This window comes from Amycolatopsis pigmentata (genome assembly GCF_042684065.1).
Lineage (GTDB): Bacteria > Actinomycetota > Actinomycetes > Mycobacteriales > Pseudonocardiaceae > Amycolatopsis_E > Amycolatopsis_E pigmentata.
This window is the reverse complement of record NZ_JBHUKR010000011.1, coordinates 56992-113825: the sequence shown is the minus strand read 5'-3', so window position 1 is coordinate 113825 and position 56834 is coordinate 56992. Positions and strand designations below refer to the sequence as shown.

Sequence of the window (56834 nt, the reverse complement as noted above, 5' to 3'; positions counted from 1 at the left end):
GCGTTCGGCGGGCAGGTGGCGGTCGGGTCCTGCTCGGTGCGCGACAGGTCGGGCACCGCGGCGTTGTCGCCGGCCGTCCACACATCGGGATGCCCGACGACCTGGAGCGCGGCCGTCGCTTCCAGCCTGCCCCGCTTGTCCACCGGGAGATCGGAGTTGGCCAGCACGGGGTTGGCCTTCACACCCGCGGTCCAGATGATCGTCTCGCTGTCGAACTCGGTGCCGTCGGAGAGCACGACGTGCCCGTTTTCGAACGACTTCGCCGCGGTCGACAGGTAGACCTCGATGCCGCGCTTCTCGAGCTGCTCCACGGTCCACACACCGAGCGTCTCGCGGACCTCGGGCAGAATCCGGCCCGCCGCCTCGACGAGGACCCAGCGAATGTCGTCCGGGTCGATGTTCTCGTAGTACCGGGTGGCGAACCGGGTCATGTCCTCGAGTTCGGCCAGGGCTTCGATACCGGCGAACCCGCCGCCGACCACGGTGAAGGTGAGCAAACGCTTGCGCAGCTCGGGATCGAGCGTGCTGGACGCCTCATCGAGCTTGGTGAGAACGTGGTTGCGCAGATAGATGGCCTCGCCGATGGTCTTGATCGCGATGCCCTGCTCGGCCAGACCGGGGATCGGCAGCAGCCGAGCGACCGCGCCGAGCGCCACCACGAGCACGTCGTAGTGGAGCTGCTCGATGTGCCCGTCGGCCGCCTCGACCGTGATGGCCTTGCGCTCGTGCTCGATCTTGTTGACGCGCGCCGTCAGCACGTGACACCGCTTGAGTACCCGCCGCAACGGCACCACGACGTGCCGAGGCTCGATCGCACCGGCCGCCGCCTCGGGCAGGAACGGCTGGTAGGTCATGTGAGGCTGCGGATCGACGATGGTGACGGAAGCCTCGTTGGCGCGGAGCATCTTCTGGAGTCCCAGCGCCGTGTAGAGTCCGACGTATCCGCCACCCAAAATCAGGATCCGGGTGGGTTCAGACTTCGCAACGGCCATACAGGTATCTTCCCACCCGTTTGAGCGGCCCGCTCGGACACCCCGACCAGGTGTGACCGGCGTCGCCGCGCAGCCCGAAACGATTCAGACGTCCCAAGATCGACTCCGCGAGCGGAAGCTTCAGGCAGGAGACGACGGCACGGCCGGGACTCAGGTCCGCCGTGAACTCGCCCACGACGACCGGTGGACCGCTCCTGAGAAGTTGGCGATTACGACTGAACGCCACCTGTCGCTTCGGGACGGCCATTTCACGCCGGACGACGCGGTAGCCGCACTCGAAGAACTGACCATCGACATGGTCGACCCCGCTCGCCTGGTGGCTCGGATGTGGGAGTTGCGAAGCGACGTCACAGCCTATGACGCCGCATACGTCGCCGCGGCGGAACTGCTGGAGTGTCCGCTGCTGACAGACGTTGATTTACCGTCATGCCCGGGGACGGTCCGCCAGTGCCAAGGGGGGCTCCGGCCGCCCACTTGGCCAGGAGATCAGGAAACAAGTTCCACCCTGCAATAACTCGTCGCCGCACGCGCGAGCCGTCCGTCCGACGTCACCAGGGGGATAGCACGCGCTTCCGCCAGCGCCACATATGCTGCGTCGTAACCGCTGATAGCAGCGCGAAGCCGCCACATGCGAGGCAACAGTTCGTCGAGCGAGACGTGATCAACACCGAGGAGCGGAAGACGGTCGACGGCCCGCGCGCCTTGTTCTTCCTTGATCTTGCGGCCGAGGGCAAGGCCACGAACAACCGAGAAGACCTGAGCCTTCCAATGCTCGGGTGCGGCCCACTCCGTGTCCCTTCCCAATACGGCCCTGGCCCGGCGCCCTCGTTCATCCCCGTAAAGCAGCATGTTGGCCAACACCGAAGCGTCGACCACGATCACGCCGCGCCACCCGTTCCATGAAGGGGCCAGTTACCTTCCAAGAGATCCGGCCGCGCCTGCTCCAGGAGTTCAGCGGCGTCTGGCGCATCAGCACCGGCCCCACCACCCTCGGCAAGATCGCGTTCGATCTCAGAGAGAAGTTGCCGATTGCGACTGAACGCCGCCTGCCGCTTCAGGACGCCCAAAAGGAAGGACTGCAGGGATTGCCCACGCTCTCGCGCATCCCGCGCCAGAGCCTCTTTGACATCCTCCGGCACATCCCGAATGGTCAAAACCGTCATGACTGCATTGTGCAGTCATTGTGACATCAAAGTCAAGTCAGCAGCCGTTGCTACAAACCTGCGGCGTCCTTCGCCCTGGACAGGACTTCACGCACCATGGCAGGCGTGAGCAGTGAACGAAAGACGTTCTGCTGCGACACGTGGTAGCACCCGAAAAGGTGCAGGCCGCCCAGGATGACCTCCGTGCCGTGCCCGAAGCGGGGCGCCGGCTTCGGGATCGGCCAGATCTCGCCCAGCACGGGCAGCGAAGCCTGCCAGCCGAACGCGCCGAGTACCACGACGGCGCGCAGTGTCGGGCGCAGCAGGTCGAGTTCACGGGCCAGCCAGGGACGGCAGGCATCGCGCTCGGCGGGGGTCGGCTTGTTCGCCGGGGGCGCGCAGTGCACCGGTGCGGTGATCCTCGTCCCGTACAGCGCGAGGCCGTCGCCGATCCGCGTCGACGTGGGTTGCGACGCCAACCCGACGTCGTAGAGCGCCTGGAACAACACGTCGCCGGAACGGTCGCCGGTGAACATGCGGCCGGTGCGGTTCCCGCCATGCGCGGCCGGAGCCAGTCCGATGATCGCGAGTGAAGCGTCGGAGGGACCGAACCCGGGCACGGGGCGTCCCCAGTAGGTCTCGTTCGCGTACGCGGCCCGCTTGGTTCTCGCGACCTCCTCCCGCCAGGCGACCAGGCGCGGGCAGCGGCGGCACCGCGAGAGCGCGACGTCAAGCGTGGCCAGAGGATCGTCCGTCACCCGGCCAGACTAGGTTGGGCCCATGCCCGAAACCACCGAGGAGGAGACTCCGGCGCCTCCCGCGCCCGAGCCGGCGGACGATCTGGTGACCACCGAGCACACCCTGACGGTCAAACGCCGCAAGCTGGCCTACACCGCCCGGACCGGGCGCATGGTGCTGCGCAAGGAAGTTCTCACCGACGGCAAGTTCGACGGGCACCTGGCCAAGGCCGAGGTGTTCCTGACCTCCTACACCCTCGACGACGCCGATCCCGGCTCCCGGCCGGTGACCTTCGCGTTCAACGGCGGACCGGGTGCGGCGAGCATTTGGCTGCACATGGGCCTCCTCGGCCCGCGCCGGGTGGTCTCGGGCGATGTCGACGCCCCCGAGCCACCGCCGTACCGGCTGGCCGACAACCCGGAAACCCTGCTGGTGCACAGCGATCTGGTGTTCATCGACCCGGTGTCCACCGGCTACTCGCGGGCCGCGTCCGGCGAGAAACCGGCCGACTATCACGGGTTCACCCAGGACCTCGAATCGGTCGCGGAGATCATCCGCCTGTGGACGTCGCGCAACGGGCGCTGGCTGTCCCCGAAGTTCCTGGCAGGCGAGTCCTACGGCACGCTTCGCGCCGCCGCGCTCGCGGAGCACTTGCAGGACCGGTTCGGCCTCTATCTCAACGGGTTGATGCTGATCTCCTCGGTACTCGACCTGGGAACCCTCCGGTTCACCGAAGGCAACGAGGTGCCGTACCCGTTGTTCGTGCCGACCTACGCCGCGATCGCGCACTACCACGGCCTGCACGGCGACCGGCCGCTCGACGACGTGCTCGCCGACGCGGAGGAATTCGCGTCACGCGAACTGCCGTACGCGCTGCAGCGCGGTGCCCGGCTTCCCGCGGAAGAGCGCACCGAAGCCGTACGCACGCTGGCCTCGCTCACCGGACTGGATGAGTCCTATGTGGACAAAGTAGACCTGCGCATCGAGCACGTACGGTTCTTCACCGAACTGCTGCGCGACCGCGGGCTGGTCACCGGCCGGATGGACGGGCGCTTCACCACCTGGGAGCCCGATGGCGGACGTGAGCGCATGCGCGAGGACTCGTCGATCTCCCGGATCATCGGCGCCTACTCGGCCGGATTCAACCACTACGTCCGCTCGGAACTGAACTACGAAAACGACCTGCCCTACGAAGTGCTTTCACTCGATGTCAACCAGGCCTGGTCCTACGCGGACTTCGAAGGCCGTTCGGTCTCCGCAGTCGAAGCGCTGAGTTCGGCGATGCGCGCCAACCCGCACCTGAAACTGCATGTCGCGCTCGGCCACTATGACGGCGCCACGCCGTACTTCGCGGCCGAACACGTACTCGCGCACCTGGCGATCCCGGAGGAACTGCGGGAAAACATCGAGTCCGCGTACTACCCCGCCGGCCACATGATGTACGTGCACGAGCCGTCGCGGATCCAGCAGTCGAAGGATCTGGCGAACTTCGTCACCGCCAGCAGCAACAGGTAGCACTACCGGCCTCCCCTTCGGCCACCACCGCGGTTGGAAGCGGTGGTGGCCGCCACGGCAGAAATTTTATCAATGGGGTGAGATCAGCGGACACAATCCCCTATTGGAGAACAATTCTGTGTTTCTCCAGGCATCATGGAGGCGGTGAAGGGAGGTAGGGCCACGGTGGGTGAAGTCGTCACGCTTCTGGAGCGCAAGATTCATACGTACCCGCAGGTGGATCGTGTTCTGGGGTTGACCGACGGGACCGCTCTCCGCTGGCTCAACGGGTACCGCCGCAAACGAACGAGCTACCCTCCCATCCTGCGTTCGACACCGAAGGACACGAAGTGGGTGACTTGGGGGCGAATTCGTGGAGACACGGCTCTTCGCTGGTTACCGCGACATCGACAGAATCCCCGTTTCACGCCTACGTCGCGTTGTCGAGGTACTGCGCGAGAGATTCGATCAGGCTTATCCCCTTGCCCATGCCGCCCCCTGCCTGCAGCCTGACGGAAAGCGGATGTTGTGGCAGGCACAGGAGGACTCCGGGCTGACCGCAAGGTCAGGTTCTTCATGGATGAGGATCTCGCCGGAGTTGGCAGAGGGCTGATGCACCTTCGCAACGACGTGGTGATCGGTTCACTCGATCCTGTGTCGGACCTGGTTCCCCGCAAGGACGAGGAACGGATTCCTGAGGTTGCCAAACGAGGTTGGGTCGCCATCACAGCGGACCGCCACATCCGCACTCGCTTCGACGAAGCCACTCCGGCAATCGAGCATGGTCTACGCTGCGTGTGCCGCAAGCCACCAGGTCGTGACGCCGTGCGGTGGGACTACGTGCGGATGCTGGCCTCGCACGGGGATGCCGTTGAACAGTTATGCACAAGAATCGGCCCAGCCTGGTTGGAACTCAGCAGGCTACGAACCCGCCATCGCGACTATCAGCCCGGGCAACCGTCCAGATTGCCGCATATCTGAGCAGCGGCGAGGACGCCGTTGCGGTGCCCCGAGAGCCTTCTTGGGGCACCGCAACAGGATTCAGCCGAGGTAGGGTCCGCCGCGGGTGACCGCCGCGTAGGCGTCGACCATGCCGTGACCGTAAAAACCGTTGAAGTCCGGCGTTCCTTCGCAGATCGCGGTGTAGGAAGCGTCGTCTCCTTCCTTGAGGTAGTCGACGGTGCGCGGCTCCGGGCACGGGGCCTTCGCGGCCGTCCCCTCCAGGATCCGTCGCACGGCATCCGGATTCAGGCCGAATCCGCCCGGTCCCGGCCGCCCGTAGTGCGAAATGATCAGCGCGGCCACTCCGGTGGCATGCGGCGTGGCCATCGAGGTTCCCTGCAGGTACTGGTAATAGCCGATATGGCCGTCGGCGGTGGTCGCCTTCCGGACCCCGGCCTCGGCACCGTCCGGCGTGACGTTGCCGTCCGCGTCGACGTTGCCGTCTTCGACGGCGACATCGCGCGGATAAGCCGACAAGATCTGGTTTCCGCGGGTGCGGTACCGGTCCGTGCCGTAACCGTCCTCGAGGAACCCGCCGGGCGCGGAGACCGACGTCCGCTCGGTGCCGTAGTCGGAGTAGTCCGCCTTCTTCCCTGACGGTCCGAACGCGGAAACGCCGATGGTGTGCGGCCCTTCGGCCGGCAGGGACAGGCAGGTGGCGTTGTCGATCGTGCGGAGGCGTGCGGCCCCCACCGGATGATCGGGGCTGGAGAAGTCCGGTTGCGGTGCGCCGAGGTCGGTATGGTCGTTCCCCAGCCCGACCACCGATGTCACCCCCTTCCGGTAGGCGTAATTCAGCGCGCGCGTGACGGCCTCGACAATCGTGCGCTGTTCCCTCTGCTCCTGTGGCGTGTCGGCGGGGTTGTGGTCGCAGTTGTAGAGCCACGGATCCACGTAGAACGACATGTTCACCACGCCGATCCCGGAGTCGGCGGCGTAGGTCAGGGCATCGACCATCGGTCCCAGGTAAACGGACCCGGAGTCGTCGGCGGCACGGATGCTGACCAGGGTCACGTTCGGAGCGACTCCGGAGATGCCGAAACCGTCGGCGGCGGCCGCGATCGTGGCGGCGACGTGCGTGCCGTGGCCATTGCCGTCGCGGTCCGCCGGCAGAATGCAGCCGGCGTCGGACGGTTCGACACGGCGTCGGTCCCGTCGTTCAGTTCCTCACGGGCGAAGCTCCGCGAATCGGCCGCGTCGAAGTTGGGCGCGATGTCCGGGTGGGTGGCGTCGATGCCGGTGTCGATCACGCCGACCTTCACCCTCCGGTCACCTGGCTCGACGGGACTCGCGACGTCCGCACGGACGGACTTGAGGCCCCACAATTCGCCGTCAAGCGGGTCGGTGGCCGCGGGAGCCGGTTTACTCACCGAGGGTTCGCTGTCCAGCGCGGCTTGCGCCCCGCTCTCGACGCTGAGCTTCCTGACCGGATTTTTCGGCGCTTTCCCGATGCTGTCGGCCCGTGCCACGCCGAAGACCCCGTGGCCGGCGCTGACCCGGTCGGGAAAGGCGGCGGCCGGCGCGGTCGCCGTGAGCAGACCGACCGCGCCGTTGCTGCGCACCACGGTGCCACCGGAGTCACGCACAGCCTGTTCCACCTCGGCCACACTGTGGCCCGCGGCGGTCAGCACGGTGAACTCGGCGACCCCGCCGGAGGGCGTCGGACCCGCACCGGCCGCGGGGGTGACCGCCGCGAGTAATGGCAACACGAACACGGCGCCGAGAGACCTGATTCTCAATCCGTTTCCCTTCCTCACGAACCGGGTGAGGCAACCTAACCGGGCAACGGGTCGGAGAACAGGAAATTTCTTCCTGAAGCAGAGTCACCGCTCATTCTTGGTCAGCGTAGGTAGGGCGCGCCGCGGGTGACCGCCGCGTAGGCGTCGACCATGCCGTGGCCGTAGAAACCGTTGAAGTCCGGCGTTCCCTCGCAGATCGCGGTGAAGGAAGCGTCGCGTCCTTCCTTGAGGTAGTCGACAGTGCGCGGGACCGGGCAGGAAATCTTCGCCGCGGTGCCTTCCAGGACGCGCTGCACGGCATCGGGGTTCAGACCGAATCCACCCGAGCCGGGCCGCCCGTAGCGGGAAACGATCAGCGCGGCCACTCCGGTCGCGTGCGGCGTGGCCATCGAAGTGCCCTGCAGGAACTGGTAATAGCCGGTCCGGCCGTCCGGCGTGGTCGCCTTCTGGACTCCGGCGGCGACGCCCGCCGGAGTGACGTTGCCGTCCGCGTCGACGTTGCCTTCGGCGACCGCGACGTTGCGCGGATACGCCGACAGGATCTCGTTCTCGTTGGTGCGGAACCAGTCCGTGCCGTAACCGTCGCGGAAGAACCCTCCCGGCGCGGAGACCGAAATCTGCTCGGTGCCGTAGTTGGAGTAGTCCGCCTTCTTGCCCGACGGTCCGAACGCCGAGACACCGATGGTGTGCGGGCCCTCGGTCGGCATGGACAGGCAGGTGGCGTTGTCGATCGTGCGGCTGTGCGCGGCGCCCGCCGGATAGTCGGGACTGGTCGCGTCCGATTGCGGCGCGCCGAGGTCGGTGTGTTCGTTGCCCAGCGCCACCACCGATGTCACGCCCTTACGGTGGGCGTAGTTCAGCGCACGCGTGATCGCTTCGACGATCGTGCGCTGCTCCATCCGCTGTTGCGGCGTGTCAGCCGGGTTGTTCCCGCAGTTGTAGAGCCACGGGTCGGCGTAGAAGGACATGTTCACCACGTCGAGCCCGGCGTCCCCGGCATAGGTCAAGGCGTCGACGACCGGCCCCAGGAAGAAGAACCCGGAGTCCTGCCCGGCGCGGGCATTGACCAGGGTCACGTTCGGCGCGACCCCCGAAATGCCGAAGCCGTTCGCCGCGGCCGCGATCGTGCCGGCGACGTGTGTGCCGTGACCGTTGTCGTCGTGATCCGCCGGGTCGACGCAGCCGCGGTACTCGCATGGCCCGTCCACCACGGCACCGGTCTCGTCGTTGGGGATGTCACGGGTGAAGTTCCGCGAATCGGCGTAGTCGAAGTTGGGCGCGATGTCCGGGTGGCTCGCGTCGATGCCGGTGTCGATCACGCCGACCTTCACCCGGCGGTCCCCTGGCTCGACGGACCGTGCCAGGTCCGAGCGGACGGACTTGAGGCCCCACAGTTGTCCGTCGAGCGGATCCATGCCCGCCGGGGCCGGTTTTGCCGAGGCGCCGCTGGCCGGCGCGGCGTGCGCCTCCTTCTCGACGTCGGGTTTCCGCCCCGTCCGGTCCTGCGGTGCCTTCCCGATGCTGGTGGCCCGTGCCGCGCCGTAGACCGCGTTGCTGGCGCTGACCCGCTCGGGAAAACCTGCCGCCGGTGCGGTCGCGGTGACCAGGCCGACCGCTTCGTTGCTGCGCAGCACGGTGCCACCCGCGTCGCGCACGGCTTGTTCCGCCGCGGCGACGCTGTGGCCCGCCGCGGTCAGCACGGTGAACTCGGCGACCTGACCGGAGGCCGGCTCCGCGCCGGCCACCGGGGCGACCACCGCGAGCAATGGCAGGACGAACGCGGCGGCAAGCGACCTGGTTCTCAAACCGGACCCCTCCTCACAAAACGGATGAGGGGAAACTAACCGCTCGGCCACCGAAACGGCCGGAACTTCCTACTAAAGTCGGGTGCCCCACCCGAACGGTCAGGCGAGGGAGAGCGCGATTCCGTCGAGGATGTCGTGCTCACTGACCAGCAGCCCCGACGGACCGCCACGCTCGGCCAGCTGCTCGGCCAGGACGCGGACGATCAGCGCGCCGCCACCGATCACGTCCACCCGCCCGGGGTGGATCACCGGGTTGGCCGCGCGGGTCTCGTGATCCGCGGCGAGCAGTTCGGCCGCGACCGCGTGAATGTCCTCGGCGGACAGACGAGACAGGTGCGTGCGCTCGGCGTCGTACGCCGGCAATCCTTGCGCCACCGCGGAAAGCGTGGTGACCGTGCCGGCAACCCCGATCCACGTCTTCGCCTTCCGGACGTCGACCGCTTCGAAGGCCTTGGCGAGCACCTCGGTGGCGAACTCGCGCGCGGCCTCGACCTCGTCCGATGTGGGCGGATCCGATCGGAGCGCGCGCTCGGTGATCCGCACACAACCGATGTCGACCGAGCACGCGGAAGTCACCGAAGCCCGCCGCCCGTCCCACTCGCCGAGGACCAGTTCCGTCGATCCGCCGCCGACATCGACCACGAGGAACGGGCCGTCGTCGGGGTCGAGGTCGCCGACCGCGCCGGTGAAGGACAGCCGCGCTTCCTCGTCCCCGCTGATGATCTCGGCCTCGATCCCCAGCAGTTCCCTGGTCATCGCGAAGAAGTCGTCGCGGTTGCTCGCGTCGCGGGTGGCCGAGGTCGCCACCATCCGCACGCGCTCGGCCCCCTTACGCCGGGCCGCGATGGTGTAGTCGGCGAGCGCCGCGCGAGTGCGCTCCAAGGCCTCGGGCGCGAGCCTGCCGGTGGCGTCCACTCCCTGTCCGAGCCGGACGATCCGCATCTCGCGATGCAGGTCGCGCAGGTCGACGGTGCCGTCGTGGCGATGTGTCAGCTCGGCGACGAGCAGGCGGATGGAGTTCGTTCCACAGTCGATCGCGGCAACTCGGGGCATACCCCCACCCTACGAGTTCTTCGGGGGCGTCTGACTCGTGGTGGCCGGAGCACTGCTCGAACCATCCGGTGGCGGTGGCGGCGGCGGTGGCGCACACGGGGGCAGGACCGGGGTGGTCGGCGAAGTCGGCGTGCCCGACGGCGACGGACTCGACGTGCTCGTCGTCGTGCTCGTGCAGGTTGGCGGCGGGGTGGACGATCCCGGTGGAGCGGGCGTCGAGGTGCCCGGCGTGGAGGTACCCGGCGTGGTGGAACCGCTCGTGCTCGACGGTGGGTTCGTCGTCGAGGATGCCGGCGGCGGCGGTGTGACCGTCGGTGGCGGGGGTGGTGGTGTCACCGGCGCGGGCGCGGGAAGGGCCGGCGCGGGCTGCGGGGCACCGATCGGCACCTGGCTGTCCGGCAGCGGCATCACGCCCGCACGGTAGGCCTCGGCCCACAGGATCACGGCGGCGACGTAGGCGTCGGAATTGTTGTAGCGGTAGATCGCCGCGCGCACCTGGTCCGGTTTGGACAGGTCCAGACCTCCCGAACACAGGTAGCGTGCGGTGGCGAGCGTCGCGTCGTAGATGTTGTTCGGGTCGGACACCCCGTCGCCGTTGCCGTCCGAGGCGTAGGCAAGCCAGGTCGACGGGATGAACTGGGTGGGGCCGACCGCGCGGTCCCACACCGCGTCCAGGTCGTAGACCCCGTGATCGGTGTCGGGAACCGCGGCGACCGGGCCGACGCCGTTGAGTTCCGGCCCGAGGATCGGTTCGAGGGTCTTGCCGTTGCGGTCCACGTAGCCGCCGCGGGCGTGATTCGACTCGATCCGGCCGATGCTCGCGATCAGCGCCCAGTCGATGTGGCAGCCCGGTTGTTCGGAGGCCATGATGTCCGCCGCGTTGCGATACGCCTTGAGCGCCGTCCCGGGAATGCCGAGCAGGCCGCCCGGCAGGATGTAGGCCGCCGGCATTTCGTCCGCGGGCAGCGGAAGGTCGACCGGGATGGATGTCAGCGGAAGGGTTCCGTCCACGTTGACGTGCACGAGGGTGGGGTCGAAACCACCGACGAGAGCGGCGTCACGGCTGTGCTGGGTGCTGAACCGGTGGACCCAGTCTCCGGTGCCACCGCCCGCCGCCACGGCCGGGACCACCGCGGCCAGACCGCCCATGAGGGCGACGAATGTCTTGTAGCGCAAGCCGATTCTGCGGATCTTGCGCCGGGCGATCCGTGCCCGGCGCCGGGAATGTCTCAACGGGCGCATGAGGCCCCACCCGGAGAAAGGACGGCGTGAGGGCGACCTTGCCGCTCGTCCGATCGCGCGCGTGGAGAGCACATGCTCACGCGCCGCACCTCCCCTCCGGGCACCCCGCCCGGCCTCGATGACCACGCTGTCCGCGGTGCCGACCCGACCGAAAGCAGGCGGATACGGTCCCCAGCGGTCCCGCCGTGACTGCCGTCGGATTGGTAATGAACGGCCCAGCAAGGCGCTGTTACGGACTGCTTATCCCACATCTTGCCCGGTTCGTTACCCGCGGCAACGCGTTTTGCCTGAAAAGGCGGGAAAATCCCGGTGCATGGAAGGGAAATCGGCGACGCGATCGGTCAAACGGCGTAATCGCCGGCGGGCCGATCAACCCACGCAGTCCCCGGAGGGCCAGTCGGGACGGAGCAGCTCGAGCGTCTCGTCTCCGAACGGATTCACACCGGGTCCACAGGCGAGGGTGTGTGCGAGGTGGACATGCAGGCACTTGACCCGCCCGGGCATCCCGCCCGCGGTGACCTGATGGCCGAGCGGTTCGATGGCATCGCGCTGGGCCAGATAGGACTCGTGCGCGCGGCGATAGGCCTCGGCGAGATCGGGGTCCCCCTCGAGGCGCTCGGTCATCTCCCGCATGATCCCCGACGCTTCGAGCCTGCCCACCAACGAAGCGAGCCGCGGACACGTCAGGTAGTACAGCGTCGGAAACGGCGTTCCGTTCTCCAGCCGAGGATTGGTCTGCACCACATTGGGGTGCCCGCTGGGGCAGCGAGCCGCGACCGCGCGCAGCGCCCGGGGCGGCCTGCCGAGCTGGATCGCGATGATCTCCCGGTCGGCGTCGGTCACGGGCTCGAACACGGGCGTTTCCGTCCTCCACACCTCCCCAGGCTATCCCCGGCCGCGCGGCGCTATCCCCCGAGGCTGCTCCATAGTTGCTGGTACCACGCGCCGTCCCCGGGACCGGGCTGCCGCTGCGCGCCCTGACGCTGTCCTTGTGGCGTGTCTTCGGGAAGCTGGATCAGGTACGGCGTTTCGCCCGGCATCACGTACCGGAGCCGGCGCCGCGCCTCCGCCTCCACCTCGGCCGGGTCGGACAGCGCGGCCTTCCGGTCTTCCAGCTGCGCGACCTCGGCGCGCAACTCCGACTGCCGTTGTTCCTGCACCCTGATCTCGGCGCGCTGACTGAGATAGGTGCGCAGGGGAACGGCGAGGGTGAAGGCGAGCGCGCAGACCACGATCGCCAGCACGGCGGCCCGGCGGGTGGTGGACATCCCGAGGACGCGAGCCGCGCCGGCCGCCTGCTTGGCGCTCAGGCCCCGGCGCAGCCGCGCCCGGATCGTCTCCCGGCGTGAGTCACGCCGCACCCGCTGCGGATGGCGAGCCGGAACGCCCTCCGTACGGCGAACTCGTGGGCTCTCCGTACGACGGCCGCGACTGCCGCGCTCGCGTGCCCGCTGTGTCACGACGGACGTCAGCTCTCCGGGGTGAACCGCGGGAAGGCCAGGTCTCCGGCGTAACGGGCGGCTTCGCCCAGGGTTTCCTCGATACGCAGCAACTGGTTGTACTTCGCGACGCGTTCGCTCCGGGCCGGTGCGCCGGTCTTGATCTGGCCGACGCCGGTGGCCACGGCGAGATCGGCGATCGTGGTGTCCTCGGTCTCACCCGAGCGGTGGCTCATCATGCTCTTGTAGCCGTAGGAGGTGGCCAGCGTGATGGCGTCCAGCGTCTCCGACAGGGTGCCGATCTGGTTGACCTTGACCAGCAACGCGTTCGCCGCGCCTCGCTCGATCCCCTGCTCCAGGCGGTCCGGGTTGGTGACGAACAGGTCGTCACCGACCAGTTGCACCCGCTCGCCGAGCTGCCCGGTCAGGCTCACCCAGCCGTCCCAGTCGTCCTCCGACAGCGGGTCCTCGATCGAGACGAGGGGGTAGGCGTCGAGCAGTTCGGCGTAGTAGGCCGTCATCTGGTCGGCGCTGCGCTTGGCCCCCTCGAACGAGTATTCGCCACCGGTGAAGAACTCGGTCGCGGCCACGTCCAGCGCGAGCGCGACGTCACGGCCGGGCACGTAACCGGCCTTCTCGATGGCCGTGGTGATGAGGTCGAGGGCTTCCCGGTTGCTGGACAGGCTCGGGGCGAACCCGCCTTCGTCGCCGAGACCGGTGGCCAGGCCACGGCCCTTGAGCACGGACTTGAGGGAGTGGTAGACCTCCACGCCCCAGCGCAGCGCCTCCCGGAAGGACTCGGCCCCCAGCGGCGCGATCATGAACTCCTGGATGTCCACGTCGGTGTCGGCGTGCGCGCCGCCGTTGAGGATGTTCAACATCGGCACCGGGAGGACGTGCGCGTTCGGACCGCCGAGGTACCGGAACAGCTCCAGCTCGGCCGACTCCGCCGCGGCCTTGGCCACCGCCAGCGACACACCGAGCAGGGCGTTGGCGCCCAGCCGGGACTTGTCCGGCGTGCCGTCCAGGTCGACCAGCTTCTGGTCGACGATCCGCTGCTCGACCGCCTCGACGCCGATCAGCTCGGGACCGATCTCGTTGAGCACCGCGGCGACCGCCCGCTCGACCCCTTTGCCGCCGTAGCGCGAGGCGTCACCGTCACGCAGTTCCACCGCCTCGTGCTCGCCGGTCGACGCCCCGGAGGGCACCGCGGCCCGCGTCAGCGTGCCGTCGTCCAAGGCGACCTCGACCTCCACGGTCGGGTTCCCGCGCGAGTCCAGAATTTCGCGCGCGCCTACCTGCTCGATGACCGCCACGCTTCGCTCCTCATCGGATAGTCCCAACGACGGCACCAGCGTAACGAAAGACGGCGGTCACCCGTTGGCGACTCGCATCGGAACAGGCTGTGATGTTCACACTTCCGTGTGTCTTATCTCCTGCCAGCCGGGCGGCAACTCGGCCCGGTCGGAGATCCACTGCCAGAACGTCCAGCTGTTCCCGCCGAGGTCGAGGACGGTGAAAACCCTGGCACCGTAGGGCTGATCCTGCGGCGCGGTGGCCTCCCCCGTGTCCATCAGCGCTTCGCACACCCGGGCGTACTGAGCGTCCACATCGTCCACGTAGATTACATTGAGTTGCCCCACCGGGCGGTCCACGCCCTTGGCCGCCCAGTAGTCCGAGCCGACTCCGGCGAGGTGGATCTCGGCGTCACCGGCACACACGACGGCCTGGAAGACCGCGCCCGCCGCGTCGACGTAACGCACCTTCTCGGCGAAACCGAACACCCGGACCAACCACTCGAGTGCCTCCGAGGCGTCGGTGTAGTACAGGTACGGCGAGAGACCGAGATACCGTGGTTCGTCGCTCATGGCTGGACAGTCCACCACGGGGCTTCACGCTCGCCTGATCGCCCCCTGCCGAAACGCGCATCTGGCGGGTAACGTCGATCTGACTATGAATGACGAGGACCAGGCCCGGGACCATACGGGCGAGCACCGGTTCAAGGCATTCCGGCAGGCCGAGGCCTTGATCCGTAACAGACGCCCGCTCGACGCACTGAAGGTCCTCCAGCCCGTGCTCGAGACCGAAGCGGACAAACCGAGCGTGCAACTTCTCGCGGGCCGCGCCTACTTTCACTCCGCTCAGCTCAACCACGCCGAGCAGGCTTTCACCCGGGTCCTGGAGATGGACCCAGCCGATCACTACGCCCGGTTCGTGCTCGGCCGCACGTTGCAGCGGCTCGGGCGTCTGGTGGAAGCCCTCGGACAACTCCGCATGGCCTGGGCGATGAACCCCGTGCCCGAATACCAGGACGCGCTTTCCGAGGTCAGCGCCCGCCTCCGGCTGCAACAGAACTGACGAGAATCCGTTCCAGGCAAGGAAACCTAGGCGGGAGCGACGGTCGCGTAGGTGGTCGCGGCCGCGAGCACGTCGTGGGCGTCGGCGGTGGACTGGGTGTAGCCGAGCACGGCGGTGGACCAGCCTTGTCCGGTGAGGAGATCCTGTCCGCCCGCGCAGAGCGCCCGGGCCGCGGTGAAAGCGGCGTCGTCGAGATCGCGCGGGTCGGGCGGTTTGCCGTCGGACGAGGCACGGCCCGCGAAGCTGTGCCACAGCGGATCGGGGACCGGGAGCGGACCGGAGCCGACCGCCTGTACCTGGCCGATCGCCGCGAGGGTGGACCACGACAGATGACAGCCGGGCCGTTCGGTCCGCATCCACATCTCGGCCCGGCCGTAGGCGGCCAGCAGGGCTCTGGGTACCCCGGTGGGCTTGGCGAGCCGCCTCGCCCACTCGTCCAGTTCGGCGACATCCGAGGAGTCCGGGTGATCCACGGGCGCGGCGACGGCGGGCTTCGGCGCGACCGCGGGCGGCGGTAGCGCCGTCGTGGTCACCGTGGGACCGACAGCCTGGTCGGGCTTGGTGACGCCGACGGTCAGCAGCAGGACGAGACCGGTCGCCACCACCCCCAGGGCGAGCAGCAGGCCTTGCGGAAGCTGCCGCCTGCGCATGCCCCCGCGCGAAGTGGGTTCGGCCACCCGGTCAGATTAGTGCGTGCCTCAAGAAGGAGGAGCGGCGCGAAGCGCTTCCGTTGAGGGCGGTGGTGGGCGACGGTCCCGCCGGACGGTCAGGAGTCAGCGGACCGTGTGCGCGGCCAGTAGGCTCGCCAGCCGTCCGCGCCGAGCGTGACCGGATCTGCACCGTCGGCACGCGCCGCACGTTCCGCGGCCCGCACATCGGCGGCGAAACGCTTGGCCACCGCACGAAGTTCGCCCTCGGGATCCACCCCCGCGCGCCGGGCCTCGGCGGCCAGCCGGAACAGCCGCGCGCCGGGCTCGGAACCCGCCGGGAACAACTCGGCCGGAAGGTCCGCGCGCCCGGTGCGCTGCCCGAGTTTCCCGGCCAGTGCCGCCGCGGGCTGACCGAGCGCAACACCGTCCACAATGGACTCCCGTTGCTTCTCCGCCTGCTTGAGCTCTTCCCATTTCAGCTCCTGATGCGCCGCGGTGGCCACCTTTTCGGTGCCCGCGAACACATGCGGATGCCTGCCGACGAGTTTCGCGACCAGTTCGGCGGCGACGGTGTCGATGTCGAAGGGGTCGCCGGGATGCTCGGCTGCCACCCGCGCGTGGAAGAGAACCTGAAGCAGCACGTCGCCGAGTTCTTCCCGCAGCGCCGCGCGGTCGTCCTCCTCGATGGCCTCCAGCAGTTCGTAGGTCTCCTCGACGAGATACTGGCGCAGGGAATCGTGCGTCTGCTCCGCGTCCCACGGGCATCCGCCGGGCGAACGCAGCCGGTCCATCACCCAGGCCGCGTGCGACAGCCCGGTACCCGGCTGCGGCTCCACGACCCGCGCACCCGCCTCCCGCAGCGCGATCACCCGCGGGTCGTCCGCGCGCGCCGCGAACAGCACGACCGGGTGTTCGGCCGCCTCGGCCAGCAGTTCGGGCACGTCCGGCGCCGGCTTCGCGCCCAGCCGGTCCGCGTCGACTTCGCTGGTGTAGAGCGCGCGTGCGGTCCGGATGAGCGGGATCGCCGCGGGTGGCACGCCCGCGCCTGGGTGAGGCAGCAGGACAACCGTCAAGGCTGTACGTATCCCTTCACCGGCAGAACGAGGCCGGTGGACTCCGCCGCGCTCGGCGCGAGGTCCATCGCGACCGGATCCCACACGCCGTAACGCGGGTTGATCTTCACGCCCGTGTCGCTCAGGTAGGGCTGGAGGAGCCGGATACCCAGCGACGCGAGCTGTCCCGCCGTCGGCGTGGAGGCCTGGTCGACCGAAACCGGGGTGCCGGCATCACGCTGCCGGATGACCGCGACGAGCCAGAGCGCCTGGCCCGGGTCGGCTTCGAAGGTGACGACCGTCCCCGCCGGGACGCCGTAGAGGACCGTCGAGGCCAGATCCGGCGACTGGACCGCGGCGAAGCGCATACCGGTCCGTGCCTCCTGGCCTGCCGCTGTGTCGGCCGCGACCACCTTGGCGGCCGAGTCGGGAGACGCCGCCATCTCCGCGGCCTTGGCGAACGCCTTGTCCCGGCGGGTCGCACCGTCGTCGGAGGACACCGTGGTGTAGTCGAAGGTGATCGCGAGCTTGTCGAAATACTTGGCGCCCAGCGCTCGCTCCAGCAGGTAGTCCGAGGCGTACTCGCCGTGGTCCCGGACACGCGCGACGATGGCGGTCGCCAGCTGCGAGGGGTCGACGTCGTTGATGGACACGGGCCGGTCCAGGCTCGCCGCGAGCTGGGTGGCCAGCGCCGGGTCGGTGGTCAGCCCCTCGCGCGAGGCCGCGCGGGTGATGAGGTCGTGCAGCACGAGTTGCCGCACCGCCTCGCGGCCGACCTGGTCGAGCTTGTGCTGCTGGGCCAGCTGCTGAGCCGCGGGCTGTTCCTGGACCGCCCTGTCGATGAGCTGCTGTACCTGGTCCACCGAAATCTCGTGGCCGGGCAGGAACGCCGCCGCCCGGACCTGGCTCGGCCCGGAACCACACCCGGCGACCAGGAGGCACAGGGCAAGCACGGCGGTAACCCCGCGAAGCGCGCGAGGACGACCCATGATCCGCATCACAAGCCGTACCCTCTCACAACTGCGGGATCAGCGGAAAGCCCACCACCCGGCAAGCAAAGGTGCCGGAAGGCTCCAATGGCCTCAAAACCGGGGTGCGCGCTGAAAATCGCGCAGCGCGTGAACGCACCGCTACCCCTCGTTTCCGGTCCCGCGTTCTCCCTGCCGACGTGGCCTTCCCGGAACGGCTTCTTGGCGCGCTGACCAGCGCTACACTGCCGTCTCGTATTCAATTGACTACAGGGAGTGATGCCATGCCCAACTCCGGCCCCGGCGGCTACGAGTTCGACCCGGCCACGATCGCCCACCGGATCACGGACTGGGAACAGGTCCTTGACGACATCCGGAATGACGAGAATCAGCTGCGCCAAGCCCAGCGGCACGCGAATCCGCCCTCGGCCGACAAGCCGGCCGTGAAGAACGCCCAAGATATGCGGGCCTCGATTCAGGCTGCCATCGATCAGAACACCGCGATGCAGCGATATATCCGGCAATGGATCGATGCGTTGCACAAGGCCGAACGAACCTATGTGGCACACGATCAGGAACTGATCGATGGGGGAAGCGCGGCGGATGGCCAGGGGCTTTGTTCCACCGACGTGGTGGAAACCACCGACAACGGGTGGCGGAAATGACGACGGCACAGGTGGGCGAAGCCGGGTTCGGTGACACGATGACGCCTCAGCAAATCTACGACAACTTCATGAACGCCGAAGGTCCTGGCGATCTCATGCGGTCACAGCACCATTTGGCCACCGTGATGTCGGCCTATCAGGAGCGGGTCGACCGGATCACCACCCTCGTGGCCGCGATGGAGGAAGGCTGGACGGGAAGCGCCTCGCAGGCCGCCCAGCTGAGCGCGGGTCCCCTCGCCCTCGCCCATGACGAAGCCGCGATGTGCATGGTGGAAGCGTCCCAGTTGATCCAGAACCAGATCCAGGCCTTCTACGACACCAAGAACAAGGTCGTGCCGATCCCCGAAGTCCCCCGGGCACCGTCCACTCTGGAAAACCTCATCATCCTGGGCGCCGAAAATTGCGGTTACCAGGACAAGGTCAAGGCTTCGTTCGACGCGGCGCAGCAGAATGTGTCGGCGATGGACTCCTGGTCCGTCAGCAGTTCGGACAACGGCTTCCGGATGCCGTCCGCCTACGGCAACCTCGGCCACGCGGGTCTCCCGGAAGGCCGGTCCGGGATGGCCGGTACCGGCATTCCCGGGCATGGCGGCAACCAACCGCCCGAAACACCGCCGCTCGGCGTGGCCGGCTTCTGACGCCGAGGATGTGGTTCGAAGAAGCCGAGCGCTTTCACGTCGACGAACTCGCCGCCCTGGTGAGCGAGGAAGCGGGAGATGAACTCCATATCGTCCTTGCGCCACAACCGGTATGGCGAAGCGAAGAAGCCGTCCGGGTCCTCGCTCCACCGCGAAGGACAAAACCCGGCGAGCCGAGCCCGGCCGATATCGCCGGTCTGCTCAGCAGGCCGGAGGAAGCGCGTTATGGCTGGTCGAGTGACCTGGTCAACGACATCCACCTCCGGACGCTCGTCGCCGCACGACCGGAATTCGGCCTGATCGCGGTCAGAGAGGACGAGGAGGTCTTCGTTCGCACCTTCCGGTGTGACCATCTCAGTTCGGTGCTGGCCCGGGTGCTTCCGAAAGATTCCTGGAAAAGCCCGGAACCGGCGATCACCGTGCCACGGAGCGAAATCCTGGCCGCCGATCCCGAAACGATCGGCGCGCCCCGCCCGAGCCGTGAGGTCGCGCGGGCGCAGGCTCTCGCCGCGGCGCGCCCCTTCGCGATCGCCGAATTCCACGTCGAAATCCGCCAGTGCCACCGAAGACACGTCTCGGGTCCCGTGCGCGTGTACGACACCGACGAAGGTCGCTGGGCCGTGACGGCGCGTCCGCGCTACGGCGACGAAATTCTCCGGTTCGTCCCTGCCGACACCGGCGTGGTGGCCGATCTCCTCGACGATCTGCGCCGGGACCTCAGCTGACCGCGGCCGGGGTCTTGGTGAGGTTGGTGAGCAGCTTGGTGCACCAGTCGAGGAGCGCCTCGTCGCGCAGCGCGGGCGCCCCCATCCGGCCACCCGCCGGGCCCTCGGTCGGCTTCGGGACCGACACGGTGTTCGTGACCGCCTTGTAGATCGCCTTGGGGTACAAGCGCTTGAGCCGCACCGACTGGGAATCGGCCAGCGAAAGCGGCGCGAAGCGGATGCTGTTGCCCTGCGCGGAAACCTCGGTCACCCCGGCGGCGCGGCAGGCGTGCCGGAACGCCGCCACCGCCAGCAGCCGCCGCACCGGCGCCGGAGGCTGGCCGTAGCGGTCGATCAGTTCCTCTTCGACCGCGTCCAGCGCCTCCGCGTCCGGCGCCGACGCGATCTTGCGGTAGGCCTCGAGCCGCAACCGTTCGCCGGGCACGTAGTCGTGCGGGATGTGCGCGTCCACCGGAAGGTCGACGCGGACCTCGCGCAGTTCTTCCTCTTCGAGAGGTTCGGCACCGGCGTGCCGCCGGAAGACGTCCACGGCCTCGCCGACCAGCCGCACGTACAGATCGAACCCCACGCCGGCGATGTGCCCGGACTGCTCGGCGCCGAGGATGTTCCCCGCGCCACGGATTTCCAGGTCCTTCATCGCGACCGCCATCCCGGCGCCGAGTTCGGTGTTCTGCGCGATGGTCGCGAGGCGATCGTGCGCGGTCTCGGTCAACGGCGACTCGGAGGGATAGAGGAAGTACGCGTACCCCCGCTCGCGGCCACGGCCGACCCGGCCGCGCAACTGGTGCAACTGGGCCAGGCCGAGCAGATCGCCGCGCTCGACGATGAGGGTGTTCGCGTTCGAGATGTCCAGTCCGGTCTCCACGATCGTCGTGCAGACCAGCACGTCGTACTCGCGCTCCCAGAAGCCCTGGATGATCTTTTCCAGCTTCTCTTCGTTCATCTGGCCGTGCGCGGTCACGACGCGCGCGTCGGGCACCAGTTCACGAAGCCGTTTGGCGGCCTTTTCGATCGAGGAAACCCGGTTGTGCACGTAGAAGACCTGGCCGTCGCGCAGCAGTTCGCGCCGGATCGCGGCACCGACCTGCTTGTCGTCGTAGGCGCCGACGTAGGTCAGGATCGGATGCCGGTCCTCGGGCGGGGTGAGAATGGTCGACATCTCCCGGATGCCGGCCATCGACATCTCCAGGGTCCGCGGGATCGGCGTGGCCGACATGGTGAGCACGTCGACGTGGGTCCGCAGGGCCTTGATGTGTTCCTTGTGCTCGACCCCGAACCTCTGCTCCTCGTCGACGACGACCAGGCCGAGGTCCTTGTAGCGGACGCCGGTCTGGAGCAGCCGGTGCGTGCCGATCACGATGTCGATCTCGCCGTCGGCCAGCCCGGCCAGCACACTGTCCACTTCGGACTTCGCGGTGAACCGGGACAGGCCCTTGATGGTGACCGGGAACGACTGCATGCGCTCGCTGAAGGTGTTGAGATGCTGCTGGGCGAGCAGCGTCGTCGGCACCAGGACGGCGACCTGTTTCCCGTCCTGCACCGCCTTGAAGGCCGCGCGCACCGCGATCTCGGTCTTGCCGTAGCCGACGTCACCGCAGATGACGCGGTCCATCGGGACACCGCGCTGCATGTCGGTCTTCACCTCGTCGATCGCCGCGAGCTGATCGGCGGTCTCGGTGAACGGGAAGGCGTCCTCCAGTTCGCGCTGCCACGGCGTGTCCGGCGCGAACGGGTGCCCTGGCGAGGCCTGGCGGGCCGCGTAGAGCTGGACGAGTTCGGCCGCGATCTCCTTGACCGCCTTGCGTGCCTTGGCCTTGGTGTTCTTCCAGTCCGAACCACCGAGCTTGTTGAGCGTGGGCAGTTCACCGCCGACGTAACGGGAGATCTCGTCGAGCTGGTCGGTGGGCACGTAGAGCCGGTCACCGGGGTGGCCCCGCTTGGACGACGCGTATTCCAGCAGCAGGTACTCGCGGGTCGCGCCGGCGACGGTGCGCTGCACCATCTCCACGAAACGGCCGATGCCGTGCTGGTCGTGCACCACGTAGTCGCCCGGTTTGAGCGCCAGCGGGTCGACCGCGTTGCGCCGCCGGGACGGCATCTTGGTGTTGAGGTCGCGCGCCGAGGACGCGGCGGCCGGTCCGCGACCGGTCAGGTCCGCCTCGGTGAGCACGACCAGGCGTTGCTCCGGCGCGATGAATCCTTCGGTCAGCCCGCCGCAGGCCACGGTGACGACCCCGTTGACCGGCTTGACCTCGCCGTCGGCCTGAGACGCCGGGATGTCGGCCGCGGTGAGCTGCTCGACGGCCCTGGCCGCGGTCCCGTGGCCGGCCACGACGAGCACCGCGGCGCCCCCGGTCGCCAGGTGCGCGCGCAGATCGGTGCTGACCCGGTCGAAATCGCCGCGATAGGTGGGTGCGGCGTCGATCGTGATCGGATAGACGTCGGTGTTTTCGCTGGTCAGCTGGGAAAGCGTCCACCACGGCCGATTGGTCTCGCCCGCATGCTTGGCGACCTCGGAGAGCGCACGGTAGGCCGAAGCACCGAGGTCGATCGGTGCCTGGCCGCCGGCCGCCGCGGTGAGCCACGACGCCTCGAGGAACTCCTGTCCGGTGCGCACCAGATCGTGCGCGCGGGCGCGGATCTTTTCGGGGTCGGCCAGCACCACATGGGTGCCCACGGGCATCGCGTCGGTGAGCAGTTCCAACTCGCCGTCGCAGAGCACCGGGATGAGCGCCTCCATGCCTTCGCACGGGATGCCATCGGCGAGCTTGGTGAGCATTTCGGCGAGGTGGGCGTCGGACGCGTGCCGCTCGGCCAGTTCCCCGGCGCGAGCCTTCACCGCCGGGGTGAGCAGCAGTTCGCGACAGGGCGGCGCGTGCACGGCCTGGATCTCACCGGGCAGCGACCGCTGGTCGGCCACCGCGAAGGCGCGGATCTCGCTGACCTCGTCACCCCAGAACTCGACGCGGTAAGGATGGCCCGCGGTGGGTGGGAAGAGGTCCAGAATGCCGCCGCGGACGGCGAATTCGCCCCGCTTTTCCACCATGTCGACCCGCGTGTAGGCGAGTTCGACGAGCCGGTCGAGAACGCGTTCGAACTCCTGCTCCTCGCCCACGACGAGATCGACCGGGGACAGCGAACCGAGGCCGGGCGCCATGGGCTGGATCAGGCTGCGCACGGTCGCGACGACCACGCGGGGCGCGTCGTCGCCCCGCAGGCGGCGGAGCACGTCCAGACGGCGGCCCACGGTGTCCGCGCGCGGGGAAAGACGTTCGTGCGGCAGCGTTTCCCAGGACGGGAAATCGGCGACCGCGCCGGGGCCGAGCAGACTGTCGAGCGCGGCCGTGAGGAGGTCGGCCTCCCGTCCGGTCGCGGTGATCGCGAGCACCGGGCGGCCGGCGCCGGCGGCCAGCGCGGAGACCACCAGCTGGCGGGCGGCGGTGGGGCCCTGAAGATCGAGCAGCGGCGCACCGGCGCGCTCGACGACCCCGCGCAACGTGGTCTCGCCGAGTACCGAAGGCAGCAAAGCGGACAACAGGCCGTCAGTCACCGAAAGACACCCCTCGCGCGGACATGCGAACCAGAGCCCCGCCCGGGAACGAGGCGGGCCAGGGCACTCGCTTACAGACTACGTCGAAGGAGCAACGAAAATTCCGCGGCTCCCAGAGGCCGCGGTTTATCACCGTCTCGACCGCGGTGTATCGCGGCTCGTTCCGGCAGGCATCCCGGCACCCGCCGGGCAGCGGGAGTTCTCGCTACGCGAGCGGGCTCGTCCCGCCGACCTGGGCCGGCCGTTCCCCGGCGTCGGCGTACTCCTTGAGCAACTCGCCCAAGGCGATCAGCAGGCCACCGAACTCGCGTTGTTTGCGTGCCGGCAAGGTCCCCGCCAGCAGCGTGTCGATGATGCAAGGGACCTGCAGGTTCACCGCCTTGAGAGCGGTGATCAACGCCGAGGTCATCTCGTTCATCGTCGCGCACCCACCTTCCGTATCAAGCACATCACGGAGAGTATGGTCACAATGGCGTTCGAGGACAGTGCACGATTGGTGCACGTTTGTTGCATTACTGCCGTCGGAGAGTCAGCGCCTCACTCGTCCGAGTGCGAACCGGACTCGTCGGCGGTACCGGCACCACCAGGAACGGTCTCTCAGTTGAGTCGCAACCGGGGCCGGTCTTCCAGGTGGGACAGGCCGTTCCAGGCCAGGTTGACCAGATGGGCCGCGACCTCGTCGCGTTTGGGTTTGCGCGCGTCGAGCCACCACTGCCCGGTCAGTGCCACCATGCCGACCAGCGCCTGTGAGTACAACGCGGCGAGCTTCTCGTCATAGCCCCGTTCCGCGAACTGCTGGCCGAGGATGTGCTCGACCTGACCGGCGATGTCGTTGAGCAGCGTGGAAAACGTGCCGGTCGAACTGGCCACCGGCGAGTCCCGGACGAGAATCCGGAAACCCTCGTGCGATTCTTCGACATAGCCCAGCAAAGCGCTCGCCGCCGACTCGAGCATGGCCCGGGGGTGCCCACCGTGCAAAGTGGACACCATACGGTCCAGCAACACCCGCATTTCCCGGTCGACGACGACCGCGTAGATGCCTTCCTTGCCACCGAAATGCTCGTAAACCACGGGTTTGGAGACGCTCGCGCGGTGGGCGATCTCCTCGACCGAGGTGCCGTCGAATCCCTTTTCCGCGAACAGCGCCCGCGCCACGTTCAGCAACTGCTGACGGCGCTCGGCCCCGGTCATCCGTACGCGGCTCACCGGGGCTGTCGCTCCAGCCCCGGTAACCGCTTCATTTTTCGCACGCCTCCTCGCAGCCACTTATGGAGACTACTGTGACGCGACACGAAGGGTGGAAGTTGTGGTGATTCCTACGCGGCTTCCCCGGCCGAAAGGCGTGCCAGCCTGGTCGGCGTGGGCCAGCGCACGTCGTGCACCCAGCCGAGTTTCTCGAACAGCCAGATGACCCGCGCGGAAATGTCGATCTGACCGCGCTTGACTCCGTGCCGGGCCGAGGTCGGGTCCGCGTGGTGCAGGTTGTGCCACGATTCGCCGAAGGACAGGATCGCCAGCGGCCAGAAATTCGCCGAACGGTCCCGCGCGGCGAATGGGCGCTCGCCGATCATGTGGCAGATCGAGTTGACCGACCAGGTCACGTGGTGGAGTACGCACACCCGGACCAGCCCGGCCCAGAAGAAGGCCGTGACCGCGCCCCACAACGACCAGCTGATCAGGCCGCCCAGCAGCGCGGGCAGCGTCAGGGACAGCAGGGTCCACAGCCAGAACAGTTCGTCGACCTTGGTGATCGCCCGCGATTTGAGGAGATCCGGGGCGAACCGCTCGGCGTTGCTGGTGTCACGCTCGAACAGCCAGCCCATGTGCGCGTGCCAGAAACCCTTGGCGATCGCCATCGGGGAGGTGCCGAACGCCCACGGCGAGTGCGGATCTCCGTCACGGTCGGAGAAGGCGTGGTGCCTGCGGTGGTCGGCGACCCAGGTGATCACCGGGCCCTGCACGGCCAGGCTGCCGGCGATCGCGAGCAGAACCCGCAGCCACGGTTTCGCCTTGAACGACCCGTGTGTGAAGTGCCGGTGGTACGCGACCGTGATGCCGAGTCCACTGACACCGTAGAAGGCCACGAACAGCGCGACATCGGTCCAGGTGAGCCCCCAGCCCCAGGCGAACGGCACGGCGGCGACGAGCGCCACGAGCGGCAGCACCACGCCGAGATAGACCGAGATGTGGACCGACATGGACCGCTGCCCGCCGATGACCGGTTTCGGACCTCGTGTGGCGGGTGGTTCAAGGGTAGCCGTCATGCACAACACTTCTTCCTGTGCTCGGGAACCGTAGGCCGGCAAGGGCCGCCTAACCTACGCTTGCGTAAGTTACGGTACAGCAGGTTTGCCACGGTGGGGAGGGTTGAAACCCCAGCCGGAACCCCCGCTCGCGAGATCGGTATCCTGACCAGGCTCGATCCGCCGTAGTGTAATTGGCAGCACTTCAGATTTTGGTTCTGACAGTTCAGGTTCGAATCCTGGCGGCGGAGCTGTTGGGCCTTTCCGACCAGCGAGGGGGTGCGACTCCGCTGCCAGACGAAAGCGAACAGACCAACCATCCCGCGCTGGCGGACATGTCCGACGCCTGGCTCATCGGGCGCGGACGCGAGCTGATCGCGGCCGTCCATCACACGGATCCCACCGAACAGCACAAGATCGTCCTCATCCTGGACGACATCCTCGAAGAGACACAGCGCCGGGGAGAGCCGGTACTGGTCGCGCACCAGCTGCGCGCCGCGGTGGTGGCCAGGCTTGTCGTGAGCACCCTCATCACCGAAGCCGAATCGCTGCTCGACGAGATGCTCGCGCATTCGCGGCGGCACGGCCTGGCGCTGTATCGCGCCGACGCGCACGCACTGCGCGGCCGGCTGCTCGTGCTCACCGCGCAGGAGGACGCGGCGCTCACCGAGATCGCCAGGGCGCTGGCGATCCTGGACGACACCACGGGCCCGGACGTGCAGATGGGCCGCCGGGAGTGGGCCAGGATGCAGTCCAGCGCGTTCATCGACTGCTGGGTCGGGCTCAACCAGCTCGGCGTGTACGAAGCGGCCGAGGAGGTCATCGCCAGGGCGCACCAGGCGAACCGGGAGACCGCGGGCCCGCACGACATCGCGATGCAGCTGATGAACCGGGTCAAGATGCTGCTCGGCTGGGGCCTGCGGCTGGAGCGGGTCGGGCAGCAGGCCGAGGCGGCCGCCAAGTTCCGGACCGCGGCCTCGATGGCGGTCGCCGTGGAGGCGCCGTTCGCCGAGTCGTTGTTCCCGCGCAAGGCGGGCGTACCCGCCGTCGACCAGGTCGGTGTGCTCGCCGCCGCGCTCGCCCTCGCCGCACCCGACGCCTCGCACGTCGACCGGCTCCAGCGGCTGATCCTGGAACCCCGCTTCCCGCACGAGCAGATCACCCTGGCCATCGCGCTGGCCCGCTGCCTCGACCAGGCCGGGCAACGCGAAGACGCGCTCAAGGCCCTCCACGCCACGCGCCTCGACCTCGGTGAAGAGACAGCGGTGCCGACCATGCGGCTCAACCTCGCTCGCGAACTGGCTCGCCTCGATCACGACGTCACGGACGAATCGGTGCGGTCGCTGGTGGAGTACGCGACCTCGCTGGAGACCGAGCTGTGGTCGATGCGGGAGTCACAACTCGCCACGCTCGACACCCGCCGCGAACACGAGCGCCTGTCGGCCCAGCACGGCGCGATCAGCCAGCAGGCGTTGCAGGACCCGCTGACCGGGTTACCCAACCGGCGCGCGCTGGACGAGCATCTGCGCACACTTTCCGCGACGACCACGGCGCACCCGCTGGCCGTGGCCCTGATCGACCTCGACCGTTTCAAGGGCGTCAACGACGAGCATTCGCACGCCGAAGGTGACGACGTGCTGCGCGTGGTCGCCAGCACCCTGCGGGACGCCTTGCGCGGCGACGACATCGTGGCCCGCTACGGCGGTGACGAGTTCGTGGCCCTCCTGCCGGGCGCGCCGGTTTCCGCGGCCAAACAGGCGCTCGGTCGCGCGGTGTCCGCGGTCGGATCGTTGCCGCTGCACCTCTCGCACGGCGTGACCCTGTCGGTCGGTCTTGTCTCGCTGCGTCCCCAGGAGCGTGCCGATCAGGTGCTCTCGCGCGCGGATGCCGCGATGTACCAGGCGAAACGCCGTGGTGGTAACCAGGTGGCCACCGCCAGTTCCACGCCGCCCGAAAACCTCGTCCCGTATCTCGACGACGACCCGGCGCCGGACGTCGAGGCGCACCCGTAGGATCGGGCGCCGTGACAGCCCTAGTGTCAAACCTGCCGCTGTCCAGGCGACCAGAGAGCGCGCCTTTTTTGTCCGCTATCGGGGCGGCAGGGCACCCGATCGCCTCGCGTTACGTGCGTTGGGAAGCAGTGCCCTGTCGACACGATCGCGGGGGCGCGCAAACTCGCGGAGGAAACTAGTGACCGGCTGTTGGCAGAATGAGGGGCGGCACTCATCGTGACGACCGAGCGCGCCGTCGCCGGCGCGCGGATGGCAGGGAACACCGTGACCGGCCTGCTGAGCACAGTGGTTCTCGCCGCGGGCGAGGGCACCAGAATGCGTTCCGCGACACCGAAAGTCCTGCATCCGATCGCCGGCAGACCGCTGGTCGAACACGCGGTGCGGGCGGCCGCCGGGCTCGATCCCGACCACCTCGTGGTGGTCGTCGGGCACGGCCGCGATGCGGTGACGGGCCACTTGGCCCGCCTCTCCGGGGAAATCGGGCGCCCGATCGGCACCGCGGTGCAGGAAACCCAGCAAGGGACCGGACATGCGATGTCCTGCGCACTGGAATCGTTGCCCGGCAACCTGAACGGCACCGTCGTGGTCAGCTACGGCGACGTCCCACTGCTGGACACCGCGACTCTGTCCGCGCTGCTCGCCGAACACCGGGGCGGTGGTCACGCGGTGACCGTGCTGACCGCGGTGCTCGCCGAACCGTCCGGATACGGCCGCATCCTGCGTGACACGGGCGGGGCGGTGACCGGGATCGTCGAGCAGAAGGACGCGACGCCCGAACAACTGGAGATCGCCGAGATCAACTCCGGGGTGTACGCCTTCGACGCCGCGGTTCTGGCCGAGGGCCTGACGAAACTGTCCACCGACAACGCGCAGGGTGAGCTTTACCTGACCGACGTGCTGACCGGCGCTTGTGCCGCGGGTCTCGCGGTGGGTGCGCTGGTGGTCGACGATCCGTGGCTGACCGAGGGAATCAACGACCGCGTCCAGCTTTCCGTGCTGGGCGCCGAACTGAACCGGCGGATCGTGCGCCGGTGGCAGCTCTCCGGCGTCACCGTGACCGATCCGGCGACGACCTGGATCGACGCCGGTGTGACGCTGGCACGGGACGTGGTGCTGGAGCCGGGCGTCCAGCTCAAGGGAACGACCTCGGTCGACGAAGGCGCGGTGGTCGGTCCCGACTGCACGCTGACCGACGTCCAGGTCGGAGCCGGCGCACAGGTGATCCGCACCCACGCGGTCGAGTCGGTGATCGGCGAGGGCGCCACGGTCGGCCCGTTCGCTTATCTGCGACCGAATTCGCGGCTCGGTGAGCGCGGCAAGATCGGCACCTTCGTGGAGACGAAGAACGCCGACATCGGCGCCGGGACCAAGGTCCCGCACCTGACCTACGTCGGCGATGCGACCATAGGGGAGCACAGCAATATCGGCGCGTCGAGCGTCTTCGTGAACTACGACGGGGTCACGAAGCGCCACACCACGATCGGCTCGCACGTCCGGACAGGCGCCGACAACATGTTCGTGGCGCCGGTCTCGGTCGGGGACGGCGCCTACAGCGGCGCGGGTACGGTGGTCCGGCAGGATGTGCCGCCCGGCGCGCTCGCGGTACAGGAAGGGCGCCAGCGCAACCTCGAAGGATGGGTGGCCCGGAAGCGGCCGGGCACGCCAGCGGCGGAGGCAGCGCGCGCCGCACAGGAGAAGTCGAACACCGAGCGGGAGTCGTCAGATGAGTCCTAAGTCCGGCACGCCGAAGAAGAACCTGATGCTCTTCTCCGGGCGCGCATACCCGGAACTGGCCGATGAGGTCGCGCAGCACCTCAACGTGACGATCACCCCCCAGACCGCGCACACCTTCGCCAACGGCGAGCTGTTCGTGCGTTTCGAAGAGTCGGTCCGGGGCACGGACGCGTTCGTGATCCAGAGCCACACCACGCCCATCAACGAGTGGGTGATGGAGCAGTTGATCATGGTGGACGCGCTCAAGCGGGCGAGCGCCAAGCGGATCACCGTGGTGATGCCCTTCTACCCCTACGCGCGCCAGGACAAGAAGCACAAGGGCCGCGAGCCGATCTCCGCCCGGCTCATCGCCGACCTGTTCAAGACCGCCGGCGCGGACCGGATCATGACGGTCGACCTGCACACCGCCCAGATCCAGGGCTTCTTCGACGGCCCGGTGGACCACCTGTTCGCCCAGAGCCTGCTCGCCGACCACATCAGGAAGACCTACGGCGACGCCGACATCGCGGTGGTCTCCCCCGACTCGGGCCGGGTCCGGCTGGCGGAGAAGTGGGCGCAGCAGCTCGGCGACCGGCCGATCGCGTTCATCCACAAGACCCGTGACCCGGACAAGCCCAACCAGGCGGTCGCGAACCGGGTGGTCGGCAACGTGCAGGGCAAGCTCTGCGTGCTGATCGACGACATGATCGACACCGGTGGCACGATCGTCAAGGCCACCGACGCGCTGCTCGAGGAGGGCGCCGCGGACGTGGTCATCGCCACCACCCACGGCATCCTGTCCGATCCGGCGACCGAGCGGCTTTCCGGCTGCAAGGCCCGCGAGGTGATCGTGACCAACTCCCTGCCCATCCCGGCGGAGAAACGGTTCGCGCGGCTGACCGTGCTGTCGATCGCGCCCCTGCTCGCCGAGGCCATCCAGCAGGTCTTCGAGGACGGCTCCGTCACCAGCCTCTTCGACGGCCACGCCTGATCCCTGCGCCTCTTCAGCGCCGAACCGGCGCTTGCTTCGCCCTTTTTGTGGAGGAAGGTGGCTTTACTACGGATCATCCGTAGTAAAGCCACCTTCCTTCGTTTCAAGCGGGGAGTCGGGGTGGGAGGCGTGGGGGCATGCTCCCACCCCGGCTCTGCGCTATCCGCTGATCACAGCGTGGCGCACTGACCGCTCTTGCCACCGAAGACCGAGTTCAGCATGCCGTCGTTGGTCGGCGGCAGCGGGCCGTTCCCGAGGCAGGAGAGGCTTCCACCGATGTGGTTGGTCTCCAGTTCCGTGGCGGTGGCGTTCTCCGGCGGAACGAGGATCGTCGTGGTGTTGTTGTTCACCGTGGCCGAGCCACCCACGTTGTTGGCGGAGAACTCCAGGAAACCGGTGTTGTTGGAGATGTTCACCGAACCGACCAGGTTGTTGCCGGCACAGGCGGGCAGCCCGTCGTCACCGGCGTCACCGATCACGATCACGCCGTTCATGCCCGAGATGGCGGTGCTACCGCCAATCGCGCTGCCGCACAGCCGCAGTCCGGTGCCACCGGTGGCGGTGAGCTTGCCCGTGATGGCCACACCCTCCGCGACGAGCGAGCCCGATCCGCTGATGAACACATTGCCGAAGACGTGTGTTCCCGGCGCGATCGTGGTCGGCGTCGTGATGACGACATCATGGAACACGTTGCCGCTGATCGTCTGCGAGGTCGACACCGTCACCGGCACCGTGCCCATGGACGCTCCACAGGTCAGGGTGCCGCCGAACGACGCCCGGATGTTGTGCGGTCCCGGCAGCAGACCGTTCGTGGTGATCGCGGCGGTGCCACCACCGTTGACGGTCTGCGACCCCAGCACATTGCCGGTGGAGAGGTCGGTGAAGGTCACCGTTCCCCCGGTCGGGCTGCCCGCGGTGCAGGTCACCGTCGCGGTGAGCGTCACCGGCTGACCGAACAACGGGTTCGCCGGGGTGGCGGTGACCGTCGTGGTCGAGGTGCCGGTGCTGACGGACGGGTTGACCAGCACGGTGGTGGTGCCCGACGACGGCGAGCAGGTCGCCGTGCCGGTGAACACGGCGGTGATGGTGTGCGATCCCGTCGTCGCGAAGCCCGCCGGGATCGGGAGCGTCACCGTCGCCGGCGAGGCCGTGGTGACCGGCACTGTTCCCAGCACCGTCACGCCGTCGAAGAACACCACCGAGCCGCCGACGGGACTGCCTCCGACCGCGGTGCAGGTCACCGTCGCGGTCACACTGGTCGCGACGCCCTGGGTCACCGGACTCGGCGAGGTCACCGTGGTGGTGCTCGTGGTCACGGTCACCGTCGTCTCGCCCGAGGCGTTGGAACAACCCGGGTTCGTGCTGCTGTAGGTCGCCTGGATGACGTGCGGCCCCGCCGGCGGCGCGGTCAGCGTCACCGAAGGCGTGGTGAAGGTGCGGGTGGGAGCGCCGGGAGAGGTTCCGGGCGTGACCGTGGCCAGCACTGTGGAGGTGGTGAGGTCGGTGAAGATGACCGTACCGGTCGGGTCGCCGTCACCGGTGCAGGTCACCACGGCCGTGAAGGTGATCGGCGCGCCCGGCTGCACGGTCGTCGCGGAGGGTGTGACCGCCACCGTGGTGCTGGTGGTGGTGACGGTCGCCGCCCCCTGGGAAGCAAGGCATACCCCGTTGCCGGAGTACACCGCGGTGATCGTGTGCGTGGTCGGCGGCGCGGTGAAGGTCGCCACGACCGGTGTCGCGGTGGTGTCGGCGTTTCCTGGGGTAGTGGGCGTCAGCGTGCCGACTCCGAGGAAGACGGGACTGCCGCTGGTGGTGTCGAAGAAGTTCACGGTCCCCGTCGGCTCGCCGGCCCCGCCGAGAGGGCAGGAAACGGCTGCGGTCAGGGTCGCCGGGTTACCCGACGGCAACGTGTTCGCGGGCGTGACCGTGATGGTCGTCGTCGTGGGAAAAGTCGGCTGCGCGTGAGCGGGGTTCATGGCGGGCGCTACCAGGGCAACCATCCCGGTGAGCGCGACCGCCACGATTCCCACGCGGCGAGCCAACAATTGATAGGACGTTCTCAACTGCCCTCCCTGGGCCAATGACGAATATCGAAGGCCCGTCGATTCGGGGTGACGGGCCGTTCACGTTCTTACGGCGTCCGCGCCCGGGCCGACAACCGTCACCAGCCAAAACGACCCTATGGAGCCACGATTCACCCTCGCGACGCCCGAATGCCGAAATGGCAAGAGCCGTCATTCGGCCAGCTGAGGAAAATACGGCCGTCGAGGTAACCGGGCCGAGCCCAGACATGGCGTCCGCACCCCCGGAAACCCCGCCTTATCCTCGAACGGGTTATTCGGCCCGCTCGATCCGAGCGAGAAGGCAACGGTAAGTAGCCATCACGGTCCCGATACGCGACACCGCACCGTCACCCGATCGCCTCACCAACGATCAGGTTTCCCCAGCCGCCCGGAGAAACCGATCCGGAAACAACTCATGCGCCGAAAACCAGCACCCGGAAAATTCGATTAATCATCGAGGAAAAATAAGCCGTTCGTCAGCCGGGAAATCCGGAAATCAATTGTTTACGCCGACCGGAATGAGTCATGGGAATCACGGCGGCCGCGAGAGGCGGTCCGGCCGGATCACCTGCCACGGCACGACGCCGGGCGGCGCGCCGGGAAGAGCCGCCGCTCCACGCACCCCGTCCGCCCGGCGCCGGCGCGACGGAGGCCAACCCCGGGCCGAAGGGCTGCTCACGGCCGCCTACACTGAACAGGTTGTCTCGGCGAGGCGGGCTCCACGCACCACGGTGCCCGACGTGATCGACGCGGCGGCTCGAGTGGCCTCGCGCTGTGCACGTACGGAACTCGCCGCCGCCGAACACCGCCCGCCTGATTCGCCAGCCGTCAGCTTTGAAGGAGTGCAACACCGTGTCCGAGGTACGTTTGTCCGTCGAGCCGCGCACCGAGTTCGGGAAGGGCGCCGCGCGCCGCACCCGTCGCGCCGGCAAGATCCCCGCGGTGCTCTACGGCCACGGCACCGACCCCCGCCACCTGGCCCTGCCCGCGATCGAGTTCGCCCGCGTCATCCGGGAGAACGGCAGCAACGCCGTCCTCACTCTGGACGTGGAGAGCAGCACCGAGCTCGCCCTGACCAAGACCATCACGGTGCACCCGCTCAAGAACTACATCGAGCACGTGGACCTGCTCGTGGTGAAGCGTGGCGAGAAGATCACCGTGGACGTGCCCGTGGTGATCACCGGTGAGGCGGGCCCCGGCACCCTGGTGCACCAGGACCTGGACACCCTCTCCGTCGAGGTCGAGGCACTGCACATCCCCGAGCAGTTCGAGGTTTCGGTCGAGGGCGTCGAGGCGGGCACCCAGATCCTCGCCTCGCAGGTGACGCTGCCCCGCGGCGCGACCCTGGTGACCGACCCCGAGGCGATGGTCGCCGCCGTGAACGAGGCGCCGAGCGGCGCCGAGGTCGAGGAGGAGACCGCCGAGGCGGCCGCCGAGTCCGAAGAGGCCGAGTAGGCCACCCGGCCGGCGCATGACGGCAGATCTTCCCGGTGAGGCCGGCGAGCTGGTGCTGCTCGTCGGCCTCGGCAATCCCGGGCCACGCTACGCCGGCAACCGGCACAACGTGGGATTCATGGTCGCCGACGAACTGGCCGCCCGGATGGGCGGGAAGTTCAAGGTGCACAAGGGCGGCGCCGAGGTGGTCGAGGGGCGCCTCGCCGGCCGGCGCGTGGTGCTGGCCAAGCCGCGGTCCTTCATGAATCTCTCGGGCGGGCCGGTGGCGGGTACCGCCAAGTTCTTCAAGCTCGACCCCGGTGCCGTCGTGGTCGTGCACGACGAACTGGACCTGCCCTTCGGCACGGTCAAACTGAAGCTCGGCGGTGGCGACAACGGCCACAACGGGCTCCGTTCGATCACGAAATCCTTGGGAACCAAGGATTACTACCGCGTGCGGTTCGGCATCGGCCGCCCGCCGGGACGGGCCGACCCGGCCGATTTCGTGCTCAAGGACTTCTCCACCGTGGAGCGTAAGGAGCTCGCGTTCGAGCTCGACCGGTGCGCCGACGCCGTGGAGGCCCTCATCGGCCAGGGACTCCTCGCGGCCCAGAACGCCTTCCACACTCCGTGACAGCCGCTGTCACTCACAGGTGCAACAACGTTCCCCTGTTCGAGTCGATCGGCTGCGATGAGCTTTTCCCCGCTTTCTGCCCCGGCTAGGACGGGGGCATGTCCTTTACCGCCGAAGAAGTCAACCGCCTCGAGTTCGCCAACGCCCCGATCGGCCGCCGCGGCTATGCCAAGCACGAGGTCGACCAGTTCGTCCAGCGCATCGCCAGGACCCTCGAAGGCAACGACGACCTCACCCCGGCCGAGGTCCACCACGTGATGTTCGGCAAGCCCTTGCTGGGGAGACGCGGCTACGACGAGCGCGAAGTGGACGAGTTCCTGGACGCCGTCGAGGATCACCTCTCCGAGCGGTTCGGCCACGCGCCGCCGCTGCCCGCGGCCAGGGAAGAGTCGCAGGCCATCGAGGCGCGGGACGCCGACCGCGACGCCCTGGACCGGGGCCGAGGGGCCTGAGAGTCTGCCGCTCGAACTGCGCTCATTGGTTCATCAGGGCCTGGGGGTCATTCCTTCGAGGAAGGCGGAATGGAAGCCGGCGTATCGACGCGCTCCAGCACGACGACGGGGATCTGCCTGCCGGCGGCTGCCTCGAAATCGGCGAACCCCGGAACGAGTGCTATCTCTTTCGCCCAGATCCGCTGACGTTCCGCGCCCTGCGCGAGCCGCGCTACGACCTGCACTCGCTCAGCGCCCACCTCGACTGTGGCCTGCGGGTTCGCCATGAGATTGGCGTACCAGACAGGATGACGTGGACTGCCACCGTGGGTTCCGAAGACGGCCCAGCCGTCGCCGACCGGCTGGTAGAACAATGGGCTGACCCGCTCGCGTCCGGTCTTGGCCCCGGTGTGGTGCACCAAGATCAGCGGCATGCCTCGCTCGTCAAACCCGGGGATCCGGGGCGGGACGGGGCGTCCCGCGGCGAAATCCTCTTCGCTGCTCCATGCCGCGTATCCGCCGTTCGCTCGGACCTCAGCGATGATCCGTTCGTTCCAGCGGGTGAGGCCCGGGGCCTTGGCCTCGTTCGTGGTGGTCGTGGGCAGGTCGGACATGATGTTCCCTTCACTATCCGGAGCACTTGCTCCTCAAGGTAGCATGAATCGGAGCAAGTGCTCCGGATAAGGAGGTATGCTCGGACGCATGGCAGTGGTTGAACCGGAACGCACGACCGCGCGCCGCGCGCCGCGCGCGGACTCGATCCGCAACCGGGAAGCGATCATCGAGGCCGCCGCCCAAGTGCTGGCCGAGCAGGGCAGCACAGTGGACGTGCGGGAAATCGCCCGCCGGAGCGGAGTCGGTATGGGGACCCTCTACCGGCACTTCCCGAAAAAGGAAGATCTCGTCCAGACGGTCCTGCGCGATGACTTCACGAAGTGGGCGGCATCCGCGCGTCAGGCGGCGATCGACGCCGAGGACCCCTGGGCCGCGCTGACCGAGTTCTACCAGCAGGCCCTGACCGGCTACGGACGTCACCGCGCGATCATGGAAAACTTCGCGCTGACCTGGGCGGTCCCCGACATCGAGGGCCTCGGTCAGCTCCGCCTCGTCATCGACGAACTGTGCGCCCGCGCCGGTGCCGCGGGCCTGCTGCGCCCCGGCGTGACCACCGACGACCTACTGCTCCTGCTCGTCTCACTCGGCCACGCCGTCCAGGTCACCGACGAGTGCCGCCCGCAGATGTGGAACAGGCTGCTGCGAATCTCTTTGGATGGCCTGCGCGCCGGCCGCCACCGCGAACCACTTCCCGCCGACGCCGCGCCGGACACCGGCCGCGGAGTCCACCACGCCGATCCGGTCAGGACTTCGACGCGGCGGCGTTGATCCGGTCGGCGAACCGTGTCGCCGTCGCGGCACGCTTGACCTTGCCGGACGGGGTCTTCGGCAGGCTCCCGGCGGGCAGCACCACGACCGAGAACGGCCTCAGGTCCACCGCGTCCCGCACTTGGGCGACGACCTCCTTGGCCAGGACCCGCTCGGCCTCGGGGTCGCCGGCCAGCTTGGACTCCAGCACCACCGCGAACCGCTCCCGCCGGGTTCCCGCGTCGATCCGCACCGCGACCGCGTTGCCCGCCCGCACGCCCTCGACCGAGGTGGCGGCACGCTCGATGTCGGTCGGGTAGATGTTCCGGCCGCCCATGATGATGACGTCCTTGCGGCGCCCGCAGATCACGAGCTGCCCGCTGACCAGGTAGCCCAGATCTCCGGTGGCCAGCCAGCCCTCGGCGTCCCGTGTGTCGACCGGTCCGTCGACGGTCAGGTAACCCGGCGTCACGGCCTCCCCCCGCAGGCGGATCTCCCCGACCTCCCGGTCACCGAGCCGGGCACCGTGCTCGTCCACGATCTCTGCTTCCAGCCCGTCGAGCGGGTAGCCGAGGACCGCGAACGAGCGGACCGCGTCCGTCTCGCGGCGCGGATCGCCTTCGGGCACCGGGACGGCGCGGTTCTCCGCCTCCAACGAGTGGGCTTCGACATAGTCCAGGGTCAGCCCGGTGAACAGAGGCGCGAAGGACACCGCCAGCGTCGCCTCGGCCATGCCGTAGGCGGGGAAAACGCATTCGCGCGCCATCTTGAACCGGGCGCCGGCCTCGGTGAACGCGGCGACCGCGGATTCGTCGATGGGCTCCGCGCCGTTCAACGCGATCCTCAGGGACGAAAGGTCGTAGGCGTCGTCGTCCTCCACGCGGGCCATCCTGCGGCCGACGATGGCATAGGCGAAGTTGGGCGCCGCGGTGGCCGTCCCGTGGTACTTGCTGATCAGTTCCGGCCAGATCAACGGGCCGGACAGGAACTCGACCGGAGTGACCTTGATCAGCTCGACGCCGAAGGTCATCGGCACGGTGAGGAAGCCGACCATGCCCATGTCGTGGAAGGTGGGCAGCCAGGACACCATGACGTCGCGGTCGAATGCGAACTCGGCCCGATCGACCATCGCCTTGATGTTGCAGTAGAGATTGCCGTGCGTGATGCGCACCGCCTTGGGCTCGGCGGTCGACCCACTGGTGAGCTGCAGCAGTGCGAGGTCGTCCTCGCCGACCGGCACGGGCGCCTCGATCGGCTCCGCGTCGAGCAGTTCGCTGATCATCCGGAATTCGATGCCGTGCTCGGTGAGCACCGGCGCGAGCGCGTCGAACGGTTCACCGAGCAGGACCAGACCGGAGCCGATCATGCGCAGCACCTTGACCGTGTCCTCGGCCCAGACCGCCAGATCGGTGCGCGGAGTCGGCTGGTGAAGCATCGTGACACTGCCTCCGGCAAGCCAGACCGCCTGCACGGTCGGCGCGATGAGCGCCGGGGCGGCAGCGAGTACCGCGACCGCGCTGCCCGCTTCGAGGCCGCCCGAGACCAGGCCCCCGGCCATGTTTCTGGCCTGTTCGTGCACCTCGGCCCAGGTCCGGCGAACCGGCTCCTTCGGCTCACCGGTGACCATGCCGCGATGCTGACCGCCCTCCGCCGCCGTTGCGACGAGCGTGTCCACGAACCGACTCATGGGCATACCTTAGCCGGGCGTCCCGTCGGCACCGTGACAAGCGGACCCCAGCCGTCTCACTCGTCGCCCGGCGTTCGTCCTGCCGTCATTCGACGAGTTCGGACGTTTCCAGCCAGCGGGCCTCGACGTCGTCCTTCTCCGCGAGCACGGCCTTCAACTCGGTGTTCAGCTCGACCAGTTTCCCGGGATCGGTCGCGTGGGCGGCCAGTAGCCCGTGCAACTCGTTTTCCCGCTTGTGCAGCGCATCCAGCCTGCGCTCCAGCCTGCCGAGCTCCTTCATCGCGGCGCGGTGATCCGCGGCGCTCACGCTGGAGCTTTCGGCCGGTGCCGGTTTTGCGGGAAGGGCTGTTCGCTTCGATTCGTTGTCACCGGCGTCGCGGCGCCGCGCGAGATACTCGTCGATGCCGCCGGGCAGGTGAGTGACCCGGCCGTCGCCGAGCAGCCCGTAGACCGCGTCGCACACCCGCTCCACCAGATAGCGGTCGTGCGAAACCACCACCATGGTGCCCGGCCAGGAATCGAGCAGGTCCTCCAGTTGCTGCAGGGTGTCGATGTCGAGATCGTTGGTGGGCTCGTCGAGCAGAAGGACGTTGGGCTCGGCCATCAGCAACCTCGTGAGCTGCAGCCGCCGTCGTTCCCCGCCGGAGAGGTCGTCGACCGGCGTCCATTGCCGTGCCGCGGGAAACCCGAGCTTTTCGGCGAGCTGGGATGCGGACAGTTCCTGCTTGCCCAGCACGACCCGCCTGGCGACCTCCTCGACCGCCTCCAGCACCCGCATCTGGCCGGGAAGTTCGTCCAGCTCCTGCGAAAGGTAGCCCAGGCTCACGGTCTTGCCCTGGATTCGCTTGCCCGACAACGGTTCCGACTCACCGGCGAGCAGACGCAGCAGCGTCGTCTTGCCCGAGCCGTTGACGCCGACGAGACCGATCCGGTCGCCGGGGCCGATGCGCCAGGTGGCCTTGTCCAGAACGGTCCGGTCACCGGCGCACAGCGTCGCGTCTTCCAGTTCCAGCACGGTTTTTCCGAGCCTGCGCCGCGCGAACGCGGTCAGCTCCACGGAATCGCGAGGCTCGGGAACGTCCGCGATGAGCGCTTCGGCGGCTTCGATCCGGTAGCGCGGTTTGGAAGTCCTCGCCTTGGCACCGCGTTGCAGCCACGCGAGTTCCTTGCGGGCCAGGTTGCGCCGCTTGTCTTCCGCGGTCGCCGCGAGCCGGGCCCGCTCGGCACGAGCGAAAACCCAGTCGGCGTAACCGCCCTCGTACTGCTCGACCCGGCCGCCCGCGACCTCCCATGTCCGTTCGCAGACGGTGTCCAGGAACCACCGGTCGTGGGTGACCACCACGACCGCGGTCCGCCGGGCCAGCAGGTGGTCGGCGAGCCAGCGCACGCCTTCGACGTCGAGGTGGTTGGTGGGCTCGTCGAGCACGATCAGGTCGACATCGCCGACCAGCGCCGCGGCCAGCGCGACCCGGCGCCGTTCGCCACCGGACAGCGTGGCCGTCGGGGAATCCAGACCCAGCGCGGTGATGCCGAGTCCATCCACAATGGACCTGATCCGGGCGTCCGCCGCCCACTCGTGCTCGGCCGTGTAGTGCGAGAGCACCGCGTCGCGCACCGTGCCGGCGGGCAACTCGGTCCGCTGGGTCACCACCGCCAACCGCAGGTCCCGCGTGCGGCTGACCCGGCCCGAATCGGGCTCGCTGACGCCGGCCAGGATTTCCAGCAGCGTCGTCTTCCCGCCGCCGTTGAGACCGACCACGCCGATCCGCTCGCCCGCCGCGACACCGAGTGAAACGCCGTCGAGCAACGGACGTACGCCATAGGACTTGCCGACCGCTTCCAGGTTGATCAGATTGCTCACGCGTGCACCTGCGGTGGAGTCGGACGGTGGACATCGTCGCCGCTGACGAACCGGGCACCCGGTGCCGGGCCGTGCGCGACCCGGACCGTCCGGCACACGCCGGCACCGGCGAGTTCGGCCGCGACCTCAAGCGCGGACTGGGCGTCGGTGCAGAGGAACGCGCAGGTCGGACCGGATCCGGACACCGTGCCCGCGAGCGCGCCCGCGTTCACCCCGGCGCGCAGGGTACGCCGCAGACCGGGACGCAGCGACACGGCCGCGGCCTGCAAGTCGTTGCCCAGCAACAAAGCGAGCTGGCGCGGATCGCCGGACGCCAGTGCTTCGACGACCGGCGCGTGCGAGCCGACCCGCGGAGGTTTCCCGGCCTCCCGCAAACGGTCCAGCTCGCGATAGACGCGAGGTGTGGACAAACCGCCCTCGTCGAGCGCGAGCACCCAGTGGAAGGTGTGCCGGGACAGCACCGGCACGAGCTGCTCGCCGCGCCCGGTACCCAGGGCCGTGCCTCCGTAGAGCGCGAACGGGACATCGCTGCCCAGTTTCGCGGCCACCTCGGCCAGTTCGTCCCGGCCGATCTCCAGCTTCCACAACGCGGTCAGCGCGACCAGCGTGCCCGCCGCGTCCGCGCTGCCACCCGCCATGCCACCGGCGACCGGAATCCCCTTGCGCAGCACCACCCGGACCTTCGGATCGGACTTGCCGACATGCGCGGCCAGTGCTTCCACCGCGCGCCAGGCGAGGTTGGTTCCGTCGGTCGGTACCGAACGCTCACCCTCGCCGTAGACCTCCACACCGGGCTCTTCGGCGACCGCCACGGTGACCTCGTCGGTCAGCGACAGGGCCTGGAAGACCGTCGTCAGCTCGTGGAAGCCGTCGTCGCGAAGATCACCGACCGAGAGATGCACATTGATCTTCGACGGCACCCGGACCGTGACGGGCGGCGGTACGACGGCTAACACGGCCCCCAGCCTACGTTGCCCCATCAACCTTTGACCGACGAGGAGAAGAAGCTTGCCCCTCGGCGCGGTGCGCCTCGGTAGTCACCTGAGTGTCAGAAGGTCCAGGCGGCCTGGATCGTTGCGGCTTCCCGTTTCGCCTGCCGCCGGCCGACCTCGACAGCCTGGACGGCGAGTTCCGAGTCCATCATATTCGCCGGACGCCCGGTGCCGCCGAAATCGGGTTCGATCGCTAACAGCCGGCGATTCTCGCGCAACTGGGCCAGTTCGGCTTCCACCCTGGCCTCCAGTGCGAGGTCGGCTCCGGCGCCGTGGGTCCCGAGGGGGTGGCAGGACAGGACCACGACCACGTCGGTCGGCGGCGCCGCGGTGGCGTTCACGTGGCTGACGATGCCGCCGTCCATGTAACGGCTTCCGTTGATGGTGACGGGGGGAAACAGCATCGGGACCACGCAACTGGAGGCGACAGCGTGCAGTAGCGGCACGCCGGATTCTTGGTCCCACACGACCAAGTCGCCGGTGTCGGTGTCGACTGCGGTGCATCGGAAGCCCGCAGGCCAGGCGACGCCGTCGAGCGTGCCGAACAGGCCGAGGTAGACGTCTTCGGCGAGCGTGCTCGCCTCCTGCGCTGCGTGGCCGATTGCCTTTAGCGCTGGACGTGGGTCGCTGTCGAGGCTTGCCTGACGCCTTGCGCTTACGAAGGCCGCACCGCCTGCCGCCAGGCCATCGGGGTCGACGCTCTGCCTGAGCGCTGCCAGGGCGGTGAGTGCCTCGGTGATGTCACGGCCGCTGGCCAGCAGTGCGCCGACGAGGGCACCTGCGGATGTGCCCACGATTGCCCCACCTCCCGCCATGTCGACACCGGCCTCGCGCAGCCCTGTGAGCAGACCAGTCTGCCAACCGACACCGACGGCGCCACCGCCGCCAAGAACGAGAGCGCGTGTGGGTGAGCCATTTCGCGACGAAGTCACTGCTGTTCCCTTCACGGATAAGGTCGATTGCCTCTCCGGCTCGGCGCAGTAGCGCACAGACCGCTCGGACGCCGAACGACTGCCGGATCTACCGGGCCTCGGGGTGGCTCCGGGCGACCAGCCGGGTCTCGATGTTCCGCAGGGTCGAGATCGCGGCGTCGATCTCGTCGGAGTCGGTCACGGCGTCCTCGAGGAGGTGGCTCCAGATTTCGCGCAATCGTTGCAGGTTCTCCTGCGCCTTCTCGGTGGGATACAGACGCACCCGCCGCGCGTCGCGTTGATCCGCGTCACGCCGGACCAGGCCCGCCTTCTCCAGGCGTCGCACAGCCCGGCTGAAGTTGCTTGAGATCATCTGGGTGGCCTCGGCGGCGTCACCGGCCAACGTGCCCGGGTGGCGGTCGATATACCGCATCACCGCCCCTTCCAGCGGTGTTCCCGACTCGGCTTCGGCCGCCTTCGACGCCCCGATGTGCCGGCCCACCGCCAGGATCAGGTCGGCGAGTTCGAACAGCCTCGAAGTCTGCGCCTCGTCCATGCGGCGGGACCTCCGCCATCGCATCGTGATGCCTGTCAATTGATAGGAATCCTACAGGTTGCGTAGTTTTCCTGTCAATTGACAGGCATCGATGGACAGTCGAACTCCGAGCCGCCGACGCGATCGAAGGATGAAGAGCGCGCCAAAGCCCCGGGCACGTTGGCACGATGGTCTACGGCCGCACCGGCGGGCCGATCTCGAACACTCGATCAGGCGGCGACGGGGCAGGTAAGGGTGGCTACGGGGCTGACGTGCGCGCCGCGGTCGGCGATCCACGACAGGGCGGCCTCCGAGCAGGTGCCGCGCAGGGCGAGGCGGAAGTGGGCGACCGGGGTGTCGCCGACCCGCGTGAGCCCGCCGCCGATGGTGGCGATTTCCACGTCGAACCGGCTCGACGCTTCGGGCAGCAGCGCGCCGACCGAGGCGAAGCCGATCAGCACCACGTCGGCCACGCGGTCGTAGCGTGCGGACTGCGCGCGCGGCGTCTCGATCGCCGGGAGCACGGCACGGGCGGTGTGGCTGGCCGGGTCGGTGATCAGCCCGAGCACGCTGCCCTGTTCCACCAGCCGCCCTTGCTCGAGCACGCCCACCTCGTCGCAGGCACGGCGCACCACGCTGCTGTCCTGGGTGGTCAGCAGCACTGTCACACCGAGTTCGGCCCGGGCCCGGTCGAGGACGGTCAGCACACCGGCGGCGTCGTCCTGGTCGATTCCGGCGGTCGGGTCGTCGGCGAGCAACACCGCGGGGCCGGCCGCGAGGGCCCGGGCGAGGCCTACTCGCCGCCGCTGCCCCTCGGTCAGTTCACCGGGAAGCTGCGCGGCCCGCTGGGTCAGACCCGTGAGGTCGAGGACGCGGCCTACCCGGCTGCGCCGCTGTGGTCCGTCCACGCCGAGCCGTTCCAGCGGTTCGGCGATGTTCCCGGCCACGGTGCGCTCGGCGCGTAGCGGCGGGTGCGCGTCGAGTGCGGCGACCTGGCGCCGAACCTCACGCAACCGTCGGCCGTCCAGCCTCGCCACGTTCAGCCCGTCCAGCCGCACCGTCCCGCGGTCGGGCTTCTCCCGCAGCGCGACGCAGCGCGCGAGGGTGGACTTGCCGGCGCCCGACGGGCCGAGGACCCCGTACAGCGCCCCGGCGCTCACTTCGATGCTCACATCACGGAGCGCCAGCACGGGTGTCTTCTCACCGGGAAAGGATTTGGTCAGATTTTCGACAGTGATCACGAAAAAGCTCCACAAGAAAATGGCACGGCCGCTTGTACCGCGGGCGCGCCGGCCGTCACCGAATGGCCGTCCGGAATGGACAGCAAACAGGTTGAAGGGGAATCAGCCGGAAACGAGAGTCAGCGGCGACATGCGCATACACTGCGTCGACACTCGTCGACTACCCGGCGCCTGGTGAGCATCGTGATGAACACGCATCCTCCATCGTTCCTGGCGTTAGCACCTGCCCCGAAGGGAGTGGTTGCTGCGACTTCGGCGAGCCAGGTCTCTCAGTCGCTCGGGATGGATACGCCTAGAGTACAGCCGATTCCACATGCTGGACGCAAGGCTTCGGCCACAGATCACACCACAACGTCACACGGACGGCGGCAGGCGCGCACTCAGCGCGTTCAAAAACTAACGAGCGGTGCGGCCACTCGTGTGCGCGCTCGCCGTTTCCGCGATCCGCGCGAAGTCCTCCACCGTCAACTGCTCGCCCCGCGCTCCCGGATCCACTCCCGCGGACTGGAGCACCTCGGCGGCCTTCGCGGCGGAACCCGCCCACGACGCCAACGCCGCCCGCAGGGTCTTACGCCGTTGCGAAAAGGCATTGTCGATCAAGGAAAAGACCGCCGCGCGGTCGCCCTGCCAGTCGCGGTCGACGCGCTCGAACGACACCAGCGCCGAATCCACATTCGGCACCGGCCAGAAGACCGAACGCGATACCGGGGCCACCTTCCGGGCGCGCCCGAACCACGCCAGTTTCACGCTAGGCACCCCATAGACCCGGCTCCCCGGTCCCGCGGCCATCCGGTCGGCGACCTCGGCCTGCACCATGACGAGCCCACTCCGCACCGACGGCAGTTCGGTCAGCAGGTGCAGCACGACCGGCACAGCGACGTTGTACGGGAGGTTCGCCACCAGCGCGGACGGCGGTGCCGGCAGGTCCTCCGCGCGCAACCGGAGCGCGTCACTGGCCAGCACGGTCAGGCGGGAAGCGGATTCGGGCGCGTAGGTGGCGGCCGTGGCGGGCAACCGGGCGGCCAGGACCGGGTCGATCTCGACCGCGGTGACCCGCGCGCCGGCGCCGAGCAGCCCGAGGGTCAGCGAGCCGAGTCCGGGCCCGACCTCGAGCACGTGGTCGTCCGGACCGACGCCGGCGAGGTCCACGATCCGGCGCACCGTGTTGGGATCGTGCACGAAGTTCTGGCCGAGCTTCTTCGTCGGCCGGACGTCCAGCTCGGCCGCCAGCCTCCGGATCTCGGCAGGCCCGAGCAGATGGGTCACGAGAGCGACCCTATCGCCCTTTGCCCGCCGGTCCGGTCCCGAGGGGTTACGAGAGACCCAGCTTGCTGCTGCATCCCGGCCAGGCGCTGTAGCTGCCGCCCCGGCCGGCCCGGACCCGTTCCGCCACCGCGATCTGCTGCTCACGGCTGGCCTGATCCGGTGTCGACGCGTACGCGCTGCCGCCGTAGGAGTTCCACGTCCCTTTGTCGAACTGCAGGCCGCCGTAGTAGCGGTTGCCGGTGTTGGCCGCCCAGTTGCCCCCGGCCTCGCATTTCGCGATCTGGTCCCAGACCGTGTCGCCGGAGGCCATGTTGGCCTGCTGCTTCTTGGTGCCGACCCGGACGATCTTCGGTTTGGGCGGGGTGAGCACCTGGGCCGACATCTGCTGCCTGCCGGTCTCCCTGCCGTTCTTCTTCGTGATCCGGTAGGTCACCTGCTGCTTGCCCGGCGTCCCCGGATCGTCGACCACCTGCTGCCCCGAAGACAGGGTCGGGTCGTCGTTCTTCTGGACCGGCGGGTCGATGTCCTCCTGCTGGGTGATCACCGAAACACCGGTGCGGCTGATGTGCACCTCGGCGTTGTCGGCCAGCTTCACGTCCAGGCCGCCGTCCACGGCGTCGTCCGGACCGAGCGAGAGGTTCTGCTCCTTGAGGAAGTCCGCGGTGCTGACGGAGGTCGTGGTGACCTGCCGGGGTGCGGTGTCACCGTCGTAGACGGTGACGTGCTTGAGGGTGTGCACCTCAACCGTCGAACCACCCAACGACAACGCCGCATCCGGCGCCACCGAAAACCACGTACCCGGACCCAGCTTCTCCGCCAAACCCAGCTGCGCCAGCGCATCACGCAAATTCGTGGCACGAACCCACGACTCCCGCGCCACACCATCCACAACCAGATTCAACTTCCGGCCACGGTCCAGCTTGATGACACCACCATCACCCACCGCGGCCTGCGGCGACGGCGACAACGCATCATGCTCACCCACAGACAGCCCGGCGTCATGCAACACCTCACCGACCGTCTTGCCAAAACTGTGAACCGTCTGCTCATGCCCATCGACATCAACGGTCACACTCTTATTCATCGCCAACGCCGCAGCACCACCACCCGTGATGCTGATCAACAACGCCAACACCGAACCCCGCAAAAACCGCCGCTTCCACGTCTTCACCGCGGAAACGCGTTCCTGCTCGTCCGGCAGCACGCCGGGCGCGCTCGGGCGCGGCATGACCAGCGGGGGGAGCACCGTGGTTTCGGCGTTGATGAGCTTGATCAGCTCGTCGACGTCGATCTCGGCCTCGGTCATCATGTCGTCGGCGTCAGGCCCCAGCACCGCGCGGATGTCGTGCTCGGTGATCGCAAGGTCACCCGAGACGTCCCAGTCGTCCTCGACGCTCGGCCAAGCGGAAGGGGCCGCCGGTCTGCCGCTCACGCGATGCCCGTCTTGACCGAGCACACCGGCCACGCGCCCCAGCCCTGACCGGCCTGGACCTTCTGCGCGATGGCGATCTGCTGTTCACGAGTGGCCTGGTAGGCGTGCTGGGCGTACTGCCCGCCGCCGTAGGCGAGCCAGGTCTGGTTCGTGAACTGCGGGCCCCCTTCGAACCCGTTGCCGGTGTTGGCCGCCCAGTTGCCACTCGCCTCGCACTGCACGAGTTTGTCCCAGAGCGCCCCGTTGCTGATGTCCGGCTGCTTGGTACCGACGCGGACGATCTTCGCCTTGGGCGGGGTGAGCACCTGGACCGAAAGCTGGAGGCGCGCGGTCTCCTTGCCGTTCCGCTTGGTGACCTTGTAAGTGACCATCTGGGTGCCCGGGGTGCCCGGGTCCTGGACCACCTGCTTGCCGGCGTCCAGCGTGTTGTCCTGGACCTGCTGGACGGGCGGGTCGATGTTCTCCTGCTGAGTGATCACCGAAACACCGGTGCGGCTGATGTGCACCTCGGCGTTGTCGGTCAGCTTGACCGCCGAGCCACCCAGGAGTTCGTCATCGGGCCCCAGGCTCAGGTTCTGATCCTTGAGGAAGTCACCCGCGGTGAGGGCGGTGGTGGTCAGCTTGCGCGGCGCGCTCTCGCCGTCGTAGAGGGTGACGTTTTTGAGGGTGTGGACCTCGACCGTCGAACCGCCCAACGACAACGCCGCATCCGGCGCTACCGAAAACCACGTACCCGGAGCGAACTTCTCCGCCAAACCCAGTTGCGCCAGCGCATCACGCAGGTTCGTGGCACGAACCCACGACTCCCGCGCCACACCATCCACAACCAGATTCAACTTCCGGCCATGATCCAGCTTGATGACACCACCATCACCCACCGCGGCCTGCGGCGACGGCGACAACGCATCATGCTCACCCACAGACAGCCCGGCGTCATGCAACACCTCACCGACCGTCTTGCCAAAACTGTGAACCGTCTGCTCATGCCCATCGACATCAACGGTCACACTCTTATTCATCGCCAACGCCGCAGCACCACCACCCGTGATGCTGATCAACAACGCCAACACCGAACCCCGCAAAAACCGCCGCTTCCACGTCTTCACCGCGGCGATCAGCGATTGTTCGGGTTCGTCGTCAGCGCCGGACGCGGTGCGGTCGGCGGACGCGGAGTCCGGGATGACCAGAGGCGGCAGCAGCGTCGTCTCGGCGTTGATGAGCTTGATCAGCTCGTCGACGTCGATCTCGGCCTCGGTCATCATGTCGTCGGCGTCAGGCCCCAGCACCGTACGGATGTCGTGCGCGGTGATCGCGAGGTCGTCGGAGAAGTCCCAGTCGTCTTGAGGGCTCGGCCAGTCCATCGTGCCGACCCCGGCACTCGTGGTGGCATACCAGTCCACGGTGTCATCGGGGCGCGCATGAGCCCGTCTACTACCAGTCACAGCAGGTCGTTCCCTTTCGCACTAGCGGCGTCCACGGCCCGTGTCATCCCCGATCCCGACCTGCACTGACACAGTCGTGGCCGTTCCAGCCGGCGGCTCGGTCCGAGCAACCGTCCGGCACGATCACGGGACAGTAACGAACCTCGGCGGGTTGCGCAAACACCCTCCGGGAATCTAGTGGCTTTCGTCACTCATCCTCCTGGAGCAACCGGCGCGTCACGCGGTCACGCTCGGGAGCCGGAAAACGTTTTCCGCGTTCCGGCAAGCGGCGGACGCGACGTCCTCCACGCACTGTCCGCGCAGCTCAGCCAGGTACCTCACGGTGTAGGTGGTGCAGTACGGCTCGTTCGGCCTTCCCCGGAAGGGGTGCGGGGTGAGAAACGGCGCATCCGTCTCGACCAGGAAACGGTCCATCGGGACAAGTTTCGCGGCCTCCTGGAGGTCCCGGGCGTTGCGGAAGGTCACCGTCCCGGCGAAGGAAAGGAAATACCCGGCGTCCAGGCAGCGGCGTGCGAACCCGGCATCGCCGGAGAAGCAGTGGAACACGACGCGCTCCGGCGCGCCCTCCTCGGCCAAGACGCGAAGGATGTCCTCGTGCGCGTCGCGATCGTGGATCATCAGCGTCTTGCCGGTCCGCTTGGCGAGCCCGATGTGCCAGCGGAACGCGGCCTCCTGGGCGTCGTGCGGCGAGTAGTCCCAGTAGTGGTCGAGTCCGGTCTCGCCGATCGCCACCACCCGGTCGCCGGCGGCCAGCCGCTCTATTTCGGACTGTTCCGCGGCGCCGAAGTCCTTGGTCCGTGTGGGATGGATCGCCACCGCGGCGAACACCCGACTGTCCCAGGTGGACGCCTCGGCGGCCCAGCGGGCGGAGGAGAGATCGTCCGCGACGGTCACCAGCGCGCCGATTCCGGCCGCCTCCGCCCGCCCGGCCATCGCGGCCACGTCGGCGGCGGTGACCGCGCCGCACGCGTCCAGATGGGTGTGCGCGTCGACCACCGGCACCGGAAGACGCTCCGGCACCGGTGGCCTTTCCTTGTCCGTCATAGAGGTGTCTCAGCCGCCGGATTCACTGGATCGGCGCCCACTCCGGACCGGTCTCGCCCAGCTTCGGGTCCAGCTTGGCGAACAGCGGCGTCGGCTTGGCCAGCGGACGGCCCACCTCGATCGGGGCGGACTCCCACCGGGCCTGCTCGGCGGCGTAGTCACCGGTCAGGATCGGGTTGACCCGGCCGTCGATGTCGAGGTCGTCGACCTCGCGCAACTCCGGCTGCGCCGCCCAGACTCCGCTGCCGCCGAGCGCCTCGTGCACCTTCTGCGCCGCGTGCGGGAGGAACGGCGTCAGCAGGGTGTTGGCGTCCGAGACCACCTGGAGCGCGGTGTGGAGCACGGAGTCCCGCCGGGCGGTGGCCTCCTCGTCGCCCTTGAGCTTCCACGGCTCCTGATCCGACAGGTACCGGTTGGCCGCGCTGACCACCCGCATCGCCTCCGTCGCGGCCAGCTTGAACCGCGACCGGCGCAGGTGGGCCCCGGCCGTCTCGAAGGCCTTGCGGGACAACGCCTTCAGTTCCTCGTCGGCCGGGTACGGCCGGGACGGCGCCGGGATCGCACCGTTGTTCTTGTGCGCCATCGAGATCGACCGGTTGACCAGGTTGCCCCACTCGTTGGCCAGTTCGAAGTTGGTCCGCCGGACGAACTCGTCCCAGGTGAAGTCCGTGTCCTGGGTCTCGGGGCCGGCCACCGAGATGAAGTAGCGCAGGGTGTCCGGGCCGAACTCGCGGAGGAAGTCGTGGACGTAGATGACGGTGCCGCGCGAGGTGGAGAACTTCGACCCGCTCATGGTGAGGAACTCGCTGGAGACGATCTCGTCGGGCAGGTTGAGCCGCCCGTACGGGCCGGGTTTCCCGCCCAGATCGCCCGCGCCGTTGTGGCCGAGCAGCAGCGCGGGCCAGATCTGGGCATGGAAGGTGATGTTGTCCTTGCCCATGAAGTAATAGGTGCGGGCGTCGGGATTGGTCCACCATTCGCGCCAGGCGTCCGGCTCGCCGGCACGCCTGGCCCACTCCACACTCGCCGAGAAGTAGCCGATCACCGCGTCGAACCAGACGTAGAAGCGCTTGAGCGGCTGGTCCCGCCAGCCGTCCAGCGGAATCTTCACGCCCCAGTCGAGGTCGCGGGTGATCGGGCGGGGGCGCATGTCGTCGACGAGGTTCTTGGTGAACTTCAGGACGTTGGGGCGCCAGTCGGTGCGGGTGGACAGCCAGTTGCCCAGCGTCTCGGTGAACGCGGGCAGGTCGAGGAACAGGTGCTCGGTCTCGACGAACTTCGGCGTCTCGCCGTTGATCCGCGACCGGGGGTCGATCAGCTCGGCGGCGTCGAGCTGGTTGCCGCAGTTGTCACACTGGTCACCACGGGCGCCGTCGTACCCGCAGATCGGGCAGGTGCCTTCGATATAGCGGTCGGGCAGCGTGCGGCCGGTGGACGGGCTGATCGCGCCGGTGGTGGTCTTCGGCACGACGTAGCCGTTGCGGTACAGCGCGAGGAAGATCTCCTGCACCACGTGCGCGTGGTTGCCGGTGGTGGTCCGGGTGAACAGGTCGTAGGACAGGCCGAGCCCGCGCAGGTCCTCCCCGATCTGGCGGGCGTACTTGTCGGCGGTCTGCTGCGCGGTCAGGCCCTCCTTGTCCGCCTGGACGGTGATCGGGGTGCCGTGCTCGTCGGTACCGGAGACCATGAGCACCCGGTTGCCGGCCATTCGCTGGTAGCGCGAGAAGACGTCCGAAGGGACGCCGAAGCCGGATACGTGGCCGATGTGGCGGGGGCCGTTGGCGTACGGCCAAGCCACCGCCGTCAACACGGGGATACTCATGCTTTATTAGCGTACGGACACGGTCAGGCGCTTTTCTGCGGAGGTGGACGTGTCGGCGACGCGACTTCTGGTGCTCGGCGTCGTGCGCATGTTCGGCAAGGCGCACGGCTATCAGGTTCGCCGCGAGCTGCTCACCTGGTCGGCGGACAAGTGGGCGAACGTGCAGCCCGGTTCGATCTACCACGCCCTGAAGAAGATGGCCGCCGAAAACCTGCTGGAGCAGGTGGACGTCGAGCCTGGCCAGCCCGGTCCGGATCGCACCGCCTACCGCCTCACGCCGGAGGGGGAAGCCCAGTTCCTTCTCCTTCTGGAGCAGAGCCTGGCCGATCCGACGGGCCCCGGCCCGGCCATGTCGGCCGGGATCACCCTCATGACCACGCTGCCCCGTAAGCGTGTGATCAGCCTTCTCCGCTACCAGCTCGTCAAACGCGAGGGAGAGCAGCGCAGCGCCCGGCACATGGCGGAGAAGGAGGACGACTGGGGACAGCCCGCGCACGTCCGTGAGCTGTTCCGGCTGTGGCAGGCGCACACCGAGGCGAACCTGGACTGGCTGCGCGCGCTCGTCGCCCGGCTGGAGGCGGGCGAGTACGTGATGGCCGACGACGAAGGCCATTCCTTCGGGGAACCACCGGAGTAGTCAAGTTTGACCAACGGCACTCTGCCATGGTGAGGTGTCACCCGAAAGTAGTCAAGTTTGAATACAGGAGAGGGTGCCATGATCAGCGCACGCGGACTGGCGCGAAGTTTCACCGCGCGCGGCGGCCGGACGGTCCACGCCGTCAAGGGCGTGGACCTGGACGTGATGGAGGGTGAGCTCGTCGGCTTCCTCGGCCCGAACGGGGCGGGCAAGACGACCACCCTGCGCATGCTCACCACGTTGCTCAAGCCCACCGCCGGAGAGGCGACGGTCGGTGGTTGCGACCTTCGGACGGACCCGATCGGCGTGCGCCGGAACATCGGTTACGTCGCCCAGAGCGGCGGCACCGCCGGTGACTGCACGGTCGCCGAAGAAGTCGAACTCCAGGGACAGCTCTACGGGCTGTCCAGGTCCTCGGCGCAGTGGCGAGGCGTCGACCTGATCCGGCAACTCGACCTCGCCGGTCTCGACCAACGGATGACGAAGACGCTTTCCGGCGGCCAGCGGCGGCGGCTCGACATCGTGCTGAGCCTCATCCACGGCCCGAAGGTGCTGTTCTTCGACGAACCCTCCGCGGGCCTGGATCCCCAGAGCCGCGCCAACCTCTGGGACCACATCCGCAGGCTGCGCTCCGACGGCGGGGTGACGCTGTTCCTCACCACCCACTACCTCGAGGAGGCCGACTCGCTCTGTGACCGGATCCTGGTGATCGACAACGGCGAGATCGTGGCCGAGGGCACGCCGGACGCGCTGAAGGCGAGGGTGTCCGGAGACGGGGTCGCCATCCAGGTCGGCGCGGGCCAAGCCCTGAGGGCCGCCGAAATAGCCGGCACGCTGCCCGGCGCGCGCGAAGTGTCTACAGTGGATTCGACGGTGCGGTTCCGGGTGCCACGTGGTGACACCGCGATGCCGGAGTTGTTACGGGCACTGGATTCCGCGGGGATCACGATGACCACCGTGCAGGTCAACCGCCCCACGCTGGACGACGTGTTCCTGAGCCTGACCGGGCGGTCGCTGCGCGACGCCGAAGAAGGCGCGGCCGGCCCACGGGCGGACGCGCGGCCGTGACGGCGCTCCACCGTGACGGCGGTACACCGGATCAGACCGGAGATCACCCGGAGAACAGGAGGCGTCCGCGCGTGGTTCGCGACACTTGGCTGATCTTCCGCCGGGACCTGGCCCTGTCCCTGCGCAATCCCGCCTGGATCATCCTCGGGATCATGCAGCCGCTGCTGTATCTGGTGTTGTTCGGGCCGCTGATGGAAAAGGTCGTCGGCAGCACCCCGGGGTTCCCGCCGGGGAACAGCTGGACCATCCTCACCCCGGCGTTGATCGTCCAGCTGGCCCTGTTCAGCTCGTCGTTCGCCGGATTTTCGCTGCTCAGGGACTACCGGGCGGGCGTGATCGAGCGGCTCCGGGTGACCCCGGCCAGCCGGGCCGGTCTGCTCCTGGGCAAGGTGACGAACAACGCCCTGCAGACGATCGTCCAGGCAGTGCTGATCACGGTGCTGGCCACCCTCGTGTTCGGTCTGGACGCGCCACTCGGCGGAGTCCTGCTGAGCCTGCTGATCGTCGGGCTGACCGCCATGACGCTGTGTTCGGCGTCCTATGCGGTGGCCTTGACGCTCAAGAGCGAGCAGACCTTCCCCGCGTTCCTCAACGCCGTCCTGATGCCGGTGCTGTTGCTGTCCGGCATCCTGCTGCCGATCACCAGCATCCTCGCCCCGGGCTGGCTCTACGTCATCTCCCGGATCAACCCGTTCACCCACGTGGTCGATGCCGAGCGGGCGAGCTTCCGCGGCGACTTGACCTTCAGCAGCCTGTTCACCGGCGGAATGGTGCTGCTTGTCATGGCTCTTCTCGCCGTGTGGTGGGGAGTACGCGTGTTTCAGCGCGAAAACGCCTGATGTCACGTAGGGTTTCGAGGACGAAACCCGGGAGGCCTATTGACGGAAGGCGGCGCCGAGCGCGGTATCAACCTGTCGCTCCACGCGACCGTGACCGACTGGGGCACGGTCCGGGCCGGTGCTGTCTGTTTCGCCTCGATCACCGTCACGGAAAACCTGAACTGGCGTGACACGGGCGCCGAGCGGCAGATCGTGGCGGCGCAACGGGCAGGGGTGCGTGCCGGGATCCGGCACTACGCCCGTCCCGGCGCCGCCCAGGACCAGGCCGAGCACTGCGTGGCGGTCGGCAAGCGGCTCGGCGTGTTCGGCCCCGGCTCACTGGCGCCGGCGCTCGATGTGGAAGCCGACGGGGTCGACGACCGGTTCGTCCGCGCCTGGATCCGGACGGTGCGGCATTCGGCCGGGATCCGGCGGGTGCTCGTCTACGCGCCGTACGAGCACTGGCTGCACCGGCTCTGCCCGGCCAAGTGGGCCGATTCGGAAGTCGTGCTGTGGGTGTCGCGGCCCAACGGCATTCCCGGCCGCCCCGGCTGGTTCCACCCGCGACTCGGGGTGCATCAGCACGGCTGCGCGCCCGCGCGGAACGGCTACTCCGGCCCGATCGGTTGCGACGCTCTGGTCTATCCCTTCTGCTTGAACGATCTTCTGCTCTGATCGTCCATTGAGGACGCTTCGCTCCCGCGCGGGGACTTTACTTCTCCTTGACCGTTTCTTTGACTTGTGTTTCGGTCCGAAAGTAGCTGGTTCCGTGTAATTTTCACGACCAATACTTATTGGCGGTCACTCCCCTCCCCGCAGGTGACCGGATTGGACCCGCCATGAAACCCTTCCTTCGCAAGGGCGCGACCGCACTGGCCGTCGTGGCCGCCGCCGCGTCGTCCGCGAGCGCGGGCACCGCCGCGACGGCCCCCGTGTTCGGCGCGCACACCTTCGCCGGTGGCAACTGGGGCGGCTATGTCAGCTTCGGCTCCTTCACCACGGCCACCGCGAGCTGGACCGAGCCATCCGTGACCTGCAACTCCACCAACGATCTGTTCGCGCCGTGGGTCGGCATCGACGGCGACGGCTCGTCCACCGTCGAGCAGACCGGCGTCGAGACCGACTGCTCCAGCGGTTCGCCGGTGTACCAGGCGTGGTACGAGATGTACCCCGCCGCGCCGGTCTACTACAGCAACGCGGTCAGCGCCGGGGACAGGATCACCGCCACGGTCACCCGGACCGGCACGAGCACGTACCAGCTTTCCATCAGTGACACAACCAAGGGCTGGTCGAAGAGCACCACCAGGTCGTTGTCCTCGCGGCACTCCTCGGCCGAAGCGATCATCGAATCGCCGACCGACTCGTACCCGGCCATCAACGGCGGCGTGACCTTCACGGGCGTCAAGTTCAACGGGTCCAACCTGGCGAGCACCAGCCCGTCGGCTCTCGACGCCGACGACCGGAACACCTACACGTGGATTCCGGGCTCGATCGCCTCCGACGGCACGGACTTCACCATCTCCCGGCACTGACCGTCCTTTGTGGACACCGGCTGCCTCCGGCGACTCCCGGAGGCAGCCGGACAGGCCAATACCACGAGGCGTCTCGTCCGTGTTGCTTCGGGTCGGTAAAAGCGAGGTGCTTCGCCGGTAAAAGCAACGACACCTGGGCCGTTCGGCCGCCGCGGACCCGACGACCGGGCGGTCGAAATCTTGCCATTCGGAGCAGCCGAGCGAACACTACTCACCAGTAACACTCCCCAGGGCAACAATTGCTTGGGTAGCCTGAGACGGTTCGCGGGAGACCGTCACCCGGGGGAGTGCATGGACACCAACACGCAGCGACGCAGAACCCGTCGTTGGCCGGTTGACGGCGTGAGTTACCCCATCGCCGGAGACATCGGTTACGTCGTCATCAACAACGCACAGCGTGACGTGACGGTCGAACTCAACGCCAAGGCGCTGCGAAACCTCCCGCCCGGCACGATCAGCAGGCGCATCATCTCCGCCGCGAAATTCGCGTTAGCCTCGGCGAGCTGCGAGGACGGCGTCGTAGAGCTCCTTCTTCGAGACACCCGCAGCGTCGGCCACCGCGGCAGCGGCGGTCTTGAGCCGCTCACCCGCCGCAACCCGTGACGACACCTCCCCGACCAGGTCGACCACACTGACGGCCTGCGGCCTGGCCCCTTCCAGTACCACCGTGATCTCCCCGCGGACGCCCTCGGCCGCCCACCGCGCCAGCGCGACGAGGGTGCCGCGCCGGATCTCCTCGTAGGTCTTGGTCAACTCGCGGCACACCACCGCACGGCGGTCGCCCAGCGCGCGTGCCGCTTCGTCGAGCGTCGCGGCCAGGCGATGCGGGGATTCGAAGAACACCACCGTTCTGGCCTCACCGGCCAGTTCGGCGAACCACCTGGCCCGCTCGCCCGGTTTCCGGGGCGCGAAACCGTCGAAGCAGAAGCGGTCGCTGGGCAGACCGGAAACCGCCAGTGCCGTGGTCACCGCGGACGGTCCGGGCAGGCAGGTGACCGGGAGGTCTTCGGCCGCGCACGCCGCCACCAGCCGATAACCCGGATCGGACACGCTCGGCATGCCCGCGTCCGTCACCAGCAACACGGTTTCGCCGGCACGCAGCGATTCCAGCAGTTTCGGAAGCCGCGCGGTCTCCACGTCCTCGTAAAAGCTGACCACGCGGCCAGACGGCCGGACATCGAGTGCCGCGGCGAGCGAGCGCAGGCGGCGAGTGTCCTCGGCGGCGATCACGTCGGCGCCGGCGAGCGCGGCGGCCAGTCGCGGTGAGGCGTCCCCGGAGTCGCCGAGCGGGGTCGCGGCCAGGACGAGAGGCATGGCGCCAGCGTATCGGCGGCCCCCGCGGCCACCGGTCGTGGTGGAGCAGGGTGAGGTTCCGGCCGGGTTGGCACCGGTCTCACCGGGTCGGCCCTAGGATCAGTCACCGTGACCGCCCTGTTGACCCGCCCGTATCCCGATCCGGTCGAGTCACCGCGTCCCGAGACCGACCGCGTGGCCAGCCTGCGCGGCAGGCCTCTGCCCACGGACCGGCTACGGGGCTGGGTGGTCACCATCGTCCTCACGCTGGCCGGCGCCCTCACCCGGTTCCAGAACCTCGGGTTCCCGACGGACCGGGGCACACCCGTCTTCGACGAGAAGCACTACGTGCCCCAGGCCTGGCAGATGTTGCGCAACGGCTGGTTCGAGGACAACGCCGGCTACGAACTGGTGGTGCACCCACCGCTGGCCAAGCAGCTCATCGCGCTCGGCGAGTGGATGTTCGGCTACAACGGCTGGGGCTGGCGGTTCGCGCCGGCGATCGCCGGCACGCTCATCGTGCTGCTGACCGTGCGAGCCGCGCGAAGGCTCACCAGGTCGACTCTGCTCGGTGGGGTCGCCGGCATTCTGGTGATCTGTGACGGGGTCCTCTTCATCCAGTCACGGATGGGGATGCTCGACATCTTCATCGCGCTGTTCGTCATCGCCGCGTTCGCGTGCCTGCTGGCCGACCGCGACCAGGTACGGGAACGGCTCGCGACCGCGGTCGCGGAAGGCTGGGCGGACGAGTCGCCCTGGGGGCCACGGCTCGGGTTCCGGTGGTGGCGGTTCGGCGCCGGGGTGTGTGTGGGCCTGACCTTCGCGATCAAGTGGTCGGGCCTGTACTACATGGCGTTCTTCGGTCTGCTCGTCGTCGGCTTCGACATCGCGGCACGGCGCGCTGCCGGAGTGCCACGACCGGTGCTGGGAACGCTGCGCCGGGACGTCGCGCCCGCGCTGTGGGCACTGGTGGGACTGCCGGCCACGATCTACCTGGCGAGCTGGTGGGCGTGGTTCGCCAGCGAGTCGGCGACGGACCGGCACTATGTGGAGATCAAGGACATCGCGCCCGGATTCTGGGGCTGGGTCCCGCCCGCGCTGCGGTCCCTCGGCGACTA

54 protein-coding genes, 1 tRNA gene and 1 riboswitch (2 of these 56 only partly in view) are annotated in these 56834 nt (G+C 68.4%); of the genes, 21 read left to right on the top strand and 34 right to left on the bottom strand.

What is annotated here, in order from left to right; all coding sequences use genetic code 11:
• Positions 1–992, bottom strand: the 5' portion of a protein-coding gene (locus tag ACFSXZ_RS22630; RefSeq protein WP_378267145.1) for an NAD(P)/FAD-dependent oxidoreductase. Its footprint begins 334 nt before the window's first position; 992 of the gene's 1326 nt are visible here — the first part of the coding sequence; it begins with the start codon at positions 990–992; its stop codon lies off the left edge, out of view.
• A 52-nt stretch (positions 993–1044) separates the two neighbouring features.
• Between ACFSXZ_RS22630 and ACFSXZ_RS22625 the strand changes: the two genes are divergently transcribed.
• Positions 1045–1506, top strand: a complete 462-nt coding sequence (locus ACFSXZ_RS22625) for a hypothetical protein (protein ID WP_378267144.1) — start codon at positions 1045–1047, stop codon at positions 1504–1506.
• Here the strand turns inward: ACFSXZ_RS22625 and ACFSXZ_RS22620 are convergent.
• The 3 genes from ACFSXZ_RS22620 to ACFSXZ_RS22610 are packed head-to-tail and all read right to left on the bottom strand — an operon-like array spanning position 1479 to position 2892.
• Positions 1479–1874, bottom strand: a complete 396-nt coding sequence (locus ACFSXZ_RS22620) for a type II toxin-antitoxin system VapC family toxin (protein WP_378267143.1) — start codon at positions 1872–1874, stop codon at positions 1479–1481. The genes ACFSXZ_RS22625 and ACFSXZ_RS22620 overlap by 28 nt on opposite strands.
• Positions 1871–2155: a FitA-like ribbon-helix-helix domain-containing protein gene (locus tag ACFSXZ_RS22615; protein ID WP_378267142.1), complete on the bottom strand. Its 285-nt coding sequence runs from the start codon at positions 2153–2155 to the stop codon at positions 1871–1873. Before ACFSXZ_RS22615 ends, ACFSXZ_RS22620 begins: the two co-directional genes overlap by 4 nt.
• Positions 2156–2205: 50 nt before the next feature.
• A complete protein-coding gene (locus tag ACFSXZ_RS22610; RefSeq protein WP_378267141.1) occupies positions 2206–2892 on the bottom strand; it encodes a uracil-DNA glycosylase in 687 nt (228 codons plus the stop codon).
• Positions 2893–2914: 22 nt separating this feature from the next.
• Here ACFSXZ_RS22610 and ACFSXZ_RS22605 point away from each other — a divergent pair, with 22 nt between their 5' ends.
• Both ACFSXZ_RS22605 and ACFSXZ_RS22600 read left to right on the top strand, forming a co-directional pair.
• Entirely contained in the window at positions 2915–4387 is a 1473-nt protein-coding gene (locus tag ACFSXZ_RS22605; protein WP_378267140.1) for a S10 family peptidase, read from the top strand.
• A gap of 555 nt (positions 4388–4942) precedes the next feature.
• The gene (locus ACFSXZ_RS22600; RefSeq protein ID WP_378267139.1) at positions 4943–5347 is read left to right on the top strand and encodes a PIN-like domain-containing protein; all 405 of its coding nucleotides are present in this window, start codon (positions 4943–4945) and stop codon (positions 5345–5347) included.
• A gap of 60 nt (positions 5348–5407) precedes the next feature.
• On the opposite strand, the gene ACFSXZ_RS41285 is transcribed toward ACFSXZ_RS22600, so the two are convergent.
• The 9 genes from ACFSXZ_RS41285 to ACFSXZ_RS22560 form a co-directional block, all read right to left on the bottom strand.
• The gene (locus tag ACFSXZ_RS41285; protein WP_449224287.1) at positions 5408–6430 is read right to left on the bottom strand and encodes a S8 family serine peptidase; all 1023 of its coding nucleotides are present in this window, start codon (positions 6428–6430) and stop codon (positions 5408–5410) included.
• Positions 6379–7107, bottom strand: a complete 729-nt coding sequence (locus tag ACFSXZ_RS41280) for a S8 family serine peptidase (RefSeq protein ID WP_449224284.1) — start codon at positions 7105–7107, stop codon at positions 6379–6381. The genes ACFSXZ_RS41285 and ACFSXZ_RS41280 overlap by 52 nt, the downstream gene beginning before the upstream one ends.
• A 101-nt stretch (positions 7108–7208) precedes the next feature.
• Positions 7209–8912: a S8 family serine peptidase gene (locus ACFSXZ_RS22590; RefSeq protein ID WP_378267138.1), complete on the bottom strand. Its 1704-nt coding sequence runs from the start codon at positions 8910–8912 to the stop codon at positions 7209–7211.
• Between the two features lie 99 nt (positions 8913–9011).
• Complete coding sequence (locus tag ACFSXZ_RS22585) at positions 9012–9965, bottom strand: Ppx/GppA phosphatase family protein (protein ID WP_378267137.1); 954 nt, start codon at positions 9963–9965, stop codon at positions 9012–9014.
• A gap of 9 nt (positions 9966–9974) precedes the next feature.
• Positions 9975–11207 carry a lytic transglycosylase domain-containing protein gene (locus tag ACFSXZ_RS22580; protein WP_378267136.1) on the bottom strand — a complete coding sequence of 411 codons (1233 nt, stop codon included), beginning with the start codon at positions 11205–11207 and terminating at the stop codon, positions 9975–9977.
• A gap of 369 nt (positions 11208–11576) precedes the next feature.
• Positions 11577–12083 (bottom strand): DUF501 domain-containing protein, encoded by a 507-nt coding sequence (locus ACFSXZ_RS22575; RefSeq protein ID WP_378267135.1) that lies wholly within the window; start codon positions 12081–12083, stop codon positions 11577–11579.
• A 29-nt stretch (positions 12084–12112) separates the two neighbouring features.
• On the bottom strand, positions 12113–12667 hold the full coding sequence (locus tag ACFSXZ_RS22570; RefSeq protein ID WP_378267134.1) for an FtsB family cell division protein: 555 nt from the start codon (positions 12665–12667) through the stop codon (positions 12113–12115).
• A gap of 8 nt (positions 12668–12675) precedes the next feature.
• A complete protein-coding gene (gene eno, locus ACFSXZ_RS22565) occupies positions 12676–13962 on the bottom strand; it encodes a phosphopyruvate hydratase (protein ID WP_378267133.1) in 1287 nt (428 codons plus the stop codon).
• 96 nt (positions 13963–14058) lie between these two features.
• Complete coding sequence (locus ACFSXZ_RS22560; protein WP_378267132.1) at positions 14059–14514, bottom strand: VOC family protein; 456 nt, start codon at positions 14512–14514, stop codon at positions 14059–14061.
• 85 nt (positions 14515–14599) lie between these two features.
• Between ACFSXZ_RS22560 and ACFSXZ_RS22555 the strand changes: the two genes are divergently transcribed.
• Positions 14600–15004, top strand: coding sequence for a tetratricopeptide repeat protein (locus ACFSXZ_RS22555; protein ID WP_378267131.1), 405 nt, complete (start codon positions 14600–14602; stop codon positions 15002–15004).
• A gap of 26 nt (positions 15005–15030) precedes the next feature.
• On the opposite strand, the gene ACFSXZ_RS22550 is transcribed toward ACFSXZ_RS22555, so the two are convergent.
• From ACFSXZ_RS22550 to ACFSXZ_RS22540, 3 genes are all read right to left on the bottom strand, one after another.
• A complete protein-coding gene (locus ACFSXZ_RS22550; RefSeq protein ID WP_378267130.1) occupies positions 15031–15681 on the bottom strand; it encodes a hypothetical protein in 651 nt (216 codons plus the stop codon).
• An 89-nt stretch (positions 15682–15770) separates the two neighbouring features.
• Positions 15771–16727: a MazG family protein gene (locus ACFSXZ_RS22545; RefSeq protein ID WP_378267129.1), complete on the bottom strand. Its 957-nt coding sequence runs from the start codon at positions 16725–16727 to the stop codon at positions 15771–15773.
• Positions 16724–17695 carry a hypothetical protein gene (locus ACFSXZ_RS22540; RefSeq protein ID WP_378267128.1) on the bottom strand — a complete coding sequence of 324 codons (972 nt, stop codon included), beginning with the start codon at positions 17693–17695 and terminating at the stop codon, positions 16724–16726. The genes ACFSXZ_RS22545 and ACFSXZ_RS22540 overlap by 4 nt, the downstream gene beginning before the upstream one ends.
• 263 nt (positions 17696–17958) lie before the next feature.
• On the opposite strand from ACFSXZ_RS22540, the gene ACFSXZ_RS22535 reads away from it, so the two are divergent.
• The 3 genes from ACFSXZ_RS22535 to ACFSXZ_RS22525 are packed head-to-tail and all read left to right on the top strand — an operon-like array spanning position 17959 to position 19702.
• Complete coding sequence (locus ACFSXZ_RS22535; protein ID WP_378267127.1) at positions 17959–18339, top strand: hypothetical protein; 381 nt, start codon at positions 17959–17961, stop codon at positions 18337–18339.
• The gene (locus tag ACFSXZ_RS22530) at positions 18336–18977 is read left to right on the top strand and encodes a PPE domain-containing protein (RefSeq protein WP_378267126.1); all 642 of its coding nucleotides are present in this window, start codon (positions 18336–18338) and stop codon (positions 18975–18977) included. Before ACFSXZ_RS22535 ends, ACFSXZ_RS22530 begins: the two co-directional genes overlap by 4 nt.
• A gap of 8 nt (positions 18978–18985) precedes the next feature.
• Positions 18986–19702 carry an ESX secretion-associated protein EspG gene (locus ACFSXZ_RS22525; protein ID WP_378267125.1) on the top strand — a complete coding sequence of 239 codons (717 nt, stop codon included), beginning with the start codon at positions 18986–18988 and terminating at the stop codon, positions 19700–19702.
• Here ACFSXZ_RS22525 and mfd read toward each other — a convergent pair.
• From mfd to ACFSXZ_RS22505, 4 genes are all read right to left on the bottom strand, one after another.
• Complete coding sequence (mfd, locus tag ACFSXZ_RS22520; protein WP_378267572.1) at positions 19695–23237, bottom strand: transcription-repair coupling factor; 3543 nt, start codon at positions 23235–23237, stop codon at positions 19695–19697. The genes ACFSXZ_RS22525 and mfd overlap by 8 nt on opposite strands.
• A 220-nt stretch (positions 23238–23457) precedes the next feature.
• Positions 23458–23670 carry a hypothetical protein gene (locus tag ACFSXZ_RS22515; protein WP_378267124.1) on the bottom strand — a complete coding sequence of 71 codons (213 nt, stop codon included), beginning with the start codon at positions 23668–23670 and terminating at the stop codon, positions 23458–23460.
• 179 nt (positions 23671–23849) lie between these two features.
• Positions 23850–24443, bottom strand: a complete 594-nt coding sequence (locus tag ACFSXZ_RS22510) for a TetR family transcriptional regulator (RefSeq protein ID WP_378267571.1) — start codon at positions 24441–24443, stop codon at positions 23850–23852.
• A gap of 125 nt (positions 24444–24568) precedes the next feature.
• Complete coding sequence (locus ACFSXZ_RS22505; protein WP_378267123.1) at positions 24569–25516, bottom strand: acyl-CoA desaturase; 948 nt, start codon at positions 25514–25516, stop codon at positions 24569–24571.
• Positions 25517–25674: 158 nt separating this feature from the next.
• On the opposite strand from ACFSXZ_RS22505, the gene ACFSXZ_RS22500 reads away from it, so the two are divergent.
• The 4 genes from ACFSXZ_RS22500 (at position 25675) to ACFSXZ_RS22485 (ending at position 30211) form a co-directional block, all read left to right on the top strand.
• Positions 25675–25746: transfer RNA gene (locus ACFSXZ_RS22500), tRNA-Gln, on the top strand.
• Between the two features lie 84 nt (positions 25747–25830).
• On the top strand, positions 25831–27507 hold the full coding sequence (locus ACFSXZ_RS22495) for a GGDEF domain-containing protein (protein WP_378267570.1): 1677 nt from the start codon (positions 25831–25833) through the stop codon (positions 27505–27507).
• A 264-nt stretch (positions 27508–27771) separates the two neighbouring features.
• Entirely contained in the window at positions 27772–29241 is a 1470-nt protein-coding gene (gene glmU / locus ACFSXZ_RS22490) for a bifunctional UDP-N-acetylglucosamine diphosphorylase/glucosamine-1-phosphate N-acetyltransferase GlmU (protein ID WP_378267569.1), read from the top strand.
• Entirely contained in the window at positions 29231–30211 is a 981-nt protein-coding gene (locus ACFSXZ_RS22485; protein ID WP_378267122.1) for a ribose-phosphate diphosphokinase, read from the top strand. The genes glmU and ACFSXZ_RS22485 overlap by 11 nt, the downstream gene beginning before the upstream one ends.
• Before the next feature lie 170 nt (positions 30212–30381).
• Here ACFSXZ_RS22485 and ACFSXZ_RS22480 read toward each other — a convergent pair whose 3' ends face one another.
• Complete coding sequence (locus tag ACFSXZ_RS22480) at positions 30382–32241, bottom strand: Ig-like domain repeat protein (protein ID WP_378267121.1); 1860 nt, start codon at positions 32239–32241, stop codon at positions 30382–30384.
• Between the two features lie 885 nt (positions 32242–33126).
• Between ACFSXZ_RS22480 and ACFSXZ_RS22475 the strand changes: the two genes are divergently transcribed.
• From ACFSXZ_RS22475 to ACFSXZ_RS22465, 3 genes are all read left to right on the top strand, one after another.
• The gene (locus ACFSXZ_RS22475) at positions 33127–33729 is read left to right on the top strand and encodes a 50S ribosomal protein L25/general stress protein Ctc (protein ID WP_378267119.1); all 603 of its coding nucleotides are present in this window, start codon (positions 33127–33129) and stop codon (positions 33727–33729) included.
• A gap of 16 nt (positions 33730–33745) precedes the next feature.
• Positions 33746–34342 carry an aminoacyl-tRNA hydrolase gene (gene pth, locus ACFSXZ_RS22470; RefSeq protein ID WP_378267118.1) on the top strand — a complete coding sequence of 199 codons (597 nt, stop codon included), beginning with the start codon at positions 33746–33748 and terminating at the stop codon, positions 34340–34342.
• 98 nt (positions 34343–34440) lie between these two features.
• The gene (locus ACFSXZ_RS22465) at positions 34441–34794 is read left to right on the top strand and encodes a DivIVA domain-containing protein (RefSeq protein ID WP_378267117.1); all 354 of its coding nucleotides are present in this window, start codon (positions 34441–34443) and stop codon (positions 34792–34794) included.
• Positions 34795–34841: 47 nt separating this feature from the next.
• Here ACFSXZ_RS22465 and ACFSXZ_RS22460 read toward each other — a convergent pair whose 3' ends face one another.
• Positions 34842–35387 (bottom strand): nitroreductase/quinone reductase family protein, encoded by a 546-nt coding sequence (locus tag ACFSXZ_RS22460; protein ID WP_378267116.1) that lies wholly within the window; start codon positions 35385–35387, stop codon positions 34842–34844.
• 88 nt (positions 35388–35475) lie between these two features.
• Between ACFSXZ_RS22460 and ACFSXZ_RS22455 the strand changes: the two genes are divergently transcribed.
• The gene (locus tag ACFSXZ_RS22455; RefSeq protein WP_378267115.1) at positions 35476–36156 is read left to right on the top strand and encodes a TetR/AcrR family transcriptional regulator; all 681 of its coding nucleotides are present in this window, start codon (positions 35476–35478) and stop codon (positions 36154–36156) included.
• Here ACFSXZ_RS22455 and ACFSXZ_RS22450 read toward each other — a convergent pair.
• The 11 genes from ACFSXZ_RS22450 to metG all read right to left on the bottom strand — a co-directional run bounded on the left by ACFSXZ_RS22450 (position 36131) and on the right by metG (position 50368).
• Positions 36131–37822 (bottom strand): fatty acyl-AMP ligase, encoded by a 1692-nt coding sequence (locus ACFSXZ_RS22450; RefSeq protein WP_378267114.1) that lies wholly within the window; start codon positions 37820–37822, stop codon positions 36131–36133. The genes ACFSXZ_RS22455 and ACFSXZ_RS22450 overlap by 26 nt on opposite strands.
• Before the next feature lie 85 nt (positions 37823–37907).
• Positions 37908–39683, bottom strand: coding sequence for an ATP-binding cassette domain-containing protein (locus ACFSXZ_RS22445; RefSeq protein WP_378267113.1), 1776 nt, complete (start codon positions 39681–39683; stop codon positions 37908–37910).
• On the bottom strand, positions 39680–40663 hold the full coding sequence (locus ACFSXZ_RS22440) for a 4-(cytidine 5'-diphospho)-2-C-methyl-D-erythritol kinase (RefSeq protein WP_378267112.1): 984 nt from the start codon (positions 40661–40663) through the stop codon (positions 39680–39682). The genes ACFSXZ_RS22445 and ACFSXZ_RS22440 overlap by 4 nt, the downstream gene beginning before the upstream one ends.
• Positions 40664–40731: 68 nt before the next feature.
• Positions 40732–41607, bottom strand: coding sequence for a patatin-like phospholipase family protein (locus tag ACFSXZ_RS22435; RefSeq protein ID WP_378267111.1), 876 nt, complete (start codon positions 41605–41607; stop codon positions 40732–40734).
• An 88-nt stretch (positions 41608–41695) separates the two neighbouring features.
• Positions 41696–42142: a MarR family winged helix-turn-helix transcriptional regulator gene (locus ACFSXZ_RS22430; RefSeq protein ID WP_378267110.1), complete on the bottom strand. Its 447-nt coding sequence runs from the start codon at positions 42140–42142 to the stop codon at positions 41696–41698.
• A gap of 209 nt (positions 42143–42351) precedes the next feature.
• Positions 42352–43362, bottom strand: a complete 1011-nt coding sequence (locus ACFSXZ_RS22425) for a methionine ABC transporter ATP-binding protein (protein WP_378267109.1) — start codon at positions 43360–43362, stop codon at positions 42352–42354.
• Between the two features lie 198 nt (positions 43363–43560).
• A riboswitch (SAM riboswitch) is annotated at positions 43561–43651 on the bottom strand.
• Positions 43652–43758: 107 nt separating this feature from the next.
• The gene (gene rsmA / locus ACFSXZ_RS22420) at positions 43759–44628 is read right to left on the bottom strand and encodes a 16S rRNA (adenine(1518)-N(6)/adenine(1519)-N(6))-dimethyltransferase RsmA (protein WP_378267108.1); all 870 of its coding nucleotides are present in this window, start codon (positions 44626–44628) and stop codon (positions 43759–43761) included.
• A 46-nt stretch (positions 44629–44674) separates the two neighbouring features.
• The gene (locus ACFSXZ_RS22415) at positions 44675–46060 is read right to left on the bottom strand and encodes a transglycosylase family protein (RefSeq protein ID WP_378267107.1); all 1386 of its coding nucleotides are present in this window, start codon (positions 46058–46060) and stop codon (positions 44675–44677) included.
• Positions 46057–47502 (bottom strand): transglycosylase family protein, encoded by a 1446-nt coding sequence (locus tag ACFSXZ_RS22410; protein ID WP_378267106.1) that lies wholly within the window; start codon positions 47500–47502, stop codon positions 46057–46059. Before ACFSXZ_RS22410 ends, ACFSXZ_RS22415 begins: the two co-directional genes overlap by 4 nt.
• Positions 47503–47718: 216 nt before the next feature.
• Positions 47719–48546, bottom strand: coding sequence for a TatD family hydrolase (locus ACFSXZ_RS22405; RefSeq protein ID WP_378267105.1), 828 nt, complete (start codon positions 48544–48546; stop codon positions 47719–47721).
• A 22-nt stretch (positions 48547–48568) separates the two neighbouring features.
• The gene (gene metG / locus ACFSXZ_RS22400) at positions 48569–50368 is read right to left on the bottom strand and encodes a methionine--tRNA ligase (protein ID WP_378267104.1); all 1800 of its coding nucleotides are present in this window, start codon (positions 50366–50368) and stop codon (positions 48569–48571) included.
• Between the two features lie 49 nt (positions 50369–50417).
• Between metG and ACFSXZ_RS22395 the strand changes: the two genes are divergently transcribed.
• From ACFSXZ_RS22395 to ACFSXZ_RS22375, 5 genes are all read left to right on the top strand, one after another.
• On the top strand, positions 50418–51005 hold the full coding sequence (locus ACFSXZ_RS22395; protein WP_378267103.1) for a PadR family transcriptional regulator: 588 nt from the start codon (positions 50418–50420) through the stop codon (positions 51003–51005).
• Between the two features lie 78 nt (positions 51006–51083).
• Positions 51084–52073 carry an ATP-binding cassette domain-containing protein gene (locus tag ACFSXZ_RS22390; RefSeq protein WP_378267102.1) on the top strand — a complete coding sequence of 330 codons (990 nt, stop codon included), beginning with the start codon at positions 51084–51086 and terminating at the stop codon, positions 52071–52073.
• A 71-nt stretch (positions 52074–52144) separates the two neighbouring features.
• Complete coding sequence (locus ACFSXZ_RS22385) at positions 52145–52912, top strand: ABC transporter permease (protein WP_378267101.1); 768 nt, start codon at positions 52145–52147, stop codon at positions 52910–52912.
• A gap of 39 nt (positions 52913–52951) precedes the next feature.
• A complete protein-coding gene (locus tag ACFSXZ_RS22380; protein WP_378267100.1) occupies positions 52952–53566 on the top strand; it encodes a GH25 family lysozyme in 615 nt (204 codons plus the stop codon).
• A gap of 164 nt (positions 53567–53730) precedes the next feature.
• Positions 53731–54423: a G1 family glutamic endopeptidase gene (locus ACFSXZ_RS22375; RefSeq protein WP_378267099.1), complete on the top strand. Its 693-nt coding sequence runs from the start codon at positions 53731–53733 to the stop codon at positions 54421–54423.
• 489 nt (positions 54424–54912) lie between these two features.
• Here ACFSXZ_RS22375 and rsmI read toward each other — a convergent pair whose 3' ends face one another.
• Complete coding sequence (rsmI, locus tag ACFSXZ_RS22370; RefSeq protein WP_378267098.1) at positions 54913–55737, bottom strand: 16S rRNA (cytidine(1402)-2'-O)-methyltransferase; 825 nt, start codon at positions 55735–55737, stop codon at positions 54913–54915.
• Between the two features lie 108 nt (positions 55738–55845).
• On the opposite strand from rsmI, the gene ACFSXZ_RS22365 reads away from it, so the two are divergent.
• Positions 55846–56834, top strand: partial view of a dolichyl-phosphate-mannose--protein mannosyltransferase gene (locus ACFSXZ_RS22365; RefSeq protein ID WP_378267097.1) — the 5' portion only. The gene runs 565 nt beyond the window's last position; the window shows 989 of its 1554 coding nt (coding positions 1–989); the start codon lies at positions 55846–55848; its stop codon lies beyond the right edge, outside the window.

Coding starts and splice junctions, on each gene's coding strand:
- ACFSXZ_RS22465 (WP_378267117.1), top strand. CDS start 34,441: ATGTCCTTTACCGCCGAAGAAGTCAACCGCCTCGAGTTCGCCAACGCC.
- ACFSXZ_RS22615 (WP_378267142.1), bottom strand. CDS start 2,155: ATGACGGTTTTGACCATTCGGGATGTGCCGGAGGATGTCAAAGAGGCT.
- ACFSXZ_RS22585 (WP_378267137.1), bottom strand. CDS start 9,965: ATGCCCCGAGTTGCCGCGATCGACTGTGGAACGAACTCCATCCGCCTG.
- ACFSXZ_RS22530 (WP_378267126.1), top strand. CDS start 18,336: ATGACGACGGCACAGGTGGGCGAAGCCGGGTTCGGTGACACGATGACG.
- ACFSXZ_RS22495 (WP_378267570.1), top strand. CDS start 25,831: ATGTCCGACGCCTGGCTCATCGGGCGCGGACGCGAGCTGATCGCGGCC.
- ACFSXZ_RS22535 (WP_378267127.1), top strand. CDS start 17,959: ATGCCCAACTCCGGCCCCGGCGGCTACGAGTTCGACCCGGCCACGATC.
- ACFSXZ_RS22440 (WP_378267112.1), bottom strand. CDS start 40,663: ATGGGGCAACGTAGGCTGGGGGCCGTGTTAGCCGTCGTACCGCCGCCC.
- ACFSXZ_RS22560 (WP_378267132.1), bottom strand. CDS start 14,514: ATGAGCGACGAACCACGGTATCTCGGTCTCTCGCCGTACCTGTACTAC.
- ACFSXZ_RS22555 (WP_378267131.1), top strand. CDS start 14,600: ATGAATGACGAGGACCAGGCCCGGGACCATACGGGCGAGCACCGGTTC.
- rsmI (WP_378267098.1), bottom strand. CDS start 55,737: ATGCCTCTCGTCCTGGCCGCGACCCCGCTCGGCGACTCCGGGGACGCC.
- ACFSXZ_RS22510 (WP_378267571.1), bottom strand. CDS start 24,443: ATGACCGGGGCCGAGCGCCGTCAGCAGTTGCTGAACGTGGCGCGGGCG.
- ACFSXZ_RS22540 (WP_378267128.1), bottom strand. CDS start 17,695: ATGGGTCGTCCTCGCGCGCTTCGCGGGGTTACCGCCGTGCTTGCCCTG.
- ACFSXZ_RS22515 (WP_378267124.1), bottom strand. CDS start 23,670: ATGAACGAGATGACCTCGGCGTTGATCACCGCTCTCAAGGCGGTGAAC.
- ACFSXZ_RS22525 (WP_378267125.1), top strand. CDS start 18,986: ATGTGGTTCGAAGAAGCCGAGCGCTTTCACGTCGACGAACTCGCCGCC.
- ACFSXZ_RS22455 (WP_378267115.1), top strand. CDS start 35,476: ATGGCAGTGGTTGAACCGGAACGCACGACCGCGCGCCGCGCGCCGCGC.
- metG (WP_378267104.1), bottom strand. CDS start 50,368: ATGAGTATCCCCGTGTTGACGGCGGTGGCTTGGCCGTACGCCAACGGC.
- ACFSXZ_RS22430 (WP_378267110.1), bottom strand. CDS start 42,142: ATGGACGAGGCGCAGACTTCGAGGCTGTTCGAACTCGCCGACCTGATC.
- ACFSXZ_RS22505 (WP_378267123.1), bottom strand. CDS start 25,516: ATGACGGCTACCCTTGAACCACCCGCCACACGAGGTCCGAAACCGGTC.
- ACFSXZ_RS22600 (WP_378267139.1), top strand. CDS start 4,943: ATGGATGAGGATCTCGCCGGAGTTGGCAGAGGGCTGATGCACCTTCGC.
- ACFSXZ_RS22450 (WP_378267114.1), bottom strand. CDS start 37,822: ATGAGTCGGTTCGTGGACACGCTCGTCGCAACGGCGGCGGAGGGCGGT.
- ACFSXZ_RS22605 (WP_378267140.1), top strand. CDS start 2,915: ATGCCCGAAACCACCGAGGAGGAGACTCCGGCGCCTCCCGCGCCCGAG.
- ACFSXZ_RS22375 (WP_378267099.1), top strand. CDS start 53,731: ATGAAACCCTTCCTTCGCAAGGGCGCGACCGCACTGGCCGTCGTGGCC.
- ACFSXZ_RS22405 (WP_378267105.1), bottom strand. CDS start 48,546: ATGACGGACAAGGAAAGGCCACCGGTGCCGGAGCGTCTTCCGGTGCCG.
- pth (WP_378267118.1), top strand. CDS start 33,746: ATGACGGCAGATCTTCCCGGTGAGGCCGGCGAGCTGGTGCTGCTCGTC.
- ACFSXZ_RS22485 (WP_378267122.1), top strand. CDS start 29,231: ATGAGTCCTAAGTCCGGCACGCCGAAGAAGAACCTGATGCTCTTCTCC.
- ACFSXZ_RS22390 (WP_378267102.1), top strand. CDS start 51,084: ATGATCAGCGCACGCGGACTGGCGCGAAGTTTCACCGCGCGCGGCGGC.
- ACFSXZ_RS22460 (WP_378267116.1), bottom strand. CDS start 35,387: ATGTCCGACCTGCCCACGACCACCACGAACGAGGCCAAGGCCCCGGGC.
- ACFSXZ_RS22580 (WP_378267136.1), bottom strand. CDS start 11,207: ATGCGCCCGTTGAGACATTCCCGGCGCCGGGCACGGATCGCCCGGCGC.